General features: G+C 69.3%; 49 protein-coding genes, 1 tRNA gene and 3 pseudogenes. 33 read left to right on the plus strand and 20 right to left on the minus strand.

The window, feature by feature from the left end; genetic code table 11:
- Positions 1–184: 184 nt before the first annotated feature.
- Entirely contained in the window at positions 185–2,566 is a 2,382-nt protein-coding gene (locus ACFY2Z_RS26490; protein ID WP_390746593.1) for a bifunctional SulP family inorganic anion transporter/carbonic anhydrase, read from the minus strand.
- 335 nt (positions 2,567–2,901) lie between these two features.
- Here ACFY2Z_RS26490 and ACFY2Z_RS26495 point away from each other — a divergent pair, with 335 nt between their 5' ends.
- Positions 2,902–4,182 (plus strand): hypothetical protein, encoded by a 1,281-nt coding sequence (locus ACFY2Z_RS26495; protein WP_390746594.1) that lies wholly within the window; start codon positions 2,902–2,904, stop codon positions 4,180–4,182.
- An 85-nt stretch (positions 4,183–4,267) separates the two neighbouring features.
- On the opposite strand, the gene ACFY2Z_RS26500 is transcribed toward ACFY2Z_RS26495, so the two are convergent.
- Complete coding sequence (locus ACFY2Z_RS26500; protein WP_390746595.1) at positions 4,268–5,248, minus strand: ATP-binding protein; 981 nt, start codon at positions 5,246–5,248, stop codon at positions 4,268–4,270.
- Between the two features lie 100 nt (positions 5,249–5,348).
- On the opposite strand from ACFY2Z_RS26500, the gene ACFY2Z_RS26505 reads away from it, so the two are divergent.
- A complete protein-coding gene (locus ACFY2Z_RS26505; protein ID WP_390746596.1) occupies positions 5,349–6,173 on the plus strand; it encodes an oxidoreductase in 825 nt (274 codons plus the stop codon).
- 493 nt (positions 6,174–6,666) lie between these two features.
- On the opposite strand, the gene ACFY2Z_RS26510 is transcribed toward ACFY2Z_RS26505, so the two are convergent.
- Positions 6,667–7,491 (minus strand): HAD family hydrolase, encoded by an 825-nt coding sequence (locus ACFY2Z_RS26510; protein WP_390746597.1) that lies wholly within the window; start codon positions 7,489–7,491, stop codon positions 6,667–6,669.
- 652 nt (positions 7,492–8,143) lie between these two features.
- Here ACFY2Z_RS26510 and ssd point away from each other — a divergent pair.
- Together ssd and ACFY2Z_RS26520 are read left to right on the plus strand one after the other, a co-directional pair.
- The gene (ssd, locus tag ACFY2Z_RS26515) at positions 8,144–9,235 is read left to right on the plus strand and encodes a septum site-determining protein Ssd (protein WP_390746598.1); all 1,092 of its coding nucleotides are present in this window, start codon (positions 8,144–8,146) and stop codon (positions 9,233–9,235) included.
- A 3-nt stretch (positions 9,236–9,238) separates the two neighbouring features.
- A pseudogene (locus ACFY2Z_RS26520) lies at positions 9,239–10,231 on the plus strand (TadA family conjugal transfer-associated ATPase); the annotation flags it as partial.
- 97 nt (positions 10,232–10,328) lie between these two features.
- Here the strand turns inward: ACFY2Z_RS26520 and ACFY2Z_RS26525 are convergent.
- Positions 10,329–10,574 (minus strand): GntR family transcriptional regulator, encoded by a 246-nt coding sequence (locus ACFY2Z_RS26525; RefSeq protein ID WP_390746599.1) that lies wholly within the window; start codon positions 10,572–10,574, stop codon positions 10,329–10,331.
- A 146-nt stretch (positions 10,575–10,720) separates the two neighbouring features.
- Between ACFY2Z_RS26525 and ACFY2Z_RS26530 the strand changes: the two genes are divergently transcribed.
- Both ACFY2Z_RS26530 and ACFY2Z_RS26535 read left to right on the plus strand, forming a co-directional pair.
- Positions 10,721–11,089: a hypothetical protein gene (locus ACFY2Z_RS26530; RefSeq protein ID WP_390746600.1), complete on the plus strand. Its 369-nt coding sequence runs from the start codon at positions 10,721–10,723 to the stop codon at positions 11,087–11,089.
- Positions 11,082–11,321 carry a hypothetical protein gene (locus ACFY2Z_RS26535; RefSeq protein WP_390746601.1) on the plus strand — a complete coding sequence of 80 codons (240 nt, stop codon included), beginning with the start codon at positions 11,082–11,084 and terminating at the stop codon, positions 11,319–11,321. The genes ACFY2Z_RS26530 and ACFY2Z_RS26535 overlap by 8 nt, the downstream gene beginning before the upstream one ends.
- 254 nt (positions 11,322–11,575) lie before the next feature.
- Here the strand turns inward: ACFY2Z_RS26535 and ACFY2Z_RS26540 are convergent, their stop codons facing one another.
- The 4 genes from ACFY2Z_RS26540 to ACFY2Z_RS26555 form a co-directional block, all read right to left on the minus strand.
- Positions 11,576–12,199, minus strand: a complete 624-nt coding sequence (locus tag ACFY2Z_RS26540) for a transfer protein spdA (protein WP_390746602.1) — start codon at positions 12,197–12,199, stop codon at positions 11,576–11,578.
- 113 nt (positions 12,200–12,312) lie between these two features.
- The gene (locus ACFY2Z_RS26545) at positions 12,313–12,486 is read right to left on the minus strand and encodes a hypothetical protein (protein WP_390746603.1); all 174 of its coding nucleotides are present in this window, start codon (positions 12,484–12,486) and stop codon (positions 12,313–12,315) included.
- A gap of 76 nt (positions 12,487–12,562) precedes the next feature.
- The gene (locus ACFY2Z_RS26550; protein ID WP_390746604.1) at positions 12,563–12,919 is read right to left on the minus strand and encodes a hypothetical protein; all 357 of its coding nucleotides are present in this window, start codon (positions 12,917–12,919) and stop codon (positions 12,563–12,565) included.
- Positions 12,920–13,098: 179 nt separating this feature from the next.
- On the minus strand, positions 13,099–13,497 hold the full coding sequence (locus ACFY2Z_RS26555; RefSeq protein WP_390746605.1) for an HNH endonuclease: 399 nt from the start codon (positions 13,495–13,497) through the stop codon (positions 13,099–13,101).
- On the opposite strand from ACFY2Z_RS26555, the gene ACFY2Z_RS26560 reads away from it, so the two are divergent.
- Complete coding sequence (locus ACFY2Z_RS26560; RefSeq protein WP_390746669.1) at positions 13,457–13,594, plus strand: hypothetical protein; 138 nt, start codon at positions 13,457–13,459, stop codon at positions 13,592–13,594. The two genes, ACFY2Z_RS26555 and ACFY2Z_RS26560, sit on opposite strands and share 41 nt — an antisense overlap.
- Before the next feature lie 110 nt (positions 13,595–13,704).
- Here the strand turns inward: ACFY2Z_RS26560 and ACFY2Z_RS26565 are convergent, their stop codons facing one another.
- The 4 genes from ACFY2Z_RS26565 to ACFY2Z_RS26580 all read right to left on the minus strand — a co-directional run bounded on the left by ACFY2Z_RS26565 (position 13,705) and on the right by ACFY2Z_RS26580 (position 19,076).
- Entirely contained in the window at positions 13,705–15,093 is a 1,389-nt protein-coding gene (locus tag ACFY2Z_RS26565; RefSeq protein ID WP_390746606.1) for a phage major capsid protein, read from the minus strand.
- 434 nt (positions 15,094–15,527) lie between these two features.
- Positions 15,528–15,854 carry a hypothetical protein gene (locus ACFY2Z_RS26570; protein ID WP_390746607.1) on the minus strand — a complete coding sequence of 109 codons (327 nt, stop codon included), beginning with the start codon at positions 15,852–15,854 and terminating at the stop codon, positions 15,528–15,530.
- 754 nt (positions 15,855–16,608) lie between these two features.
- Positions 16,609–16,875, minus strand: coding sequence for a hypothetical protein (locus ACFY2Z_RS26575; protein WP_390746608.1), 267 nt, complete (start codon positions 16,873–16,875; stop codon positions 16,609–16,611).
- A gap of 647 nt (positions 16,876–17,522) precedes the next feature.
- On the minus strand, positions 17,523–19,076 hold the full coding sequence (locus ACFY2Z_RS26580) for a recombinase family protein (protein WP_390746609.1): 1,554 nt from the start codon (positions 19,074–19,076) through the stop codon (positions 17,523–17,525).
- A 52-nt stretch (positions 19,077–19,128) separates the two neighbouring features.
- On the opposite strand from ACFY2Z_RS26580, the pseudogene ACFY2Z_RS26585 reads away from it, so the two are divergent.
- The 6 genes and pseudogenes from ACFY2Z_RS26585 to ACFY2Z_RS26610 all read left to right on the plus strand — a co-directional run.
- Positions 19,129–19,509 (plus strand): annotated as a pseudogene (locus tag ACFY2Z_RS26585) (ATPase, T2SS/T4P/T4SS family); the annotation flags it as partial.
- Entirely contained in the window at positions 19,509–20,366 is an 858-nt protein-coding gene (locus tag ACFY2Z_RS26590; protein ID WP_390746610.1) for a type II secretion system F family protein, read from the plus strand. The pseudogene ACFY2Z_RS26585 and the gene ACFY2Z_RS26590, both read left to right, overlap by 1 nt.
- The gene (locus ACFY2Z_RS26595; RefSeq protein ID WP_390746611.1) at positions 20,363–21,199 is read left to right on the plus strand and encodes a type II secretion system F family protein; all 837 of its coding nucleotides are present in this window, start codon (positions 20,363–20,365) and stop codon (positions 21,197–21,199) included. The genes ACFY2Z_RS26590 and ACFY2Z_RS26595 overlap by 4 nt, the downstream gene beginning before the upstream one ends.
- 140 nt (positions 21,200–21,339) lie before the next feature.
- Entirely contained in the window at positions 21,340–21,558 is a 219-nt protein-coding gene (locus tag ACFY2Z_RS26600) for a DUF4244 domain-containing protein (protein WP_390746612.1), read from the plus strand.
- 49 nt (positions 21,559–21,607) lie between these two features.
- Positions 21,608–21,937 carry a TadE family type IV pilus minor pilin gene (locus ACFY2Z_RS26605; protein WP_390746613.1) on the plus strand — a complete coding sequence of 110 codons (330 nt, stop codon included), beginning with the start codon at positions 21,608–21,610 and terminating at the stop codon, positions 21,935–21,937.
- 161 nt (positions 21,938–22,098) lie between these two features.
- On the plus strand, positions 22,099–22,446 hold the full coding sequence (locus ACFY2Z_RS26610) for an Rv3654c family TadE-like protein (protein WP_390746664.1): 348 nt from the start codon (positions 22,099–22,101) through the stop codon (positions 22,444–22,446).
- Here the strand turns inward: ACFY2Z_RS26610 and ACFY2Z_RS26615 are convergent.
- Positions 22,443–24,947 carry a DEAD/DEAH box helicase gene (locus tag ACFY2Z_RS26615; protein WP_390746614.1) on the minus strand — a complete coding sequence of 835 codons (2,505 nt, stop codon included), beginning with the start codon at positions 24,945–24,947 and terminating at the stop codon, positions 22,443–22,445. The genes ACFY2Z_RS26610 and ACFY2Z_RS26615 overlap by 4 nt on opposite strands.
- Before the next feature lie 79 nt (positions 24,948–25,026).
- On the opposite strand from ACFY2Z_RS26615, the gene bldG reads away from it, so the two are divergent.
- The 11 genes from bldG (at position 25,027) to ACFY2Z_RS26670 (ending at position 42,053) form a co-directional block, all read left to right on the plus strand.
- Positions 25,027–25,368, plus strand: a complete 342-nt coding sequence (bldG, locus tag ACFY2Z_RS26620; RefSeq protein ID WP_010986038.1) for an anti-sigma factor antagonist BldG — start codon at positions 25,027–25,029, stop codon at positions 25,366–25,368.
- 101 nt (positions 25,369–25,469) lie between these two features.
- Positions 25,470–25,907, plus strand: a complete 438-nt coding sequence (locus ACFY2Z_RS26625; RefSeq protein WP_390746615.1) for an ATP-binding protein — start codon at positions 25,470–25,472, stop codon at positions 25,905–25,907.
- Positions 25,908–26,225: 318 nt separating this feature from the next.
- Complete coding sequence (locus ACFY2Z_RS26630; RefSeq protein WP_390746616.1) at positions 26,226–28,628, plus strand: sodium-translocating pyrophosphatase; 2,403 nt, start codon at positions 26,226–26,228, stop codon at positions 28,626–28,628.
- A gap of 219 nt (positions 28,629–28,847) precedes the next feature.
- Positions 28,848–29,456 carry a small secreted protein gene (locus ACFY2Z_RS26635; RefSeq protein ID WP_390746617.1) on the plus strand — a complete coding sequence of 203 codons (609 nt, stop codon included), beginning with the start codon at positions 28,848–28,850 and terminating at the stop codon, positions 29,454–29,456.
- A gap of 55 nt (positions 29,457–29,511) precedes the next feature.
- Entirely contained in the window at positions 29,512–31,041 is a 1,530-nt protein-coding gene (locus ACFY2Z_RS26640; RefSeq protein ID WP_390746618.1) for a methyltransferase, read from the plus strand.
- Positions 31,042–31,919: 878 nt separating this feature from the next.
- Positions 31,920–32,117 (plus strand): hypothetical protein, encoded by a 198-nt coding sequence (locus tag ACFY2Z_RS26645; RefSeq protein WP_390746619.1) that lies wholly within the window; start codon positions 31,920–31,922, stop codon positions 32,115–32,117.
- Positions 32,118–32,372: 255 nt separating this feature from the next.
- A complete protein-coding gene (gene topA, locus ACFY2Z_RS26650; RefSeq protein ID WP_390746620.1) occupies positions 32,373–35,213 on the plus strand; it encodes a type I DNA topoisomerase in 2,841 nt (946 codons plus the stop codon).
- Between the two features lie 242 nt (positions 35,214–35,455).
- Positions 35,456–38,662 (plus strand): dTMP kinase, encoded by a 3,207-nt coding sequence (gene tmk, locus ACFY2Z_RS26655; RefSeq protein ID WP_390746621.1) that lies wholly within the window; start codon positions 35,456–35,458, stop codon positions 38,660–38,662.
- A gap of 203 nt (positions 38,663–38,865) precedes the next feature.
- On the plus strand, positions 38,866–40,071 hold the full coding sequence (locus ACFY2Z_RS26660) for a DNA polymerase III subunit delta' (protein ID WP_390746622.1): 1,206 nt from the start codon (positions 38,866–38,868) through the stop codon (positions 40,069–40,071).
- A gap of 142 nt (positions 40,072–40,213) precedes the next feature.
- Entirely contained in the window at positions 40,214–41,869 is a 1,656-nt protein-coding gene (locus tag ACFY2Z_RS26665) for an alpha/beta hydrolase (RefSeq protein ID WP_390746623.1), read from the plus strand.
- Between the two features lie 107 nt (positions 41,870–41,976).
- A tRNA-Thr gene (locus ACFY2Z_RS26670) sits at positions 41,977–42,053 on the plus strand.
- Between the two features lie 155 nt (positions 42,054–42,208).
- Here the strand turns inward: ACFY2Z_RS26670 and ACFY2Z_RS26675 are convergent.
- Both ACFY2Z_RS26675 and ACFY2Z_RS26680 read right to left on the minus strand, forming a co-directional pair.
- Positions 42,209–42,742: a tyrosine-type recombinase/integrase gene (locus ACFY2Z_RS26675; RefSeq protein ID WP_390746624.1), complete on the minus strand. Its 534-nt coding sequence runs from the start codon at positions 42,740–42,742 to the stop codon at positions 42,209–42,211.
- Positions 42,709–43,059: a hypothetical protein gene (locus ACFY2Z_RS26680; RefSeq protein ID WP_390746625.1), complete on the minus strand. Its 351-nt coding sequence runs from the start codon at positions 43,057–43,059 to the stop codon at positions 42,709–42,711. The genes ACFY2Z_RS26675 and ACFY2Z_RS26680 overlap by 34 nt, the downstream gene beginning before the upstream one ends.
- Positions 43,060–43,361: 302 nt before the next feature.
- Between ACFY2Z_RS26680 and ACFY2Z_RS26685 the strand changes: the two genes are divergently transcribed.
- From ACFY2Z_RS26685 to ACFY2Z_RS26710, 6 genes and pseudogenes are all read left to right on the plus strand, one after another.
- Complete coding sequence (locus ACFY2Z_RS26685) at positions 43,362–44,195, plus strand: ADP-ribosylglycohydrolase family protein (RefSeq protein ID WP_390746626.1); 834 nt, start codon at positions 43,362–43,364, stop codon at positions 44,193–44,195.
- A gap of 41 nt (positions 44,196–44,236) precedes the next feature.
- A complete protein-coding gene (locus ACFY2Z_RS26690; protein WP_390746665.1) occupies positions 44,237–44,599 on the plus strand; it encodes a hypothetical protein in 363 nt (120 codons plus the stop codon).
- 143 nt (positions 44,600–44,742) lie between these two features.
- A complete protein-coding gene (locus ACFY2Z_RS26695) occupies positions 44,743–44,922 on the plus strand; it encodes a hypothetical protein (protein WP_390746627.1) in 180 nt (59 codons plus the stop codon).
- A 32-nt stretch (positions 44,923–44,954) separates the two neighbouring features.
- Positions 44,955–45,182: a hypothetical protein gene (locus ACFY2Z_RS26700; protein WP_390746628.1), complete on the plus strand. Its 228-nt coding sequence runs from the start codon at positions 44,955–44,957 to the stop codon at positions 45,180–45,182.
- A 252-nt stretch (positions 45,183–45,434) separates the two neighbouring features.
- Positions 45,435–45,587, plus strand: a pseudogene (locus ACFY2Z_RS26705) (IS5/IS1182 family transposase); the annotation flags it as partial.
- Positions 45,588–45,735: 148 nt separating this feature from the next.
- Positions 45,736–46,269, plus strand: coding sequence for an SHOCT domain-containing protein (locus ACFY2Z_RS26710; RefSeq protein ID WP_390746629.1), 534 nt, complete (start codon positions 45,736–45,738; stop codon positions 46,267–46,269).
- A 385-nt stretch (positions 46,270–46,654) separates the two neighbouring features.
- On the opposite strand, the gene ACFY2Z_RS26715 is transcribed toward ACFY2Z_RS26710, so the two are convergent.
- The 5 genes from ACFY2Z_RS26715 to ACFY2Z_RS26735 form a co-directional block, all read right to left on the minus strand.
- Complete coding sequence (locus tag ACFY2Z_RS26715; protein ID WP_390746630.1) at positions 46,655–49,462, minus strand: hypothetical protein; 2,808 nt, start codon at positions 49,460–49,462, stop codon at positions 46,655–46,657.
- A 447-nt stretch (positions 49,463–49,909) separates the two neighbouring features.
- Positions 49,910–50,932: an LAETG motif-containing sortase-dependent surface protein gene (locus tag ACFY2Z_RS26720; protein WP_390746631.1), complete on the minus strand. Its 1,023-nt coding sequence runs from the start codon at positions 50,930–50,932 to the stop codon at positions 49,910–49,912.
- A gap of 296 nt (positions 50,933–51,228) precedes the next feature.
- Positions 51,229–51,942 carry a hypothetical protein gene (locus ACFY2Z_RS26725; protein WP_390746632.1) on the minus strand — a complete coding sequence of 238 codons (714 nt, stop codon included), beginning with the start codon at positions 51,940–51,942 and terminating at the stop codon, positions 51,229–51,231.
- Between the two features lie 61 nt (positions 51,943–52,003).
- Entirely contained in the window at positions 52,004–52,513 is a 510-nt protein-coding gene (locus ACFY2Z_RS26730) for a SigE family RNA polymerase sigma factor (RefSeq protein WP_390746633.1), read from the minus strand.
- Between the two features lie 85 nt (positions 52,514–52,598).
- Complete coding sequence (locus ACFY2Z_RS26735; protein WP_390746634.1) at positions 52,599–52,721, minus strand: hypothetical protein; 123 nt, start codon at positions 52,719–52,721, stop codon at positions 52,599–52,601.
- A gap of 825 nt (positions 52,722–53,546) precedes the next feature.
- Between ACFY2Z_RS26735 and ACFY2Z_RS26740 the strand changes: the two genes are divergently transcribed.
- From ACFY2Z_RS26740 to ACFY2Z_RS26750, 3 genes are all read left to right on the plus strand, one after another.
- Positions 53,547–53,792 (plus strand): hypothetical protein, encoded by a 246-nt coding sequence (locus tag ACFY2Z_RS26740; RefSeq protein ID WP_390746635.1) that lies wholly within the window; start codon positions 53,547–53,549, stop codon positions 53,790–53,792.
- 1,161 nt (positions 53,793–54,953) lie between these two features.
- Complete coding sequence (locus tag ACFY2Z_RS26745; RefSeq protein WP_390746636.1) at positions 54,954–55,232, plus strand: hypothetical protein; 279 nt, start codon at positions 54,954–54,956, stop codon at positions 55,230–55,232.
- A gap of 874 nt (positions 55,233–56,106) precedes the next feature.
- On the plus strand, positions 56,107–56,610 hold the full coding sequence (locus ACFY2Z_RS26750; protein ID WP_390746637.1) for a hypothetical protein: 504 nt from the start codon (positions 56,107–56,109) through the stop codon (positions 56,608–56,610).
- The last annotated feature ends 216 nt before the right edge of the window (positions 56,611–56,826 follow it).

A 56,826-nucleotide genomic window follows, 5' to 3' on the forward strand; every position in this document is an offset into this window, starting at 1 on the left:
TGTGTTCCAGGCCACAGCTCACCAGACCGGGGGGCTCGATGACAAGGGCCGCCCCGAAATTGGTTTAGACCTGTCGTGCGTGCGTGGCCTCCAGATCTGCCTGAGTCCACGTGGCTCACGCCGTCCTGGTTCACCCGGCGGTGGTGCGGCCCGGCGCATCGGCCCGGACCGCACCACCCCGGTCTCACGCCGGGCTGGGCGCCTCCCTGGCCGCGCCCACCCGTGCGAAGACGTCGCCCTCCAGGGACGCGGCGAGCAGATACGCCTGGGCCTCACCCACGTGGAAGTACATGCCCTGCAGTTCGAGCGTGCCCTCGCCGAGGGCGCGGGCCACCGACTCGTGCGCTCTCAGGTGCTCCAGTTGCTGCACCACATTGGTCAGGCACAGCTTTTCCACCGCGTCGGCCGGCTCCCGCCCGGCGATCCGGGCCCAGGACCGCTCCTCGTCGGACATCCGCTCCAGACTGGGCACGCCGTGGCGCAGCCATCGCTCGAGCGGGGTTTGCGCGGCCCCCGGCTCCGAGGCGAGCAGCGCCTGCATCGCGCCGCAGCCGGAGTGCCCGCACACCGTGATGGAGCGCACCTTCAGGAAGTCCACCGCGTACTCGATGGCGGCCGCCACCGAGTCGTCCCCGCGCTCCGCGCCGGGCAGCGGCACCAGGTTGCCCACGTTGCGGACGACGAACAGGTCGCCGGGACCGCTGGACGTGATCATCGAAGTGACGAGCCGCGAGTCGGCGCAGGTCAGGAAGAGCTGCGACGGCCGCTGTCCCTCACGCGCGAGCCGGGCCAGCTCGCCCCGGACCAACGGTGCGGTGTTCCGCTGGAAGGCACTGATGCCCCGGGCGAGTTGCAGCCCGCTCGGCCCGGACCCCGCGGCCGGCCCGCCCGGCCGGTCGCCGGGCGGTGCGGTTGGGGGCCGCTCGCACTGGTGGTTGCGCCACGGTGTCCAGGGTCGGCACCGGCACGCGGACGCCTCCACGGGCTCCTGGTCTCCCCGGGGCGCGGGGGTGTCCAGGGCCGGGACCGCGACCGGGTTGCCGGCCCGGCCGGTGAGGGCCACCGTGCCGCCCTGCGCCCGGTGTGTCCGCTGCCAGTCCTGCAGGGACTCGTACGCCGCGTGGTCCATGAACGATCCGTCCAGTTCCACGACGGCTTCCGTCCCGGCGGGCACCAGGTGCAGCGTCCGGCTGAGCCGGGGCACCGCGAGGAAGGTCAGCTGTCCTCGGACTCGTACGTGATGGACTCCCTTCTTGTCCTCGTGGGTGATGCGGGTGCGGGTGAGGCGGTGCAGGGCCACCGCGACGGCCACGGCGACACCCAGGATGACGCCCCCCAGGACGCCCAGGAGGGTGACGCCGAGGGCGGTGACGGCGTAGACCAGCACTTCTCGGTGGCGGGCGACCGTGCGGATGTGGTGCAGGGACACCATCTGGATGCCGACGGCCATCACCAGTGCGGCGAGCGAGGCGAGGGGGATCAGCTCCAGCACCGGGACCAGGAGCAGCGCGGCCACCACTACCCAAACGCCGTGCAGCATCGTCGAGTTCCGGCTGACGGCGCCGGCTCGGACGTTCGCCGAACTTCTCACGGCGACGCCCGCGACCGGCAGTCCGCCGAGTGCTCCCGAGACGACGTTCGCCGCACCCTGTCCGAGCAGCTCGCGGTCCAGGTCCGAGCGGCCGCGGTGCGGATTCCGTCCCGCGGCCAGCTTGTCCACGGCGACGGCGCCGAGCAGTGACTGCACACTGCACACCAGCGTGGTGGTCAGCACGGCGGCGGCGAGGCCGGGGCCGGAGCCCTCCGGGAGCCCGGCCAGCGCGTGGCTGTGCCAGGACGGCAGGTCGACTCTGGGCAGCGGGAGCCCGGCCGGCGTGGCGACGGCCGTCGCCCCGGTGACGGCGATGAGAGCGGCCGGGACCTTGCGCAGGAGCTGCCCGGTGCGTCCGGGCAGCCGTGGCCAGACGAGCAGCAGCGTGAGGGTCAGCGCGCTGACCGAGACCGCGGCCGGATGAAGACGGGCCAGCTGGGCGGGCAGCGCACGCAGGTTGTCGAGGACGGCGCTGTGCGGGGTGCCCCCGAGCACGATGTGCAGCTGGGCGACGGCGATGGTGACGCCGATACCCGCGAGCATGCCGTGCACGATCGCGGGACTGACCGCGAGCGCCGTGCGCGCCACGCGCAGGCAGCCGAGGCCCAGTTGGGCGAGACCGGCGAGGACGGTGATGGCGCAGGTCGTACGCCATCCGTAGCGGTGGATGAGGTCGGCGGTGACCACGGTGAGCCCGGCGGCGGGGCCGCTGACCTGGAGCGGGGAGCCGCCGAACCGGCCGGCGACGAGGCCGCCGACTGCGGCGGCGACGAGGCCGGACTGGAGCGGGGCACCCGTGGCGAGGGCGATGCCGAGGGACAGGGGGAGGGCGATCAGGAAGACCGCGACGGAGGCCGACAGATCGGCACCCGCGACGCGGAAGCGGCGGGGCCGGGACGGCGGGGGGCTGTGGGGCTGGTGCAGGCGCTTCGTCCGAGTCGAGTCGGCGGCGCGGGTGGGGACGCAGGCGGTCATGGTCCCGTCTCCTCCGGGGGGCGGTCGCGGAATGGGTGGTCCCCGGCCGATGGGCCGGGGGTCGGGGCGCGGCCGTGGGTCGCGGCGTACAGCGGCGGGATGCTTCAACACTCGGTAAATGAACCGTAATGCCAAGTAAAGGAAACGTATCCGGTAACCGAGCAAATAGGGCAATAAGTCACCCGGCGGAGTGAAGTGGCAATTTCATCGGCTTGTCATACAAATCCCCCTGACGTCCCATGCGACCTTGGCTGGACGGCGCGTGAAGGCGGCCTTCCGCCGCACCGCACGACTGATCGGCGTGGCCCCGACTGAAGGAAGAAGGTGGGCGGAGGATGGCCGCCACCCAGAGGATCGGCGCGGGCGTCGCAGTGGCCGCGGCCTGTGCCACCGCGTTCGCCGGTTGCTCGACCGGCACGACCGCTTCCGGACAGGGCACGAGCAAGGCTCCCGGCGCGCCGGCGCCGGGGAGCGCGGTCCGTCTGATCGGCGACGGGTCCACCGCGTACACCGGTATGCAGCCGCATCTGCCCCGGCCCCAGCGGCTGAAGCCCGGTCAGCGGCCCCCGCAGTTCGTGGTCTTCTCCTGGGACGGGGCGGGCGAGGACAGCCACAAGCTGTTCTCGCACTTCCGCAAGGTCGCCAAGGCCAGCAACGCGACGATGACGTACTTCCTGAGCGGTGTGTACCTCCTGCCGGAGGAGAAACGCGACCTGTACCGGCCGCCTCAGCACTCCCCGGGCCGCTCGGACATCGGCTTCAACGACGAGAAGGGAATCCGGGACACCGTCGAGCAGTTGCGCCTCGCATGGCTGGAGGGCAACGAGATCGGCACCCACTTCAACGGCCACTTCTGCGGCAACGACGGCGGGGTCGGCCGGTGGTCGGTCGAGGAGTGGAAGGACGAGATCGCTCAGGCGAAGTCGTTCGTGAAGTCCTGGAAGACCAATGCGGCCCTGCGGAGCGAGCCCTCGCTGCCCTTCGACTACGACAGGGAGCTCATCGGCGGCCGCACGCCCTGCCTGGAGGGACGGACGAACTTCGTGAAGGCGGCTCGCGACCTGGGCTTCCGCTACGACACCTCGGGCATCGACAAGCAGGTCTGGCCCGGCAAGAGGGATGGCCTGTGGGACCTCTCGATGCAGCTCGTGCCCTTCCCCGGGCACCCCTATGAGCAGTTGACGATGGACTACAACTTCATGACCGACCAGTCGGGCACCCGGACCCAGGGCGACCCCGACAAGTTCGGTGAGTGGGGCGACCAGTTGCGCGACGGTCTGCTTCAGGGCTTCCAGCGCGCGTACGACGGAAACCGGGCACCCATGGTCGTCGGCAACCACTTCGAGACCTGGAACGGCGGCACATACATGCGCGCCGTCGAGGAGGTCGTCGAGCGCGTCTGCACCCGGCCCGAGGTGCGCTGTGTCTCCTTCCATCAACTCGCCGACTGGCTGGACGCGCAGGACCCGCAGGTCCTGCGGAAGCTGAGCACGCTGAAGGTGGGCCAAGCCCCCAAGGGGGGCTGGGAGTCCTTTATGGCGGCCCACCCCGCCCCGGAACCCAAGGGGGTCCCGGGAGCGCCGCCGATCAAGCCGTCGGCGGGGAGCGGCCGCTGACCCGGCGGAACCGGTCGCCCCTCCCGGAGCGAGGGGTGGCCGACGCGTCCGGACCGCCGAAGCCGGTGAGGCCGGGCGCCGTTGCTCACACGGCGGCGACCAGGCCCTCCCTGAGGACGAACGCGGGGTCGACCTGCGCCGCCAGGTCGGCTCCCGTGCGCTCGTTGCCCCAACTGGTCGCGTTGCGCAGGTGGAAGTGCACCATCTGGCGGGTGTACCGCTCCCAGTCCCGCAGCTCGTACGTGGCGTCGGCGGCGGCCTGGAGAACGCGCAGGGACCGCCGGTTCGCGTCCTCCAGGAACTCGAACCGGGGCGGACGGCCCTTCTCCATGGAGCGCACCCAGTCCGAGTGCCCGACCGTCACGAGCAGGTCGTCACCGACCTCGGCGCGGAGGAAGTCGATGTCGTCCTGACCCTGCACCTTGTTGCCGACGACCTTCAGGACGACCCCGAAGTCGCGGGCGTACTCCTTGTACTGGCGATAGACGGAGACCCCCTTCCGGGTCGGCTCGGCGACGAGGAACGTGATGTCGAAGCGGGTGAACATGCCGGAGGCGAAGGAGTCAGAGCCCGCCGTCATGTCGACCACCACGTACTCGTCGCGGCCGTCCAGCAGGTGGTTCAGGCACAGCTCCACCGCTCCTGTCTTGGAGTGGTAGCAGGCGACCCCCAGGTCGGCGTCCGTGAAGGGGCCGGTGACCATCAAACGGACGGCGTCGCCGTCGAGTTCCACCGGGCGTGCGCAGGCGTCGTACACCGGGTTGTTCTCCCGTACCCGCAGCAGTCGCGACCCCTCGCCGGGCGGAGTGGTCTTGATCATCGTCTCGGCGGAGGCGATCCGCCGGTTGCTGCCCCGGAGGTAGTCCTTGATCAGCCGAAGCCGCTCCCCCATGGCCGGCAGGGCCGCGGCCTCGTCCTCGTCCAGTCCCAGGGCGGGGGCTAGGTGCTGGTTGATGTCCGCGTCGATCGCGACGACGGGTGCTCCGACGGCGGCGAGGTGGCGAATGAACAGGGACGACAGGGTCGTCTTGCCGCTGCCGCCCTTCCCGACGAAAGCAATTTTCATGTTCACCAACAGTAGTCCCGTGGTTGCTGTGCGTCGTAGTCGGCGTGAAGAAGACCACTCCATCGAAGGAGGGAGCGCACGGGTGCGTAGTGTCGTACTCATGAGTACGACAGGTGCGAGCGCCGATCCGCTCGCCGTTCTGGCGGCGCTGCCCGGCGTGGCCGAGTCCGTGGAGTCCGTGCGCAGGGCCGTGGACCGGGTCTACGGCCACCGGGTCATGCGACGTCGCAGCAATGAGATCACCTCCGAGGCGGCGCTGCGCGGCGCACGCGGCTCGGCGGCGCTCTCCGGGGCCGACTGGGCCCTGGAGGAAGTGCGCCGGCGTACCGATTTCAGCGGTGACGACGAGGCCCGGACGGTCGGTGCGGCCCTCAGGCTGACCGCCGAGGCGGGACAGCTGCTGTCGATCTGGCGGCAGTCGCCCCTGCGTGTGCTGGCCCGGCTGCACCTGGTGGCGGCCGCGGACTCCGACCCCCGTGTGGGGCGCCCCCGCCAGCAGGGGGAGTCGGTCGACGAGCCGCTGGTGGAGCTGCCACTGCCGGATGCCGACGAGGTCTCCGGTCGTCTGGAGGGGCTCTCCCAGCTGATCATCGCAGGCGGTGCGGCTCCCGCGCTGGTCACGGCGGCCGTGGTGCACGGCGAACTGCTCGCCCTGCGCCCCTTCGGCTCCCACAACGGCCTGGTCGCGCGTGCGGCCCAGCGCATCGTCCTCGTGGGCAGCGGTCTCGACCCCAAGGCGGTCTGCTCGGCGGAGGTCGGCCATGCCGAACTGGGCCGCGCGGCCTATGTCGCCGCGCTGGACGGCTATGCGTCGGGCACACCCGAGGGTATGGCGGCATGGATCGCCCACTGCGGAAAGGCCGTCGAGCTCGGGGTGCGTGAGTCGACCGCGGTCTGCGAGGCGCTGCAGCGCGGGGCCGCGTAGCCCCGGGCGGGCGAACCCGGACAAGGGAACAGGCCCTTCGCGGAGGGCCTGTTGCGTGGTTGCGGCGGTACGAATACTCGTACCGCCGCTGGCATGCTCACCGGGTTACCAAGCGTCCTCGATATGTGCCCATCAGGCCGGGAACTGCTGCCCGTGCCTGGTGCGGCTGGCCCGTAATCGACGGGTCGACGTCGCGTGGGTGCTCGATGTTCATGCTGGGGTCCGTGGGGCCAATTTCGTGTTTAACGGCGATCCCTTCGGATTGTTTCCTTTGGTCTCGCGGGCCGCTAAACCCTTTGTACTACTCAGGCCGGGACGAGCGGAACCCCTTCGCCGCAGTTCTTTACTTTTCGGTTCAAAGAGGTGCAAATCAGGCGGGGGCTCGGGTTACGCGCGCGTGCGGGGGCTCATGTGGCGTCGATAGGGGCTCCGGTGGCCGGCGCGACGGCCGGTGCGGCGGCCGTGCCGGGGCATGCAAGGCCCGTGCCGGGGCTCATATGACCGGCGCGCGGCGTCTGCTCGCGTACCACACGAGCCCCGCAGTGGCCGCCGCCGCACCTATCGCCGCGACCGCGAGGAGGGCCGGACGGGGCGGTACGGCCAGCCGCTGCTTCAGCCGGACCGGGCGGTGGAAGTCCAGGATCGGCCATCCACGCGCGAGTGCCTCGCGCCGCAGGGTCCGGTCCGGGTTCACGGCGTGCGGATGGCCGACCGACTCCAGCATCGGCAGATCGGTCGCGGAGTCGCTGTAGGCGAAGCAGCGCGAGAGGTCGTACCCCTCGGACTCGGCGAGCTCCTTGACCGCCTCTGCTTTCGTCGGGCCGTAGGCGTAGTACTCCACCTCGCCCGTGAAGCAGCCGTCGTCGCCCACGACCATGCGGGTGGCCACGACACGGTCCGCGCCGAGCAGCTCGCCGATCGGTTCGACCACCTCGGCGCCGGACGTGGACACGATCACGACGTCGCGCCCGGCGGTGTGGTGCTCCTCGATGAGGGAGGCCGCCTCGTCGTAGATGATCGGGTCGATCAGTTCGTGGAGCGTCTCGGCGACGATCTCCTTGACCTGCTGGACGTTCCAGCCGCGGCACAGTGCGGACAGGTACTCGCGCATCCGTTCCATCTGGTCGTGGTCGGCACCGCCGATGAGGAACACGAACTGCGTGTACGCGGTCCGCAACGCGGCCCTGCGGTTGATCAGACCGCCTTGGTAGAAGGACTTGCTGAAGGTGAGCGTGCTCGACTTCGCAATGACCGTCTTGTCCAGGTCAAAGAAGGCCGCTGTGCGGGGCAAGGAGTGGTTTTCCACGGGCCAGAGCATAGGGCCCACCATTCGGCGTAAGGTGGGGCGTGTGGGTTTGCCTGAGAGGGCTCTCGGGTACACCATGGAAGTCACGGATCGTTCGCGACCGTGCTAACCCGGTCCGACTCCTCCCCCCCCGAGTCGGCCGTGGGGACGACCCCCGCTCTCCCCCCCGGCGGGGGTCGTCGCATGTCCGGGTGGGTTTTTCCCTTGTGTGGTCCGGCCTCGGGTCGCTGAGCCCGTCTTGTGGCCGCAACCTTGCCGTGGCCCCGTTCGGTCACCGTGTGTAGCCGTTGCGCTGCTCTGTGGAAGCCGTCTCGCCCTCAACCGCTCCCACCCGGCGGGAGTGAAGGCGATATTCACAATCACTGGGTTGTCCACAGTTATTGACCAAGATCCACATTATTTCCGGGATCGCTGCACCGTGATTCCAGCGCGTCCCGCCGACGGCGAGTTCATGGCCGGTTCCGGTTTGCCGTGTGCGTATGGCCGGTTCGTATCGACCGCTCATATGCAAGCCGGTTGCCCGTTCTTCACACGAGTGGGAAGCGCGGGGCCCGGTTGGTGCCCGCAGACCGGACGGAAGAACGCGGAAGCGGCGCGCAGGCAGCGCCGAAGCGGAAGAAGCGCGCAAGGAGCGCGGAACAAGCAGCGAAGGGGGCTGAAGATCGTGAGCGGAGCCATCACACACGACAGGCCGGACGCCGCCGATCAGCGGCGGAGCGGGCCACTGATCGTCACCGAGGACGCCGAACTCCTCGACGATCTGCTCCGCCTGTGCGCGGCGGCGGGCGCCAGACCGGAGGTTCACCCAGGGATCCCGACGCGTCGGGGCGGCTGGGAGGCGGCGCCGCTCGTCATCGTCGGCGACGATGCGGTGCGCCGCGTGCGCGGGGCCGCACGCAGGCGTGGCGTGGTGCTGGTTGGGCGGGATCAGGACGATTCCGGGGTCTGGCGGCGCGCCGTGGAGATCGGCGCCGACCACGTCCTGATGCTGCCCGACGGTGAGCAATGGCTGGTCGACCGCATCGCCGACGTGGCCGAAGGGGCCGGCCGTCCGGCGCTCACCGTCGGCGTGATCGGCGGCCGCGGCGGGGCCGGTGCGTCCACGCTCGCCTGCGCTCTGGCCGTCACCTCCGCACGCGAGGGAAGGCGCACCCTGCTCGTGGACGCGGATCCGCTGGGTGGCGGACTCGACGTACTCCTCGGCGGGGAGACCACGGCGGGGCTGCGCTGGCCGGCGTTCGCCGCCTCCCGGGGACGGGTCGGCGGCGGCGCCCTGGAGGAGTCACTGCCCGAACTGCACGCGCTGCGGCTGCTGAGCTGGGACCGCGGCGACACCGTGTCCGTTCCGCCTCAGGCGGTCCGGGCGGTCCTCGCCGCCGCCCGGCGACGCGGCGGCGCGGTCGTCGTCGACCTTCCGCGCCGCGTGGACGAGGGGGCCGCCGAGGCTCTCGCCCAGGTGGACGTCGGGTTACTGGTGGTCCCTGCCGAGTTACGAGCCGTCGCGGCCGCACGACGGGTGGCGTCGGTCGTCGGCATGGTGCTGGGCGACCTGAGGGTCGCGGTCCGGGGACCCTGTGCACCGGGGCTCGACCACCGCGAGGTGGCGCGGCTGCTCGGACTGCCGTTGCTCGGCGAAGTCCCTCACGAACCACCGTCCCAGGACGGTTCCGTGCCGCCCGGGGGAGCGATGCGGGGGCCGCTCGCCCGGTTCTGTGCGGCGTTCTGGGAGTGTGCGCTGGCCGAGGCGGGTGACTGACCAATGAGTACGAGCTGGGGCGCGACGGCACGGGGCTGGGACGCGAGGGAGCAGGGCCTCGACGCGGGAGCGGAGACGGACCGTGGCGCGGTGCTCGGGTCCCGGGCGGGTCCGGGGGCGGTGCCCGCGCACGGCAGCGATGAACGCACACGGCTGCTGGACGGTGTGCGGCAGTGGCTGGTGGAGAGCGGGGCCGAACCGACTCCCGCGCGCGTGGCCCAGGCCCTGCGCGAACAGGGACGGGTGCTGGGGGACGCGGAGGTGCTGGGCGCGGCCCGGCAGCTGCGTTCCGAACTGGTCGGCAGCGGCCTCCTGGAGCCGTTGCTCGCCGACCCTTCCGTGACCGATGTCCTGGTGTCGGAGCCCGACCGGGTGTGGGTGGACCGGGGTGGCGGACTGGAACTGACGGCGGTGTCCTTCCCGGACGCGGCGGCCGTACGGCGCCTCGCGCAGCGGCTGGCCGCCGTGGCGGGGCGACGTCTCGACGACGCCAGACCGTGGGTCGACGCCCGGCTGCCTGACGGCACCCGGCTGCACGCGGTGCTGCCTCCGGTGGCGGGCGGCTGCACCTGTCTGTCGCTGCGCGTGGTACGGCCACGGGCGTTCACCCTGGCCGAACTGGTGGCGGCCGGGACGGTGCCTCCGGGCGGGGACCGGGTGCTGCGGGCGCTGATCGCCGCCCGGCTCTCCTATGTGATCAGCGGGGGCACCGGATCCGGCAAGACCACACTCCTCAGCGCGCTGCTGGGCGTGGTGGGACCGGCGGAGCGCATCGTGCTGGCCGAGGACTCGGCGGAGCTGCGCCCGGACCACCCGCATGTGGTGCGCCTGGAGGGCCGGCCCGCGAACCAGGAGGGCGTGGGGCTCGTCGAGCTCCAGGACCTGGTGCGGCAGGCACTGCGGATGAGACCCGACCGGCTGGTCGTCGGAGAGGTGCGCGGCCCCGAGGTGGTCTCCCTGCTGGCCGCTCTGAACACGGGGCACGAGGGCGAGTGCCTGCCCTAAGCGTACATGAGAGGGACGGCTCAGCGAAGACGGCCCGACACGTGCAACGCCCCTGGTCAGAGGCCTAGTTGAGGCGCCAGCCGTGCCATCATGAGTCCACTTGCGGCAGCGGGTCAGCGACGAACGTGCCCAACCCGACCTCCCCGCGCGTCCAACCCTGCTCCCGTACGTGCCGCATGGCCTTTGCCGCCGTGGCATTCACTACGCCGAACTCTTGGGCAATCTCCAGCGTGGATGGCACACGGCTGCCCGGCGGATAGGTGCCGTCCTGAATCCGCCGGATGATCTCTGCGGCAATCTGTCGCCACAGCGGGCGGGTGCGGTCAAGCTCCATGCTCCCAACCATGGATGTCTGCGGGTTTCCGCGCATCCGTGGATAACCGCAGATAACTACGGGTACCGTGGAGCCGGACACAAAAGCGCCCCGGCGGGAAGGTGGAAGCTTCCGCACCGGGGCTTACCGACTGGATTGGAGTCGGCATGGTCGAGCCTATCGGCGCCGAGAGGCATGAACGCTTGCGGCGCCTGCCGTGGACTAGCCCGGACGGCAAGACGGAGTACGTAACGCAGGGGGACGGCCTGATCAACCAGATTGCCGACAGCACCGAGGCGCACATCATCAGCATGGCGCGCGAGGATGCCGCCGACGCGCTGGTCATGGTGGAGCGCCCGGAAACCCGTCGCGCCGAACTAGCCACCATCTTGCGGAAGTTGGCCAGCGCCGTGAATGACGTTGCGCACGTGGCGGAGCTGCGCGGCGAACGGCTCGACAACCCGGCGCCAGACTTGGCAGCAAGAGCGTTGACGGCAGCGTTGCGTAAATCGCTCCCAGGGTGGGGACATGAGTGAGCGCACCGCGCTGGAATCGGCCGTCATCTGGCACACGCTGGCCAGCGGCTTGCTGGAAAAGCCCCTCAGCGCGGACGAGGCAAATTACGTGCTGGCGCGAGTAGTTGAGTCACTGGGCGAGGTTTTGCCGCTAGCGATTGCTGCCGTCGGCCACAGCCGGACCGCTGATCTACCGCTGTACAGCGAGGCGGGCCGGGACATTGGCGCAGGGCTCCGCCACATGCGCCCCTAGAAACGCACTGGAGCCCCGTTACCGGCTTCCCATGACGGGAGGCTAGTAACGGGGCTCTGTCACCTCTCAGCGCCAGCCACGCGGCCAGCGCAGCGTTAGCGCCCGTACAACCAGCAGCAAACGCGCTGCGAGGGAAAGCCGCAGGTCAGTGCACTTAAGGGCCTCAGCCGGCGAAAACCCCGAATTTTCAGGTGCCAACGGTGCTCCGGACACAGAAAACCCCGCACCAGCAGAAAGCCAGTGCGGGGTTCATGTCATCCGGCCATTGCCAGATACCGGCGACCAGTCCTCTCGGACACTCCGAAATGCCGGGCGATAGCTGCGCCGGTCACTCGCTGGCCAGCGGCGGACAGAGCGGCCACAGCGGAACGGATGACTTCCGGGGTTGGCCGGTCATTGTCGGCAACGCTCTCGGCAGTGTCCGGCGCGCTGTCTTCAAAGTCCTGCCAGAGGTCATGCGGGAATACCGGCTCCGGAAGGCTCTCAGAGGCCACGTGCGGGCCGTTGACTGCCTCGCTGGGGTTCCCGTCCGCCGGAATGGCCGAACGGCTCTCAGAAGCGCGTACGCGCGGCCGGACATGCATTGCCCAGACGACGAGCGGAGCGGCAATAGCGGCGGCCACGGTTACGGCCATCAGCCAGCGACCGGACAGCGGCAAATGGGCGGCCACGTTGAACGCCACAACGGCCAGGACGGAAACGGCCACGGCCCGGCGCTGGCGAACAGACCAGATCATGAACAGGTCGAGTGCGACGGGAAAGGCTGGCGCTGTCCACCGGCTGAATCCACACTCCAGCGCTAGGGCGTATTCCGCGCTGTAGGAGAGATACATAGCGGCGAGCAGGGCCGACCATTTAAGGATGATATCGGTTTTCATTTTCTTTTCTTTTTCGTGAGATGAAAAGGGCCGGTCGGCTCATCAGCGCAGCGCCGGAGAAACGCTGAGAGCCAACCGGCCAACCGGGGCGAGCCCTCCCCGGAGTCTGTTGGTTATTCGGCCAGCTCCGCCGCGTATCGCTGTGCAGCATCGGCCGTGAGGTATTCGTGCGAGGATTCACCGCTGGCAACAGCGCGGATCATGTCGACTTCCGCCGCTGTGAGCATGTCGTGGGACAGCAGGAACGGAATTCCAAGCTGAGGCAGCAGCGGCAGGGTGTCGGCCATTCCGCCATACGGCAGCACCTCGCGCCACTGCTTCGCTGTCCGCCGGAAAAGAGCGCGGCTCACAGCTCGCTTAGCTTTAGCCACGCTTACCGCCTCCGGAAACCAGCGCGTACGGGCCGCGAGTACCTAGCCGCTGATAGCGGGGAACCCCATCGTCTTCCGGGTCCGGCAACGCCAGCGCAGCGCAGAGCCGGGCGAAAGCAATGCGCATCTGCCTCGCCTCCACTACGGCGGGATTTGGCTTGTTATCCCGCATCACGCCGTTCGCTCGAATGTCCGCCTCCAGCGCGTCAAGCGTGTCGGCGCAGCGGGCAACTTCGAGTAGCTGTCTTTTCTCGAATTCGTTTAGCTCGTAATCCGCATTTACGGATTCCCAAATGATCCGGCCGCTGTCACCGAGAGTAGCGGCGGCATCCGTCGACCCTGTGCGCATATTCACTCGTTTCCTGGCCGGGGAGGCCGTTTCGCTCGTTTCACGAGTTAGTTTGTGTCTCTGGCTATGGGGGCCGGGTCCGGGTGGTTAGCGCGCCTAAAGATTGACCCCGCCCCCCTGCCTCGCATACATATGCAGAATTCGCCGTAAGCCCCACGGCTATTCACTACGCTGGGTAATCACAGCACTGAGAAACCGTCCGGCCGTGACCCTCTGCGGCTGTTGCAACTCCGGCACAGCACCCTGAGATTGTTCCGCCTATTCGACCCACCGGCGGCCAGCGGAATGATGTGGTCGGCGGTGAGATCCTGCGCGCTGTGCGCCGGTCCTCCCCACCCTGGGCACCAGTCTCCGTACTTGGCTCGGTGCTCTGCCAGCACTGCCGCTCTGGCTTTGCGGTAGGCACTGTCATAGCCTCGCTGGCTGGCGCTGCCTCGCACCGCATCACGCTGCCGCTGCCATTCCTGATGGTGCACATCACAGCGGCTCGCATTAGTGGTCAGGCGGCCACAGCGCAGGCACGGGCGCCTAATCGCCATGGGCACCAGCCTCGCTATCGGCAGCGTGCGAATTCGCATGCAGCCTGAAAAGCGCCTTGAACGCGCCCAGCACTGCCCGGCGCTCGTCGGGGTCACGTGGCACAACAACGGCGCGCTCAATGGTCCGCAGCGCTGAGATAGCGGCAAGGTGGTTATCCATCGGATTCCCTTCGGAAAGAAGGGCGGCCCACCACACTGCGGTATCTCGCTGCGTGATGGGCCACCAATTCATGTGCGCGCTAGCGCTTAGAGCGTGGTGCTCATTCCGGTGCCGGAGAGGATGCTGATAGCGCCCGGGTAACGGCCAGCCTGGAAGCTGATGTACTCATAGGTGCGGGCGAACAGCGAAAGCTGCTGCGCATAGGTCTGCGGGAAAACCTCAAACTTCGGAGTCGACTCCCACAGGAATACATCCTCGCTGCGCATCACAATGGCGCGATCCTCATTGGTTCCCGCACCGAGGTTGGTCGGTATGTTGCTGTCAACGTAGACATCCAGGCCACAGAAGCGGCCAATAGGACCCTCAGTCGCAAGCTTCGGAGCGAGCACGCCCATGGAATTCGTCGGGCCGTTGTCAGCGGGCACCAGCAGCGGACGGCCGGTCGAATCCTGCTGAGCCATAAGCCAGACAGCGCGACGCGGAGCCAGGATCAGAACATCCGGCGCCTCGAAACGGGATGCGAAAACCTGCCCAATGGCCTTGAGAATGGCCTGCTGAAATGCCTTGCCATCAGTGCCGGTAAAGGACACGGAACCGGTACCGGCCAGCGTCAGAATGCCCGTAGCGTTACCGCCGGAGCCGCTACCGCTGAGCACCTGAGTGTCAATCTTGACAGCAAGGTCCGCAGCAAGATCGCCCAGGATCACAGTGTCGATATTCAGCGGAGACTGCTCGGCGAGCTGGAGCGAAACAGTCTGGCCACCCGCCACGGTCAGCACGTTGGAGCTGATTGACGTAGTGGTCATGTCCGTCTGCTGAATTCCGGTGTTCTGCGTTGCCTGAAGAGCCGTCGCCGTACCGGTGCTCACCTTGGGGATATTGAGAACGTCGGTCCCCGGCGGCAGCGCAGAATTCTGGACGACATCGGCCGTTACGCGCCTCGGGCGAGCCAGCCGCACGAAATCCTTCTCCATCCACATGGGCGGCACAAACTCACCGGCATTGCCGTTCGTGGTGGACAGCGCGCGGCCTTCCTGGCGCCGGACATCGGCCACCTGCCGCGCATTACGGTCGAGGCGCTCCCGCGCTTCCGGGCTGTTGTTCTTGCTCACCGCGTAGGCATCGAGGAAGAAACTCGCTTCCTTGCTGTCCTTGCGGTAAACGGCGGGCTCAGAGGTGATGCGGGCGGAAGCAGTAGGCATGGATGCTCCAGAGTTGTTGTTACGGGCGGCGGCACCAGGTGCGTAGCGAAGCGCCATAGGGGCGTCGGCATCGTTCATGCGCTGCTGCTCTTCAAGCTCTTCAGCGCGCGCACCGTGAGCCTTGGCGTCAGCCTCCAGCTCGTCGAATCGCTGGCGCTCAGCATCGGTAAGGGAACGATTTTCACGCTGGCTGCGGGAAATCAGCGCATCCATGGCGGCAATTGCATCCGCCTTTCTGGCGCGCTGGTCAGCGATCATCTCGCGCTTTTTCAATGGGGTCTCTTTTCCGGAAATGAGCCGGTACGCCTCACGGCCAGCGGCAGTGTGTGAATTCGCACGGTGCGGCTACGCAATGCGGCGCCGTAGTTCACGCTCATAAGCGGCACGGCACGGCTTACAGCGGTAGTGGTACTGCCGCTCTCGTTGCTTCCGGCGCGCTGGGGTGAACTGGCTTACGTGGAGCCAGCGTTCACAGGCAGAACAGCGCAGGAGTGGCCAACTAGGCAGCGGGTCGAAATTCGAGGACTCAATCTCCGCTCGCGCTGCCCTGTGCTCAGCAGGCGTAACGCCGTTCAGCTTGTCCACCAGCGTGCGGGCGTCATCGCGCGAAAGGCCACGGCGCATAAGCGCGTCTGCAATGTCGCTCTTAGCCTCTTCACTGCGCCTGTGCATGGCGTGCGTGCAAGTCTCAAGAGTGGTTATCGGATTCACCCCCCTGCGACCGGTCGCTTTGCGCGGTATTCGAGAACAGCCCCGCCTAGGCGCCGCTCCATAGCCAGCCGTCGCAGCCCCGTTCCGCTGTCGACAGTGGCAAGCGCCAGATCCAACAGCGGGTGCGGAGTGCCATCCGGCATAACCGGGCCCCCGTCGCTGTCGATTTGATCGAGCATGGCGAGGGCGTATCGCGTCAGTCGCTTGCGCAGCGTCTCGCTGTATTCCTGCGCTTCAGCAGTAGGCGCACCGGGATTCGAATTTCCGGCCAGATCCGCCGGCTGAGGGTGATTACGGCGCTCAATTTCTTCTTCTTTTGGCATGAATGCTCTTTATTCTGTGTTGCTCGACATTGGAGCTGAATAAAAGAAATGCCCGGTGCTGGACTCCCCACTTGGCGGCAACCTGGGGAATCCTGCACCGGGCAAGATCAATGGTGCGAGGGTTGCCGTTCTCGCTGTTGGGTGGGCAGTGCTCTAGCCCTGGGAAATGGAAGCCTTTAGGCGTCTCTCCCAGGGCGAGCGGTGCGCACCCTCATATGTAGAGGGGCCCAAGTGCTCCGCGCAGTGTGCGTTTTTGGGCCCTAGTTCGTGCATCGCTGAAATGCTTTGCCCAAGGATTACTATTCCATTACTGAATAGGGAAAGTGGCACCGGCCAGCGGCTAGGGGAGTGGGCGCCGAAAGCCGTAGGCGGCTCTGTAAGCGGCTCTGAGAGGCTGGCCGGAGGGATTCACCAGGGAGGCCGCGAGAGGGGCACTCAATGACCTTTAGGCCGGGCAGGATGCCGTGCGCTGGCTGGCTGGTCCGCTGGCGTGCTCCACAGCGCGAGAGGGCGCCCGGTGGTGGACCGGTGGTGCAGTGGCGTTTGTGGTCCTCAATCCGTTAAGACGCTAGGTTTCTATATGTCTTATTGGATTACACACAACAAACACCACTCTATAGCTAGAACACCACCCCACGCTGTCTGAGCTGGGCAAACATAAAGGTGTCTGACGAGGTGTCAGACAGTGGTTTCGTGGACTTGCAATTTCCCCGGCTTTTATTCCACGGGAGGCTCGCGCCCCTTGCGCTGTCCCTCAGTGGCGCCGGAGATAGGCAGCGCGGAAGCGGCAAGCATCGCTGCAATACTTCGCCGGTCGGCCTGTCGCGCTGGTTACTACCGTCTGCGAGCAGTCCGAATTTCCGCAGTCGCGGCCCTTAACCTGGCCGCTGACCAGCACCTTTATCTGCAAGATCGTGTCCCACAGCTCTGTGACGCTGTCGTCCTTAGAGAGCAGCGCCCAAGACATTGTCTCGGCCTGGTCCAGGAGGCGGTTAATTTCAATGGCGGTTGCCCGGTCCATGACAGGGTCCTTTCTTGCGGTTTTTCTGCGCTGTCGCGTTCACGAAAGGTGGTCCACGTAGAGCCGTGTGATTCCACGTTGTGCCGTGTGATCCCACACCGGTCCGTGTAATTCCACGCTTGAGGCGTGTACTCCACGCCATTCCGTGCACATCTGTAGAGGGTCACAAACGCTCCCTCGGATTAACGTGGAGAGCCGCGAGTTGCGGGCCATGCAAAAAGGGCCCTTCCTGGGGTGTCCCAGAAAGAGCCCTAAGAGGTTGGCTATGCCGCAGCGAGCCGCACACCTCGCCGCTGTCGGTTTGTCTCGCGCCGGTCAATCTCGCGCGCCATGTTGCGAGCAATCCGCATCGGATCATGAACGGTCGGCTTGCCATCAATCGCAGCGTCAAGAATCCGGACCAGCGTCCGCAGTGCGTTCAAGTCGTTAGCACCCATCGTCTCTCCCTCGCTGGTTGGTGCCGTACGACTCTGAGGGGACACAGACGCTCCCTGGTGCGCTGAAGCGCTGTGCGGCCGTCTGAGGGCGCAGGAAGCCCCGGACGGCGGCCAAGGTCCATCCGGGGCTGTAAGGGGGCTCAGTGGGGCGCAGAGGGCATGGGAAAGCCCCGCCGGGCCCGGAGGACCCAACGGGGCTGAGAGGGGCGCCTAGTCGAGTAGGCCGCTCACTTCCATTGCTACGCCAGCAAGCGCACCTGCCGCCGGGTCATCGCGCCACCACGCCGGACCCTCGAATTCAACGGATATCCGTGATGGGTCGAATCGCTTAGGGGCGCCGGGAGTTGCCGGACGCACCACCACGCGCGTTCCCAAGTCGGCCAGCAAGCCCCGCCGCCCTTCCTCGTCGCGCCGCTCCCATTCGTCGGCCACGGTGCCGCCAGCGTCCACCCAACGGCCTTTAGCGTGTGCGGATTCCTCCTGTAGTTCTGCCTGTCGCTTTTCCAGCGCCGTGAGTTGGCCGATGACCGCCCGTGCCGCAGTGCCGTTCGGGGTGAGACCCGCGAGGTTTCCCGCCAGCCGTTCAATCTGCTCCGTTACTTCGGAGAGTTGGAGTACCGCGCTGCCGTCCGGCTCAGCCCAGCGCATAAGTGCCAGGCTGCCAAACCGCTTCAAATAGTCGGCGGTCACCAACTCTTCGAGATTCCGGGCAATGATGACGTTCGGCCGGTGAATTCCCCGCTTGCCCACACCCGCTCGACAGACATACGTGGAGTAATCCTTGCCCTTCACCTCTCGCCGCTGCCGGTACAGGGGCCCGTCGCACTCCGAGCAACGAGCAATGTGCAGCAGCACCGCCTTACCCGTGCGATCACTGCCACGCCCCCTGGCCTTACCGTCGAGAATGGCGCGCACAGCGGACCAGGTTTCAGCGCTGAGAATTTCCGGTCCCGCTGAGACCGGCTTGCCCTCAGCATCCAATACCGGCTGGTTCGTGATGGCGCCACGCTTTGTACCGGGCACGGATTGAACGAGCCATCCCCGGACAGCGGGCGTATACAGCACATCCCGCAGTGTGGTGGAGTGCCATTGCTTGCTGCCGCGCAGCTTACGTCCCGCGCGTTGCCGGGCATGCTCCGCCGGGGGCAGGATTCCGCGCGCAGTAAGGTCGCGGGCAAGTCCAGTCAGCGACGCGCCGTGATTGATGAGCTTGTCTGCGCAATCGCGGATGATCGCTGCCGCTGACTCGTCGATTACCCAGCGCTTGTCGTTCACGGGTCCGCTTACGGCGTAGCCATATGGCGCCAGTCCGCCCAAGTGGTTTCCGCGAGTGCGAAAGTGTTCCTTGCTCGCCGTGATGCGGGCCTTAATCATGTCTCGCTCGTACTCAGCGAACGAGGCAAGAACGTTGACGATAAGCCGGGACGTTTGCGGAGCTAGAACACCATCGGCCGTGACGATCGTGGTTTGCGTGCTCTCCGCAGTCTTCAGCAGCCGCTGAAACTCCAGGACGCTGCGAGCGTATCGGTCCAGCTTTGCGGCGAGGACATAATCAGCGCGCGGAAGCCAGGAAAGAACCTCGCGCATTCCGGGCCGGTCTTCGAGTCGGCTTGCTCCGCTGACGTTTGTGTCCGTGGCGACGTGCACCACTTCCCACCCCTGCGATTCGGCGTATGCCTTACAGGCGGCAATTCGGTGGTCCGGGGCTTCCTCGGCGAACAGGCGGGAGAGTCGGTCGTAGATGACGACGGTTGGTTTCCTCATGGTTATCCCTGGGGCGCAGACGCTCCCTCACCCTGTGGAGGGTTAGGAGAGGCACCCGGGCGGCTGCGGGACGCTCCACGCGAACGCGGCGGCGCAGGTGCCCGCTCGGCTGGAGGCGCTCGGCACCGCCGCGGGCCTGGACCGGGCCGCGCTGCACAGCCAGCTGGCGGCCGCCCTGTCGGTGGTCCTCCACCTCGTGCGCGACCGGACGGGACGCCGTCGGATCGCGGAGGTGCATGTGCTGGAGCGGGACGCGTCGGGGCTGGTGGTGACGGTGCCGGCGTTGCGGTGGGGACCGGAGGCGTTCATGCCCGAGCGCGGGTGGGGGCGGCTGCGGGAGCTGCTGCGGAACGGGAGCGACGGAAGTGGCGCAGGCGATCCGGGCGAGGAAAGCGATCAAGGCGATGAGGGTGACGGGAGTGCGTGGTTGTGATGGGGATCGGTCAGATGTCGGTCGGTGCGGGACTGGTGTGTGCCGGCGCGGCGGCCTGGATGATGAGGCGCCCGAACACGGGGGCGCATCGCGCCCGGCTGCTGTTCGCGGGCGGTGGCGCGGCGGCGGGGGTGGGCCCGCCGCTCTGGAAGCGGTTCCTCGGCCGGGTGCGGAGACTGACGGCCGAATGGTGGGCGCTTGCCGTGGGGGCGCTCGTCGGGGTGCTCGGCGCGTCCGTGCTGCCTCTGCTGCTGGGGGCCGTGGGCGTGCCCGTCCTGCGCAGGGTGCGGCTGGCGCGGGAGGCGCGACGGGTGCGGGACGGCCGCGGGGAGGCCGTGATCGCGCTCTGCGCGTCGCTCGCCGGGGAGGTGCGCGCGGGGTGCCAGCCGGGTGAGGCGCTGTTGCGGGCCGCGCGCGACTCGGGCGGGCTCGGCGAGGCCCACGCGGCCGTGCTGGCGGCGGCCCGGTTCGGTGGGGATGTGCCGGGTGCGCTCGCGGTCGCGGCACGGCAGCCGGGGGCCGACGGCTTGTCGGGGCTCGCGGCCTGCTGGCGGGTGGCCGTGGACCGGGGTGCCGGCCTGGCGGCCGGACTCGACCGGCTGGAGGCGGCCCTGCGCGCCGAACGCAATCAACGTGCTGATCTCCACGCTCAGTTGGCGGGCGCCCGGTCGACGGTGGTCCTGCTCGCGGGGCTGCCGGTCCTCGGCCTGCTGCTGGGCACCGCACTGGGTGCCCACCCGCTGCACGTGCTGTTGCACACCGGAGCCGGACTGGCCTGTCTCGTGACCGGCGGCGTGCTGGAGGGCGCGGGGATGTGGTGGGCGCTGCGGATCGTGCGTGGGGCGGAGGCGGCATGAGCACCGGAGTTGTCCACAGGCTGTGGGCGCTGTGTGGAGTCCCGGCGCTGGGGTGGTCGGTGTGGCTCCTCGCCGCCACGCGACACGAGCGGAGGGCGCGGCGACGGCTGGCTGCGCTGCTGGCCCGGGACGACGCATCCGTGGAGCCGGAGAAGCGAAGAGGACGGGCGCGCGGCGCACCCCCTGAACGGCGGGGCATCGGGCTGCGGCTGCTGCGGGGCGCCCCGCGACGGTGGCTGCCGGCCCTGGGCGCGTTGTGCGCCGGCTGGCTGCTCGTCGGAGGGCTGGGCGGGGCGGCGCTCGGACTGGTCACCGGAGTGGGCGTCGTGCGCTGGCGAGCCAGGCAGGAGCGCGACCGTCTCGCCCAGGACTACGACACCGGCGTGGCGGCCCGCCAACTGCCGCTGGCAGCCGATCTGCTGGCGGCGTGCATCGCGGCCGGTGCGGGCCCCGTGGCGGCCGCTCAGGCCGTGGGCCAGGCGCTGCGGGGGCCGGTCGGGGAGCGGCTGGAGCGGGGTGCGGCCGAGATGCGGCTGGGTGGTGAACCGGCCGACGCCTGGCGGCGGCTCGCCTCCCTCCCCGGTGCCGCGGCACTGGCCCGACTCCTGGAACGGGCGGGGGACTCCGGCCTGCCGGCGGCCGCGTCGGTCGGGCGCCTGGCCACGGAGGCCCGCGCCGAGTGGGGCCGTACCGCGACGGCTCGTGCGCGCCGGGCGGGCGTCCTGGTCACCGCCCCGGTGGGGCTGTGCTTCCTGCCCGCCTTCATCGCGGTCGGGGTGCTGCCCGTGGTGATCGGGCTCGCAGGCGGGCTCCTGGGAGGAGGTGGCCGCTGACGAGGGGGGCTATGCCGGCGGAGAGCGGCGGGTGGGTGGGTGGAGAGCTGAGAGCGGTGCGTGGCGATCGTACGGAGTCGCACGGCTCGATCGAACGGATCAACGGAACGACAACGGCTGAGCAACCGACGGGGGTTGGCATGAGCAAGGTGGTACGGGTACGGGCTCGGATGCGTGCGCTGGTGCGCCGGGTACGGCCGGCGGTGCGCGGGGATGCGGGCATGGTCACGTCCGAGTACGCGGTGGGGATCATCGCCGCGGTGGCCTTCGCGGCGGTTCTCTACAAGGTGCTGACGAGCGGGCAGGTCAGCTCGGAGCTGCAGGACATCGTGAAGCGGGCGCTCAGTGTCCGGATGTGACGGGTCGCCGGTGTGCCGGGGAGGAGGCCGCCGTCAGGACCGAGGATTCGTGACGGCGGAGACGGCGGTCGTCCTCCCCGCCCTGGTTCTCTTCGCGACGGCCCTTCTGTGGGCCCTGCTGGCCGCGTCCGCGGAGATCGAGTGCGTGGACGCGGCTCGGGCCGGGGCCCGGGCCGCGGCCCGGCAGGAGCCCGCCGACGTGGTGCGGAGAGTGGCTCGACAGGCCGCGCCGGACGGAGCCGGAGTCACGGTGAGCCGGGAGGGCGACACGGTGCACGTGTTGGTCGTCGCCCACCCGCCGGGCCCGAGGGCCCTGACGCTCGAACTGCGCCACGAAGCCGTGGCGTCGGCGGAGGAGACCGTGGGGGTGAATCGGTGAGCCGCCTCGGTGACCGCCGGTTCGGCGGCGCTCGCTCCCTGTCCGGGCTGCTCGCCGTACTGAACGCCCATGCGGAGAGCGTCCGAAGGGCGCGCTCGGCGGATGTCCCCTCGGACCGCGGTTCCGGCACTTCGGACCGCGGTTCGGCGACCGTCTGGGCCGTGTGTCTGACCGGCGCCCTCTGTGCCGTCTTCGGCGTACTGCTGGCGCAGGGGGAGGCCGTGCTGGTCCGCCATCGTGCGGCCGCCGCGGCCGACCTGGCCGCGCTGGCGGCCGCCGACCACTGGACGGAGGGAGATGAGGCGGCATGTACCAGGGCAGGTCGCGTGGCGGGAACCCAGGGGGGTCGACTCGTGCGGTGTGTCGTCGCGGGGGAGGTCTCCGATGTCACGGTGGCATCGGTCTCGGGTCCCTTCACCGCCGAGGTGAGGGCGAGGGCGGGACCGGCGGAAGCGGCGGTGCCGGATGGGCTCCCGGGACCACCGGCAGCCCCGTCGCGACCGTCCTAGGCCCGGGCCTCGCCCTCCGCCTTCGCCGGAGCTTCCGCCTCGCCCTCCGTCTCCTGCGGCGCCCCCCGCAGCAGCACCGTGAGGAGGCGCACGGCGCCCCTCTTGTGCAGCGGGTCGTTGCCGTTGCCGCACTTGGGGGACTGGATGCAGGACGGGCAGCCGGCCTCGCACTCGCAGGACGCGATGGCCTGGCGGGTGGCGGTCAGCCAGGAGCGGGCCGTGCGGAAGGCCCGCTCCGCGAAGCCCGCGCCGCCCGGGTGTCCGTCGTACACGAACACCGTGGGCAGCAGGGTGTCCGGATGGAGAGGGACGGACACACCCCCGATGTCCCAGCGGTCGCAGGTGGCGAAGAGCGGGAGCATGCCGATCGAGGCGTGTTCGGCGGCGTGCAGGGCCCCGCCGAGGATCTCCGGGCTGATCCGGGCCTCGTCCAGCTGGTCCTCGGTGACCGTCCACCACACGGCGCGGGTGCGCAGCGTACGAGGAGGGAGGTCGAGTTTCGTCTCGCCCAGCACCTCGCCGGTGATGAGACGTCGGCGCAGGAAGGAGACGACCTGGTTGGTGACCTCGACGGAGCCGTAGCAGAGCCGGCCCTCGCCCCAGGGGACCTCGAGGTCCGTCTCCAGGACGGAGATGGCCGTCGTGTCGCGGGCGACCGTCGAATACGGCGGGTTGGCCTCCTCGACCAGGGCGACGGAGTCCTCCAGCTCGAGTGACCGCACCAGATAGGTCCGGCCCTGGTGCAGATGGACGGCGCCCTCGTGCACCGTGGTGTGCGCAGCGCCCGCGTCGACCGTGCCGAGCAGCCGCCCGGTGCCGGCCTCGACGACCTGGATCGGACGCCCGCCCTCCCCGCGGATGTCCGCGAGGTCGGCGGCCCGCTCCCGGCGTGTCCAGTGCCAGGCCTTCGTGCGGCGGCGCAGCAGTTTCGCCGCCTCCAGCTGCGGCAGCAGCTCGGCGCACGCGGGGCCGAACAGCTCCAGGTCCTCCTCCGTCAGCGGGGACTCGGCGGCCGCCGCGCACAGGTGCGGGGCCAGGACGTACGGGTTGTCCGGGTCGAGGACCGTGGACTCCACCGGCTGGTCGAAGAGGGCCTCGGGATGGTGGACGAGGAACGTGTCCAGCGGGTCGTCCCGGGCGACGAGGACCGCGAGGGCGCCCTGGCCGGATCGGCCGGCACGGCCCGCCTGCTGCCACAGGGACGCCCGCGTCCCCGGGTAGCCGGCGATGAGGACGGCGTCCAGGCCGGAGATGTCGACACCGAGTTCGAGAGCGGTGGTGGCGGCGAGGCCGAGGAGCTCTCCGGAGTGGAGGGCGCGCTCGAGGGCGCGGCGTTCCTCCGGAAGGTAGCCACCGCGGTATGCGGCCACGCGCCGGGCCAGGGAGCGGTCCACCTCGGCCAGACGCTCCTGCGTGATCACCGAGATCAGTTCGGCGCCGCGGCGGGAGCGGACGAAGGCGACCGAGCGCACGCCCTGCACGGTCAGGTCGGTCAGCAGATCGGCCGTCTCGGCGGTCGCGGTACGCCGAACGGGTGCACCTTTCTCGCCGTGGAGCTCGGTCAGCGGGGGCTCCCAGAGGGCGAAGACCAGCTCGCCGCGCGGGGAGGCGTCGTCCGCGACCTCGACGACCGGGAGGCCGGTGAGGCGGCGGGCGGCCACCGAGGGCTCGGCGGCGGTCGCGGAGGCCAGCAGGAACACGGGGGAGGAGCCGTAGCGGGCGCACAGGCGGCGCAGGCGGCGCAGGACCTGGGCGACATGGGAGCCGAAGACGCCGCGATAGGTGTGGCACTCGTCGATGACGACGTACTTCAGGGCACGCAGGAAGGAGGACCAACGCGGATGCGAGGGCAATATGCCGCGGTGCAGCATGTCGGGATTGGTGAGGACGTAGTTGGCGTACTGACGCACCCATTCGCGTTCCTCGGGGGGCGTGTCGCCGTCGTACACCGCGGGGCGGACCGCCGTGCCCAGAGGTTGTGAAAGTTCCTTCACGGACCGGCACTGATCTGCCGCGAGAGCTTTGGTGGGGGCCAGATAGAGGGCGGTCGCGCCCCGCCCGTTCGGGGCCTCGGCGCCGTCCAGCAGACAGGACAGCACCGGGACGAGGTAGGCGAGCGACTTGCCCGACGCGGTGCCCGTGGCGACGACCACCGAATCGCCGTCCAGGGCGTGCTCGGCGGCGAGCATCTGGTGGGCCCAGGGGTGCTCGATGCCCGCGTCCCGCACGGCTGCGACCACCTCCGTGCGGATCCGGTCCGGCCAGACGGCATGGCGGCCCTCTCGCGGGGGCAAGTGCTCCGTATGAGTGATGCGCGAAGCCCGGCTCGGCCCCGAGGCGAGCCGGTCCAGCACCGTGGCCGGCGCGAGGCGGGACACGGGGTCTGTCGGGGGTCGATCGGATCGGTGATTCTTGGCCATCGGCACCGAGTGTGTCACTGGCGTGACGGACAATGGGCCCAAGGCGTCGTGCACGCCTGCCGGTAAGTGATTGAATGCCATCGCGGCTGGCGAACCGTCCTGGGGCTCTGCCGAGGTGTCCCGTGGGGCGACCGCTCGATAGCAAGGTGCTGGAGGATCCGTGGACCTGTCCCTGTCGACCCGTACCGTCGGCGATCGTACGGTCGTCGAGGTCGGTGGCGAAATCGACGTATATACCGCGCCCAAGCTGCGCGAGCAGCTGGTCGAGCTGGTGAACGACGGGAATTTCCACCTCGTCGTCGACATGGAGGGCGTCGACTTCCTCGACTCCACCGGGCTCGGCGTGCTGGTGGGCGGCTTGAAGCGTGTGCGGGCCCATGAGGGCTCCCTGCGCCTGGTGTGCAACCAGGAGCGCATTCTCAAGATCTTCCGCATCACCGGTCTCACCAAGGTGTTCCCGATCCACACCTCGGTCGAGGAAGCGGTAGCGGCCACCGACTGACCCGCTTCCGGGCCGCAGCCCGGACGGCTGAAGCAAGAGCGGGGGACCGGGCCCTGTTGGCCCGGCCCCCTGATCGCACGCCCGAGTTCCGAGGGGGATGCATGGCCACCGTTGAACTCCGCTTCAGCGCGCTGCCCGAGCACGTCAGGACCGCCCGTCTGGTGGCGGCAGCGGTGGCGCGCAGGGCCGGAGTGGAGGAGGCCGTACTCGACGAGGTCAGGCTCGCCGTCGGCGAGGCCTGCACCCGGGCCGTCGGACTGCACCAGAGCAACGGCGTCTCGGCGCCGGTGCGGGTGCTGCTGACCGAGGAGGAGAAGCAGTTCTCCATCGAGGTCGGTGACGAGGCGCCCCACCTGGTGCCCGGCGACAAGGCGTCCGGCGGGTCCGGTGCCGTCGACGACGCCGAGGCCGAGGAGGACGAGATGGGCCTCGCGGTCATCAGCGGCCTCGTGGACGACGTCGAGGTCTCCACCGGGGAGAACGGCGGACTGATCAGGATGAGCTGGCCGACCACGCCGCCCGCCACGCTCCCGGCCTGACAGGTCTCGCACGTCTCCCTCTTCCCGTAGCAGTCGTTACGTTTCAAGGGCCCTGCCGTGTGCAGGGCCCTTGTTTTTGTACAGTCGCGCCCGCCATTCGTGAATTCCTTCACGATCAATCGCGCGATAATTTGATCAAGCGCTGATCCAGTCAATGCTTTTGGGGCATTACCTCTTTCGGGTTCTGTGTCTCACGTGCGATCTTTTACTGAAGAGCACGTGAAGGCCAATTCCGCTTGCCGTGCACTGTTTTGATCAGGTCCCGGTACCTACAATCCGTCCACATCTTGAGCTCAGCCCAAGCGTCAAGGAGGACGAATGGCGGGGCTTTCTACCCCTCAACAGTTTGACCATCCCACAACCCTCGCAGCGGCCGTACTGACCGACAGCAACCGCCTGATCGTGATCGCGATCGGCGTGGTCGCCCTCGCGGCCCTCGTGGTCGCCGGGATTCTGGTGCGCCAGGTACTCGCGGCGGGCGAGGGCACCGACAGCATGAAAAAGATCGCCGCGGCGGTCCAGGAAGGCGCCAACGCCTATCTGGCCCGGCAGCTGCGCACGCTCGGCGTATTCGCCGTGGTCGTGTTCTTCCTGCTCATGCTGCTGCCCGCGGACGACTGGAATCAGCGTGCCGGACGGTCGGTGTTCTTCCTGATCGGTGCGGCGTTCTCGGCGGCCACCGGCTATATCGGCATGTGGCTCGCCGTACGCAGCAATGTGCGGGTCGCGGCCGCGGCACGCGAGGCGACCCCGGCGAAGGGCGAGCCCGAGAAGGACCTCACCACCGTTTCGCACCGAGCCATGAAGATCGCTTTCCGCACGGGTGGCGTCGTCGGCATGTTCACGGTGGGGCTCGGTCTGCTGGGCGCCTCCTGCGTGGTGCTGGTGTACGCGGCGAACGCCCCGAAGGTCCTGGAGGGCTTCGGTCTCGGCGCGGCCCTGATCGCCATGTTCATGCGTGTCGGCGGCGGAATCTTCACCAAGGCCGCCGACGTCGGCGCCGACCTGGTCGGCAAGGTCGAGCAGGGCATTCCGGAGGACGACCCGCGTAATGCCGCGACCATCGCCGACAACGTGGGCGACAACGTCGGCGACTGTGCGGGCATGGCGGCCGACCTCTTCGAGTCGTACGCCGTGACGCTGGTGGCCGCGCTGATCCTCGGCAAGGCCGCGTTCGGCAACTCGGGGCTGGCGTTCCCGCTGATCGTGCCCGCGATCGGGGTCGTGACCGCGATGATCGGAATCTTCGCGGTGGCGCCGCGGCGCGCCGACCGCAGCGGCATGTCCGCGATCAACCGGGGCTTCTTCATCTCGGCGGTGATCTCGCTGGCGCTGGTCGCCGCGGCCGTCTACTCCTATCTGCCGTCGTCGTACGCCGCCCTCAAGGGCATCTCCGACGCGGCGATCCGGGCCAAGGACGGCGACCCGCGGATCCTCGCGCTCGTCGCGGTGGCCATCGGCATCGTGCTCGCCGCGCTGATCCAGCAGCTGACCGGCTACTTCACCGAGACCACCCGCCGCCCGGTGCGGGACATCGGAAAGACCTCGCTGACCGGACCCGCGACCGTCGTCCTCGCCGGAATCTCCCTCGGCCTGGAATCGGCCGTCTACACGGCGCTGCTGATCGGGCTCGGCGTGTACGGAGCGTTCCTGCTGGGCGGCACGTCGATCATGCTCGCGTTGTTCGCGGTGGCGCTGGCCGGCACGGGTCTGCTCACCACGGTCGGCGTGATCGTCGCCATGGACACCTTCGGGCCGGTCTCCGACAACGCCCAGGGCATCGCCGAGATGTCCGGCGATGTCGAGGGCGCGGGCGCGCAGGTGCTCACCGACCTGGACGCCGTGGGCAACACGACCAAGGCGATCACCAAGGGCATCGCCATCGCCACCGCCGTTCTCGCGGCCTCGGCGCTCTTCGGCTCGTACCGCGACGCGATCACCACGGCCGCACAGGACGTGGGCGCAAAGGTCGGCGACGGCGGACCGATGAGCCTGGTCATGGACATCTCGCAGCCCAACAACCTGGTCGGCCTCATCGTGGGCGCGGCGGTCGTCTTCCTCTTCTCGGGGCTGGCGATCAACGCCGTGTCGCGGTCCGCCGGGGCGGTGGTCTACGAGGTGCGACGGCAGTTCCGTGAGAAGCCCGGGATCATGGACTACACGGAGAAGCCGGAGTACGGCAGGGTCGTGGACATCTGCACCAAGGACGCCCTCAGGGAACTGGCCACCCCCGGTCTGCTCGCAGTCATGGCGCCCATCGCCCTCGGCTTCACGCTGGGCGTCGGTGCGCTCGGCGCGTACCTCGCGGGCGCGATCGGCACCGGCACGCTGATGGCGGTCTTCCTGGCCAACTCGGGCGGCGCCTGGGACAACGCCAAGAAGCTCGTCGAGGACGGGCACCACGGCGGCAAGGGCAGCGACGCGCATGCCGCGACGGTGATCGGCGACACGGTCGGCGACCCCTTCAAGGACACCGCGGGCCCGGCGATCAACCCGCTGCTGAAGGTGATGAACCTGGTGTCGCTGCTCATCGCGCCGGCGGTCATCAAGTTCTCGTACGGCAGCGACAAGAGTCTCGGCGTCCGGATCCTGGTCGCGGTCCTCGCCCTTGCCGTGATCGCGACTGCCGTGTACATCTCCAAGCGGCGTGGAATCGCAGTGGGGGACGAAGACAACGCCGAGCGGGTCAGCAAGTCACCCGACGCGGCGGTGGTTTCGTAGCGGGCCACACGGCACCCGCTTTTCCGCCTGGTCAGGTACGGACAAAAGGGCGGGCGTACGGCGCTCATCGCGAGCCTGTACGCCCGCCCTGTCCGTGTTCATGCCTCTCTGCGTGACCCTTCTCTCTCTTGGTGTAAATGCCTGCAAGGGCGGTCATCAGCGACAATCGCCGCGCGGCCGTCGCCCGGTTGGCGTGTATCTTCCGGGGCCGAGAGAGCCATGGAAGGGACCAATCCGGTGAACAAGAAGCTCGCAGCCGCACTGTCCGGCGGTGCGGTACTGGTACTGGCACTGTCGGGATGCACCAGCGCCGGCAAGAGCAGCGTCAGCGAGGACAAGCTCGGGACCTGGGCCAAGCAGGTCTGTGACGCGGTGCAGCCCCAGGCGAAGAAGATCGCCGACGCCAGCACCGCGATCCAGAAGCAGACCTCGGACAACAGCACGCCCGAACAGGTCCAGAAGACGGACTCCCAGGCCTTCCAGGACATGTCCGACGCCTACAAGGCGATCGGCGCGGGCGTCGAGAGAGCGGGCGCGCCCGAGGTCGACAACGGCGCGGCCAAGCAGAAGAACGCGGTCCAGGAGCTCAACAGCATCTCCACGGCGTACGCCGGCCTCCAGAAGCAGATGGACGGGTTGAACACGAAGGACCAGGCGAAGTTCGCCGACGGGCTCAAGGGGATCGCGACCCAACTCGACAAGCTGAGCAAGAGCGGGAACGACGCGCTCAAGCAGCTGGAGGCGGGCGAGGTCGGCGTGGCGATGACGAAGCAGGCGAGCTGCAAGAGCGCCTCCACGTCCGCCTCGGCCCCGGCGACGACTGGCTGAACGGCGCGTTCCGGGTGGCCGGTGCTGCGGTCAGGGCCGGCCTTCCCGCGCCACAATGGGGGGCGTGAGTAACTCCAGTCTGTCCACGCTGCCCTCCACCGATCGAGCCGACGTCACCGCACGGCTGCGGGACGCCCTGCTGGCGGCCTCCTTCACCGCCGACGGGCTGCTCGAACTGCTCGGTGCGCCCGCGTACGCGGCGCTCGCCCGGAGCGAGACCGTGCCCGCGCTCCGGGCCACACGCGGGGACACACCGCTGGAGACCCTCGTCCGGCTGTTTCTGCTGCAACAGCCGGTACCGCACGCGCGCGTGGCGGGCGTTCTGCCCGTCGACGCGTGCGTGGACGCCGGCTGGCTGGTACGCACCGGGGGCGACGAGCTCGCCGCGACCGTGGACGTCCGGCCGTACGGCGGATCCGACGGCGAGGACTGGTTCATCGTCTCCGACCTGGGGTGCGCGGTCGGCGGGGCGGGCGGCATCGGCAGCCGGGACGAGCAGGTCGTCCTGGGGGTCGGCGGCGCCTCCACCACCCTCGCCGGGATCACCGTGCGTGCCCCCGTCGGCTCCGCCCTCGACCTCGGCACGGGTTCCGGCATCCAGGCGCTGCACGCCGCCCAGCACGCCACGCGCGTGACCGCGACCGACGTCAACCCGAGGGCCCTGCACATCGCCGCGCTGACCCTGGCGCTGTCCGGCGCCCCGGCCGCGGATCTGCGCCAGGGCTCGCTGTTCGAGCCGATCCGGGACGAGGAGACGTACGACCTGATCGTCTCCAACCCGCCCTTCGTGATCTCACCGGGCGCCCGGCTCACCTACCGCGACGGCGGGATGGGCGGGGACGATCTGTGCCGCACGCTCGTTCAGAAGTCGGGGGAGCGGCTGAACGGGGGCGGGTTCGCGCAGTTCCTCGCCAACTGGCAGCACGTGGAGGGGGAGGACTGGCAGGACCGGCTGCGCTCATGGGTGCCGCGCGGCTGTGACGCCTGGATCGTGCAGCGCGAGGTCCAGGACGTCACGCAGTACGCCGAGTTGTGGCTGCGGGACGCGGGCGACCACCGCGGCGACACGGCGGAGTACCAGGGGCGCTACGACGCCTGGCTCGACGAGTTCGAGGCGCGCAAGGTCCGCGCGGTGGGCTTCGGCTGGATCGCGCTGCACCGGACGGACGCCGCCGAGCCGTCGATCACGGTCGAGGAGTGGCCGCACCCGGTGGAGCAGCCGCTCGGCGCCACGGTGCGCGCGCACTTCGACCGCATCGACTATCTGCGGGAGCACGACGACGCGGCCCTGCTCGCCGGGCACTTCAGGCTCGCCGCCGAGGTCGTGCAGGAGCAGGTCGGGCTGCCCGGCGCGGAGGACCCCGAGCACGTCGTGCTGCGCCAGAACCGCGGGATGCGGCGTGCCACGAAGGTGGACACGGTCGGCGCGGGCTTCGCGGGCGTCTGCGACGGCACGCTGAGCGCGGGGCGGATCCTCGACGCCATCGCCCAACTCGTCGGCGAGGACCCCGTTTTGCTGCGCGACCGGACCCCCGCACAGATCCGGCTTCTGGTCGAGCAGGGGTTCCTGGAGCCGGCGCGCTAGTTGTTCTGTCCTGAGAGGTTGTGGACGGGTGAGCCAGGTCTCGGCTGAGGGATCTTGAACAGGCGAGGGCCTTCCGGTTCGGTGTGGATTGCGACGTCTACACCAGCAGAAAGGCCCTCGTGGTCCACCGTGATACACCCCTGACCGCGACCGGCCGGCGGCGTCTGGTGCTGGGGGTGCCCCCACGCCTATCAGGCAGTGGGGGAGCATCGCAGGGCGGAGGGTCGTCCGCGTACTGGGCGTACGCGGACGACCCCGACAACGCGGCGAGGTGCCGTGCCAGGCGTCGCGAGCCAGACGGGACTTCGAAACACGCCCTGGCAGGGCGACGGGCGCGATCGCGGGGGCGTGCGCGGCGCACTGGGCCTTACCCGTTCGGGTGCTCACACCCGCGCACCCGTCAGACTGCTCGCCGCGACGGGGCTCCGCACCCAGGGCGGAGAGGCGCGGGCCGGGGTTCCGGGGGGCGTGAAACCGGCCAACATCCGCCGGGCGCAGCCCGATTCGCGCGACCCGCACGCGCGCGTGCTGGCGCGGAGACTGGGCGGGTGCGGCGCAGGAGCGGCCTCGGAGCCGCACGCGCCCGGCTCGCACGGCGTACGGCCTCGGGGTCCTGCGAGCCAGGTCCACGACATGGTCCGCGAGTCTCGCCCACGAGCCAGGCCTACGAGCCCGGTCCACGGTCCGCAATCCACGAGCCCTGGGCTCCGCGATCCCGAGACCAGCGACCGGGCTCACGCGCCGGGAACCGGGCCAGGGGGCGTACGGGTGACGTATCGGGACTCGTCCGCCGCGCGTTCACCCCGGGTTCGTGCACACGCCTCCCGGACGTGTCAGCCTCGCGTCGCTGGGCAGTGCGGGAACGGAGGGAACGGGACATGGAGAGCGGACCGGCGATCTTCGCGGGCACGGTGTTCGCCCTGTTCGGGGCCGGGCTGCTGACCTGGACCGCGACCCGGCTGTACCGCCGCGAGCTCGTTGCCGAGGGTGTGAGCCGCGTCGCATCCGCCACCCTCGCGAGCCTCGTCGCCCTGGCCGCGCTCGCCGCCGGGGCATGGTGCCTCACGCGCCTCTGACATCACGGTTCCCGGTCGTCCGCCGACCGGGTCTCCGGTAACTGGGAGATCACCCTCCGGACAGGGCCGAGAGGACTGTCCGCCACTCCGGGCGGCAGGAATGCCGGTAGTCGGGTTACCGTTCGAGTGGCCGTTGCGGGCTTTTCCCGTTTGACACGGGGGCGGGATGTACCGTCACACTCCGCAGCGTCACCATGACCCGACCCCGGGACGAAGGCCTGGGGAGGCCGAAGTCGACCGGAGAGAAGAGCGAAGTTGTCCCCGACCAGCGAGACCGCACAGGGCGGTCGCCGACTCGTCATCGTCGAGTCGCCTGCCAAGGCGAAGACGATCAAGGGCTACCTCGGCCCCGGCTACACCGTCGAGGCGAGTGTCGGGCACATCCGCGACCTTCCGAACGGCGCCGCGGAGGTGCCGGAGAAGTACACGGGTGAGGTACGCCGCCTCGGCGTCGACGTCGAACACGACTTCCAGCCGATCTACGTCGTCAACGCCGACAAGAAGGCCCAGGTCAAGAAGCTCAAGGACCTGCTGCGGGACTCCGACGAGCTCTTCCTCGCCACTGATGAGGACCGCGAGGGCGAGGCCATCGCCTGGCACCTCCAGGAGGTGCTGAAGCCGAAGGTCCCGGTCAAGCGGATGGTCTTCCACGAGATCACCAAGGACGCGATCCAGCAGGCCGTCCGCAATCCGCGCGAGCTGAACCAGAAGCTCGTGGACGCCCAGGAGACCCGTCGTATCCTCGACCGCCTCTACGGCTACGAGGTCTCGCCGGTCCTGTGGAAGAAGGTCATGCCGCGGCTGTCGGCGGGCCGTGTGCAGTCCGTGGCGACCCGCCTGGTCGTGGAGCGGGAGCGGGACCGCATGGCGTTCCGCTCCGCCGAGTACTGGGACCTGACCGGCACCTTCGGCACCGGCCGCGCGGGCGACCCGTCCGACCCGTCGACCCTGGTGGCACGGCTTGCGACCGTCGACGGCAAGCGCGTCGCCCAGGGCCGTGACTTCGACTCGCTGGGCCGGCTGAAGAGCGCGAACACCCTGCACCTCGACGAGCAGAACGCCCGGGCGCTGGCCGCCGCCCTGGAGAACACCCGGTTCTCGGTCCGCTCGGTCGAGTCCAAGCCGTACCGCCGCTCGCCGTACGCTCCGTTCCGTACGACGACGCTGCAGCAGGAGGCCAGCCGCAAGCTCGGCTTCGGTGCGAAGGCCACCATGCAGATCGCGCAGAAGCTGTACGAGAACGGCTTCATCACGTACATGCGTACGGACTCCACGACCCTCTCGGACACGGCGGTCACCGCCGCCCGCGCCCAGGTCACGCAGCTGTACGGGGCGAACTACCTGCCCGAGCAGCCGCGCACCTACGCGGCCAAGGTCAAGAACGCGCAGGAGGCGCACGAGGCGATCCGTCCTTCGGGTGATCGTTTCCGCACCCCCGCGGAGACGGGTCTGACCGGAGACCAGTTCAAGCTCTACGAACTGATCTGGAAGCGGACCGTCGCCTCCCAGATGAAGGACGCCACCGGTAACTCGGTCACCATCCGCATCGGTGGCACCGCCGCCGACGGACGGGACGCCGAGTTCAGCGCGTCCGGCAAGACGATCACCTTCCACGGCTTCCTGAAGGCCTACGTGGAAGGTGCCGACGACCCGAACGCGGAGCTGGACGACCGCGAGCGCCGGCTGCCCCAGGTCGCCGAGGGCGACGCGCTCAGCGCCGAGGAGATCACGGCCGACGGCCACTCCACCAAGCCCCCGGCGCGCTACACCGAGGCGTCGCTGGTCAAGGAGCTGGAAGAGCGCGAGATCGGCCGCCCGTCGACGTACGCGTCGATCATCGGCACGATCCTCGACCGCGGCTATGTGTTCAAGAAGGGCACGGCCCTCGTGCCGTCCTTCCTGTCCTTCGCCGTGGTCAACCTGCTGGAGAAGCACTTCGGGCGGCTCGTCGACTACGACTTCACCGCCAAGATGGAGGACGACCTCGACCGTATCGCGCGCGGCGAGGCCAAGGCCGTGCCGTGGCTGAAGCGGTTCTACTTCGGCGAGGGCACGGTCGAGGGCGTCGCCGCGGACGCCGGCAACGGCGACGGCGACCACCTCGGTGGTCTCAAGGAACTGGTGACCGACCTGGGCGCGATCGACGCGCGCGAGGTGTCGTCGTTCCCCGTCGGCAACGACATCGTGCTGCGCGTCGGCCGCTACGGCCCGTACATCGAGCGGGGCGAGAAGGACTCCGAGGAGCACCAGCGCGCCGACATCCCGGCCGACCTGGCGCCGGACGAGCTGACGGTCGAGCTGGCCGAGGAACTGCTCGCGAAGCCGAGCGGCGAGCGCCCGCTGGGCACGGACCCGGAGACGGGCCGTCCGATCGTCGCCAAGGACGGCCGCTACGGCCCGTACGTCACGGAGATCCTCCCCGAGGGCACCCCGAAGACGGGCAAGAACGCGATCAAGCCGCGCACGGCCTCGCTGTTCAAGTCGATGTCCCTGGACACGGTGACCCTCGACGACGCGCTGCAGCTGATGTCCCTGCCGCGGATCGTCGGCACCGACGCCGACGGCCAGGAGATCACCTCGCAGAACGGGCGCTACGGCCCGTACCTGAAGAAGGGCACGGACTCGCGGTCGCTGCAGTCCGAGGACCAGATCTTCACGATCACGCTGGAGGAGGCGCTGGCGATCTACGCCCAGCCCAAGCAGCGGGGTCGCGCGGCCGCCAAGCCGCCGCTGAAGGAGCTGGGCGAGGACCCGGTCAGCGGGAAGCCCGTCGTCGTGAAGGACGGCCGCTTCGGGCCATACGTCACCGACGGGGAGACCAACGCCACCCTGCGTTCGAGCGACAGCGTCGAGACCATCACGCCGGAGCGCGGCTTCGAGCTGCTCGCGGAGAAGCGCGCCAAGGGGCCCGCCAAGAAGACGGCGAAGAAGGCTCCGGCGAAGAAGACGGCGTCGACGGCGGCGAAGAAGACGGCCGCCAAGAAGACCGCCGCGAAGAAGACGGCGGCGGCCAAGACGACTGCGAAGAAGACGACTGCGAAGAAGGCCGCGGCCGCGAGGACGACCGCGGCCTCGAAGGACAGCGCCGAGGACTGAGCCCGGTCCCCGTGCCTCGCGTGGGCGCCCCTGCGGCAGATCGCCGCACGGGCGCCCTCCGGCGTTTCCCCGCAAGGACGCCCTCCGGACCTATCTCCTCATGGGCGTCGTCCGGACGGATTCCGCCGCCCACGCTCACATCGGCTTCGCGAAACGCACGCTCCTGCATCAGTTCGATGACAGGCGGGCGCACGTTCGGGCGCCTGCCACGGGCTGTCCGTGGCTGCCGATAGGCTGAAAGCATGACGCGAGCCGAGCAGCCAACGGCCCAGAACCCGGCCCCCGACGACGCCCTGGTCGCAGATTCCCGCGAGCGCGCCGTCCGCGCCCTGCTGCGCCGGCCGCAGCTGAAGCGGCTGTGGAGCGCCCAGCTCGTGGGCGGGGTGGGTGACGCCCTTGCCCTCTTTGTACTTGTCATGCTCGCTCTCCAGGCGGCCATCACCCAGGGTTCCTTCGGCGGTGGATACCGGGGCGTGGCGTTCGCGATCGCGACTGTCTTCGGCGCGCGCATTCTCGCCATCGTGCTCTTCGGGGCCGTTCTCCTCGGCCCGCTCACCGCGCTGACCTCCAAGGAGGGACCGCTCGACCGCCGCTGGACCATGGTCGGCGCGGACGCGTTCAGAGCCGCCCTGCTGATCGTCGCCCCCCTGTGGATCGACTGGACGCCGGCCAACGCGCTGCCGGTCCTGCTGGTCACCGCCTTCGTCACCGGGGTCGCCGAGCGCTTCTGGACGGTGTGCCGCGAGAGCGCGGCGCCCACCCTGCTGCCCACGCCGCCGTTGGAGGGCGCAACGGTGCGTCCGCTGCCGGACCACATGGACGCGCTGCGGCGCCTGTCGCTGCGTACGGGATTCGTGGCGGTGCCGCTGGCGGCCGCCGCGCTCGTCCTCGTGTCGCTCCTGAGCAACCTGCTGGGCACGGGCATCGCCTGGTTCTCCCTGCACCAGGCGGCCCTGGCCTCGTATGTCGCGGCCGGTCTGTTCGCCGCCTCGCTGTCCGTCGTCAGCTCCCTCGAACTGCCCGACGCCCGCACCCCCCGTGCGCGGTCGCCGCTGGAGGGCCTGCGCCGCCCGCGGACGGGCTCGGGCGTCGACAAGGGCCGTACGGGCGCCATCCCGCTGCTGGTGCCGGCCTGCGCGGCCGTCGCCGGGGCCGTCTCGGCCGCCGTCGCCGTCTCCGTGCTGCTGGCCAAGGACCTGGCCGGCGGCCCGGTGACATACGGCCTGCTGGTCCTCGCGCTGACCGGCGGCACGGTCGTCGGCATCCGTACGGCGCCCCGCATGCTGCCGTCGCTGTCGCGGCGCCGGCTGCTCGCCCTGGCGATCGCGTTCACCGGGGTCGCACTGCTCGCCGGCGGGCTCGTCCCGGACGTCACCACCGTGCTGCTGATCGTGGCGCTCGCGGGCGTCGGCGCGGGTGTCTCGGCGAACACCGGGCACACACTGCTCGACCAGGAGACCGAGGACCATCGGCGGGGCAGGACCACCGAGCACCTCCAGGCGGTCGTACGGGTCTCCGTGGCCATCGGCGCCCTGGTGGCACCCGTGGTGGCCGGGGCGATCGGGCCGCACCGGCTGCAGAACGGCAAGTTCGTGTTCGCGCACGGGGGCGCCGCCTTCACCCTGATGCTGGTGGGCGCGCTGCTGCTGCCGGTGGCGGCGCTGGTCCTGGCCAAGGTCGACGACCGCTCCGGGGTGCCGCTGCGGCGCGACCTGCGCGATGCGCTGCGCGGCGACGACCCGGTGGAGGCGGCCGCCGAGAGCGGCTTCTTCATCGCTCTGGAGGGCGGCGACGGAGCCGGGAAGTCCACCCAGGCCGAGGCGCTCGCCGAGTGGATCCGGGCCAAGGGGCACGAGGTCGTGCTGACCCGTGAGCCGGGGGCGACACCGGTCGGCAAGCGGCTGCGGTCGATCCTGCTGGACGTCTCCAGCGCCGGTCTGTCGCACCGCGCGGAGGCGCTGCTGTACGCGGCGGACCGCGCGGAGCACGTCGACACGGTCGTCCGGCCGGCCCTGGAGCGGGGCGCGGTCGTGATCTCCGACCGGTACATCGACTCGTCCGTGGCCTACCAGGGAGCGGGCCGGGATCTGTCCCCGACGGAGATAGCCCGGATCAACCGGTGGGCGACCAACGGTCTGGTCCCCCATCTCACCGTCCTGCTGGACGTGGCCCCCGAGACGGCGAGGGAGCGGTTCACCGAGGCGCCGGACCGGCTGGAGTCGGAACCGGCCGAGTTCCACGCGCGCGTACGGTCCGGATTCCTCACGCTGGCCGCCGCCGACCCCGGGCGCTATCTGGTCGTCGACGCCGGTCAGGAGCCCGAGGCGGTCACCACGGTCATCCGCCACCAGCTCGACCGGCTGCTGCCGCTGTCCGAGGCCGAGGTGAAGGCCCAGGAGGAGGCACGCCGCAAGGCCGAGGAGGAGGCCCGGCGCAAGGCCGAGGAAGAGGCCGCGCGCAAGGCCGAGGAGGAGCGGCTGGAGCGCGAGCGCCAGGAGCAGCTCGCCAGGCTCCGGGCCGAGGAGGAGGAGCGCAAGCAGCGCGAGCTGGAGGAGGCGCAGCGCCGCGAGGCGGAACGGCAGGCGGAGGAGGCCCGGCAGCGGGCCGAGGAAGCCCGTCGGCGCGCCGAGGAGGAGCGGGCCCGCCTTCTCGCGGAGGAGCAGGCCAGGCAGGCCGAGGAGGCCCGGCGCAAGGCCGAGGAGGAGAAGCGGCGCAGGCAGGCCGAGGAGGAGGCCCGGCTGCGGGCCGAGGCCGAGGAGCGCCGTCTGGAGAAGCAGCGCAAGGCCGAGGAGGCGCTGCTGCGGGCCGAGGAGGCACGACGGGCCGCGGCCGAGGCGGCGGCTTCGGCTGCTGCGGCCGCTTCGGGTACCGCTTCGGGTTCGGGCACGACCGGCGGCGGAGCGTCCGGTTCCGAGGGCGGGTCCTCGCGGGGCTCCGGGGTCTCCCGGGCGGACAACGAGTCCACCGTGCCCACGCCGCTCGTGACGCCGTCGAACGCGTCCGGCGGGCCCGCGGACGAGACCGCGGTCCTGCCGCCGGTCCGGCCGGTGGAGAGGGAGGCGGAGACCACGGCGAAGCTGCCGAGGCCGCCGGAGCCGCAGGGTGCCGCCGACGAGACGGCGTTGCTGCCCCCGGTGGTGCCGGGCGCGGCCGACGAGACGGCCGTGCTGCCGCCCGTGCGGGACGCCGACGCCGGTGATCCGGCGGACCGGGTGCCGCCGGGCTTCTTCCGCGACGAGCAGGCGGCACCGCGGCCCGACGGGACCGAGGACCGCACGCGGGAGCTGCCGCAGATGGACAGCGAGGGCCGTCCGCGGCGCCGGCCCCGTCCGGACTGGGCGGAGGAGACCCCGCTCGACGACCTCCCGAGCCTGGCGGACGAACTGCTCGGCTCCCGCGAGGACGAGGGCTGGGACGACGACGATCGCGGGCGGGGCCGGCGCGGCTGAGAGGGGCCGTGCCGCCGGGCCCTGCCGCCCGCATGACGCCGACCGTCGGCTGCCCCGATCGTCCGTGGCGGCCGGTCGTCCGTGGTGGCCGGTAGTCCGTGGTGGCCGGCAGCAGTGGCTGTCAGCAGTGGCGCACACAGTTGTCAGTGGCGGCCCGCACAATGGATCGCGGCAGGGCGAGTACGACGGAAAGGCGGTGTCCCGTGACCGTGTGGGACGACCTCGTGGGACAGGAGAAGGTGAGCGAGCAGCTCGGCGCGGCTGCCCGCGACGCCGACGCCCTCGTCACCGCGGCCGCCACCGCCGCCCCGCCGCCCGAGGCGTCCAAGATGACGCACGCCTGGCTGTTCACGGGCCCGCCCGGCGCGGGGCGTACGCGGGCGGCGCGGGCGTTCGCCGCGGCGTTGCAGTGCGTGAGCCCCGACCGCGCACTCGGAGGCGCCCCCGGCTGCGGCTTCTGCGACGGGTGCCACACCGCCCTGGTCGGCACCCACGCGGACGTGACGACGGTCGCCGCCGTCGGCACGCAGATCCTCGCGGACGACATGCGCGACACGGTCCGCAAGTCGTTCACGTCGCCGGCGAACGGCCGCTGGCAGGTGATCCTCGTCGAGGACGCCGAGCGGCTGAACGAGAAGTCGGCCAACGCGGTCCTGAAGGCGGTGGAGGAACCCGCTCCGCGTACGGTCTGGCTGCTGTGCGCGCCGTCCCTGGAGGACGTCCTCCCGACGATCCGCTCCCGCTGCCGCCACCTCAATCTGCGCACCCCGTCCGTGGAGGCGGTCGCGGACATGCTCGTCCGGCGCGACGGCCTCGACCCGGAGGCCGCGTTCGCCGCCGCCCGCGCCACCCAGGGCCATGTCGACCGCGCCCGCCGACTGGCCACCGACGAGGGCGCCCGGGCCCGCCGGGCCGCCGTACTGAAGCTCCCGCTGCGGATCGACGACATCGGCGGCTGTCTCAAGGCGGCCCAGGAGCTGGTCGACGCGGCCACGGAGGACTCCAAGCAGCTCGCCGAGGAGATGGACGGCAAGGAGACCGAGGAGCTGAAGGCGGCGCTGGGCGCGGTGCAGGGAGGCCGGATGCCCCGCGGCACAGCGGGCGTGATGAAGGATCTGGAGGACAAGCAGAAGCGCCGTAGAACGCGTACTCAGCGCGACAGCCTGGACCAGGCCCTCACCGACCTCACCGGCTTCTACCGCGACGTCCTCGCCCTCCAGCTCGGCTCCCGTATCGCCCTGGCGAACGCGGACGCGGAGGACGCCCTGGAGCGCCTGGCCAGGGGCAGCACGCCCGAGTCGACACTCCGTCGTATCGAGGCGATCGCCGCCTGCCGGGAGGCCCTGGACCGCAATGTGGCGCCCCTGCTGGCCGTGGAGGCGATGACGATGGCGCTCCGGGCCGGGTGAAAAGGGCCGAAGTGGTAAGGGGAGCCGACGCAGGCCCGCCCATGAGGGGGATACGGCCCGCGGCGGATTGACGGTGTCACTCGTACGAAGGGCCGAGGCGACGGAGAGCGATCAGGCCATCCCGCAGAGTTACGCTCACGGAATGCAGACCAGGCGCATCACCGGACCGTCCCCCTCGCCCCGTTCCCGCCGCTCTCGCCGTCCCCGCTCCCGTCCGTTCCCCCTCCTCCGACTCCTCCGTCCACCCCGGGCGTTGCGGACGGCCGGTGCGCTGCTCGCCGCCGCCGCGCTGCTCGGGTCGGCCTGCTCCGCCAGAGGCGCTACGACGGCGACGGCAACGGACGCGGGACTGGCCGCGCTGCCCCGGGCCACGCCGGCGGCGCTCTCCTCGTACTACGCGCAGCGGCTGACCTGGAGTCCCTGCAAAGTCCCCGGCTTCGAGTGCGCCACGATGAAGGCGCCCCGCGACTACGACAAGCCGGCCGCGGGCGACGTGGCACTGGCCGTGGCCCGCAAACGGGCCAAGGGCCCCGGTAAACCCCTCGGCTCGCTGCTGGTGAACCCGGGCGGGCCGGGCGGCTCGGCCGTCGGCTATCTGGAGCAGTACGCGGGCACCGGCTACCCGGCGGAGATCCGCGCCCGCTACGACATCGTGGGCATGGACCCCCGCGGTGTGGGCCACAGCCAGCCGGTCGTCTGCCTCGACGGGCGCGAGATGGACGCGTACGCGCAGACCGACCTCACGCCCGACAACCAGGCGGAGGTGAACCAGCTCGTCGCTTCGGACAAGAAGTTCGCGGAGGGCTGCGGGCGGCACTCGGCGAGCCTGCTGCGCCATGTCTCGACGGTCGAGGCGGCCCGTGACATGGACATCCTGCGCGCGGTGCTGGGCGACCAGAAGCTGAGCTATGTGGGCGCGTCCTACGGCACGTTCCTCGGAGCGACGTACGCGGGGCTGTTCCCGGACCGCGTGGGCCGACTGGTGCTGGACGGCGCGATGGATCCGTCCCTGTCCGCCCGCAAGCTCAACGAGGACCAGACGGCGGGTTTCGAGACGGCCTTCCAGTCCTTCGCCAAGGACTGCGTCCGGCAGTCCAACTGTCCGCTGGGCGGCCGGGGCACGTCGCCGGCCAAGGTGGGCGACCATCTGAAGGCGTTCTTCGCGCAGCTCGACGCCTCCCCCCTCGCGGCGGGCAACGCCGGCGGCCGCAGGGTCGGCGAGGCCCTGGCCACGACCGGGGTGATCGCCGCGATGTACGACCAGGCGGCCTGGCCCCAGCTGCGCGAGGCGCTGACCTCGGCGATCAAGCGCCACGAAGGGGCCGCGCTGCTCGCGCTGTCCGACAGCTATTACGAGCGCGACGCGCACGGCAAGTACGCGAACCTGATGTCCGCGAACGCGGCCGTGAACTGTCTGGACCTGCCGTCGGCGTTCTCCGGCCCGGCGGAGGTGGAACAGGCGCTTCCGGCGTTCGAGAAGGCGTCGCCGGTCTTCGGGAAGGGACTGGCCTGGTCGTCGCTGAACTGCGCGTACTGGCCGGTGCAGGCGACGGGCCGGCCCCACCGCATCACCGCCCAGGGCGCGGCGCCGATCGTGGTGGTCGGCACGACCCGGGATCCGGCGACCCCGTACCCCTGGGCGAAGGCCCTGGCCTCGCAGCTCTCCTCCGGCAGGCTTCTGACGTACGAGGGCGACGGACACACGGCGTACGGTCGCGGCAGCAAGTGCATCGACGCGGCGATCGACGCCTACCTGCTGCGGGGTACACCCCCGGCGAAGGGAAAACACTGCTCGTAGCTGCTCCCGACGCCCCGGAGGCACTGCCTCCGGGGGGTGGTCGGAGCACCCAGGGAAACTGTGTAGACTTACCGACGTTGCTGATCGCACCATAGTGCGGACGGCGCGCCGCCTTAGCTCAGATGGCCAGAGCAACGCACTCGTAATGCGTAGGTCTCGGGTTCGAATCCCGAAGGCGGCTCCACCAGAAAGGGCCAAGTCAGTAACTCTGACCTGGCCCTTTGTCATTTCTTTCTTTGATCGCCTCGTGGTCTTGTCCACTGCCCTCTGGAGCGTGTACGAGGGCAAGATGGGGCCAATATGGGGCCCCGCTCGGGGAAGAGCGGGGTCCCAGCCCTCTCAAGCCACCCGCCTGCGCTGCCTCTTCGCCTTCTTCGCGGCCTGCTTCGTCGCGTGCTCGGGCGGAGCCGCCGGATAGGCGTCGGTCGTTGCCGCCACCGGGGCGTGCCCGAGCGTCGCCTGCGCCTCCGCCTTCCGGTAGGCGGTGATGAGGTCCAGGGACGCCGAGGCGGTCGCGGCGTGCATCTCGGGCAGGACCGTCTGGTAGGTGTCGGTCGTCATCCGCATGGACGCGTGCCCGAGCATCGCCTGCACGGCCTTGGGCGCGACGCCGGCGGCGAGGGCCAGGCTCGCCGCCTCGTGGCGGCCGTCGTGGAGCCGGATGGGCGGCAGCCCGGACAGCTCTACCGGTCGGTCCCAGCGGTCGGTGAAGAACTGCGGGTGGTACGCCGAACCGTCCTCCTTGGTGAAGACCCGGTTGCCGGGCTGGGCGGGCACGCCGGCGTCCGCCCACTCCTGGCGCTCGGCAGCCTGCTTCTTGCGCCACGCCTTGAGCTGCATCACCGAGTCGCGGTTGAGCTTGATGTCGCGCACGCTGTCGCTTTCGGGTCGTCCTCGTGGACCTCGTACGAGATCGACACCACCTGCTCGCTGATGTGGATGACCTCGGCGTCCAGGTCCACCTCGTCCCAGGAGAGCGCGGCCAGCTCCCCGCGGCGCAGGCCGTGGAAGAGGACCAGGTGCCAGGCGGGGAAGTGCCGGTCGCCGACGATGTGGTCCAGGAACTCGGCGGTCTGCTGCAGCGTCCACACCATGACCGGGAAGGGCTTCTCACCGGTGCGCTTCCAGCGGGCTACGCGCGGCGGGGTCCACGCGAGTGCGCGCGGCTTGGCCACCTTGGGCAGGGTCAAGAACGCCGCGTAGTTCTTGGCGATCAGCTCCTCCTTGACCGCGTCGCTGAGCGCCGAGGACAGGGTGGCCCGGGCAGAGCCGCACCCCGGCCGTCGCAGCCCTCTACAGCCACCTGGCCACTGGAACCGACGCCGAAACCGCCCTGAACGACCTGCGCCGGGTGCTGATCGGCGGCTGGCATCTCGACAAGCACCCAGAGATGCAGGACGGGCTGCACGCGTTGGCCACCCCGGCGGCCAGCGGTGGCACCTCTCCGGTGAGCCGGCCGCGAGAGGTAGAGGAAGTACGGCAGGTTGAGTTCTTGAAGGAGAAGTGGGCGGCCTCGCGGGTGCGCGGGCTGCTGCTCGGTCTGGCGGTGGGCGACACGCTGGGCGTGGCCCGAGGCAAGCTACCGGCCGAGGGCTCGTTGCAGGCCGGGGTCAGCACCCAGCTGGCCTGCTTCACCGCCGAGGGCACGATCCGCGCTTGCGTGCGCGGTGACCACAGGGGCCTGTGCCATCCCCCGTCGGTGGTGTGGCACGCCTACTGCCGGTGGGCCGCCCTGCAGGGCATAGAGGTGGAGCGGATGCGGCGCCGCTGGGTCACGGCTGGTGACGAGGAGTGGCCCGACGGCTGGCTCGCCCAGGTGCCCGTGCTGGCACACCGGCGGGGTTCGGCGCCAGCGACCGTGGCCGCCCTGTCCAAGATCGAGCAGGGCACCATGGAGAAGCCGACGACGATCAGCCGCGGTTGCCATACGCTCACCCGTACCCTCCCCGTCGCCGTGGCCGTTGCGGGGCACAACCCGGAGTACTGGGTGCGGCAGGCTCGCGAGATCGCCGCCCTCACCCACGGCGACCCGGCCGCCCAGTCCGCCGCGGCCCACGCGACCGTGCTGGCCGCCCACTGCCTGACCAGCACCCCCGAGGTGCAGGAGTCCCTGTTCGTCGCGCAGTCGCAGGTGCGCCAAGCCCTGATGGACGCCATCCACGCGCTTCCTGATATCGACCCCGACCTGTCCAGCAGGGAACGCGTACAGCTCATCAAGGCACTTGAGCAGGCCGACAATCATCCTGCCGACCCGAAGCGCCTCGCCCACCTCGCCCCGGACGCCACCGCGCCCTCGGCGCTGTTCGGTGGCCGGCCCGGTCAGTAGGCAGACGCGCGCAGGTCTTTCGCCACTCTCCAGGTACTGACATCGACGTCCGACTCAACGCGGCACTCAAGGCGCTCCAGAAGCGAGGAGCTACGGATGCGTACTGGGCCTTGAACAATGACCAGCACATCCCCTACCTGGGGGCGGCGTTCTTCACCAAGGTCCTGTACTTCGCCGGGCACGAGAGCTCCGCCGGGCCCTATCGGCCGGTCATCCTGGATAGCGTCGTCTCGCGAGCTCTCAAAGACCTGAAAACGGTCGATGCCGACTGGTCGGAGAACGGCTGGACCACGGACCAGTACAGGCAGTACCTGGAGGGAGTACACGACCTTGCGCAGAGACGAGGCGTCCTGCCGGACCAGGTCGAGGCCGCGCTCTTCTCCCACGGCAAGCAACTGCCCTGATTGCCAGGCGCCGTACGTGGCATCGGCATGCTCTTTGTGTATCAGCAGCGACGAGCGCACGTTCCCAACGGGACTGAAGCGATGGTATCGAGCCAGCGGCCCTGGCGCTCGGCTCCGGCAACGACGAGGTGCTCGAGCTGCGCATGGAACGGGCAGCGGTTCGCTTCCTGGGCGGCGACTACCGCCGGGCCCCGCCCGAGTTCGACGCCCTCACCGGCGCCCGCTCCCGCACCGTCGGACCAGCCAGCGACGAGGCACGCTCCTACCACGCCCAGGCCGCGCACTGCCGGGCTGAACTGGGCAAGGTGATGGTCGCTTTGTAGGGACCGAGGCAGTCCTTCGCCAGGTGTGAGCCGTGGACAGCGACGCCTGCGACGAGGCGATCGAACTGCGCCGCGCCATCGGATTCCTAGAGCTGTCCGAGGGACGACTCGTCGAGGCCCGGCAAATGCTCGAACCGCTCCACTACGACATGTGCGTGGTCTACGGCCCCGACGACGAGGACACCGCGGAAATCGCCGAGGCCCTGGCACGGATCCGCCTCACCCTGGACGGTGCACACGGGGAAACACCGGAGACCTGACCGAGTACCTGCCCGACCGCGCCCCATCGCGAGATCGTCGGACCCAGCCCGCTGTCGGCCTCGGCCTGTGGCCGCCTTCAAGGGGGTCGTCCGGCAGGCCCGCCTCCCCAGCTGCCGCCGCCTGCTGAGCAGGTCGCCGAGCGGGCGGTCAGTAGTGTCGGCGGCATAGCGGGTGATGCTGTCTTGTCTCCGGTGAAATAGGCACAGGGGCGATCACGGAGTTGCGACGCTCTGTGATCACTGGGGAGACCTGTGCCTGTACTTCCATCATGGCTGACCCGACCGCTATGGGGCCAATTCACCGCCCTGTTGCCTGAGCAGTCGACCTACGCACCGACGCATCCGCTGGACTGCCACCGCCCACACATCAGCGACCGGGTCGTCTTCGACAAGATGTTGCAGCTCGGCCCGGGATGGCGCTACTCCGGCTGAGAGCGAAACTGCCTCGGGTGGCCGTGGATCGCGCCGCCGCATTTGCACAACCTTTGCCTCCCAGTGGGTGTCTAGTTGCGGGCGGCGCGCATGAACGCCGCATTGGAGTCAGGAGCACCTCATGTCCAGCAATGCGCTGATGACCTTCAAGAGCCACATCGAGGGCAAGAACGCCGACGTGGCCATCTATCACGATCGGGTCGAGTGGGTCCGAGCTCGTGGTATAAGCGCTGGCAAGCTTACGGCGGGCTTCCTGACTGGCGGCGCGTCGCTCCTGGCCACGGGGGTCCGTAGCTCCAATGCCGGTACCGAGATGATCCCGGTCAAGAACATCTCCAGTGTGGTGACCAAGCGTGACGGCCTGATGTACACCAAGGTGGTCGTGGTCGCCTCGGGTAACACGATCGAGTTCCGAGTGCCGCACGCCTCGGCCCCCGGCATCAAGGCTCTGCTCACCGACTTGGTGCTCGGAAAGATCCCTGACCCTGGGCAGGCCCCTCCCGTCGCTGCTCACCCTGTTCAGGGCGCGGCCCCCGCGCCGCAGGCGAGTACGCCTGTCCAGCAGTTGCAGCAGCTCGCGGAACTGCGGGATGCGGGCATCCTCTCGGAGGAAGAGTTCGCGGGCAAGAAGGCGGAGATCCTCGCCCGGATGTGACGCGGCGGCGCGGTGCTTGCGAAATGGGGCGTGATCACAGTGGCCGTGCTGGCCGGTTGGATGGAGTCCCGATGAGCGAGTCACGCCCTGATCGATCTTGAAAACCGTCGTGGCGCGAGTCACCGTGGGTTCAAATCCCCCGACTGCGCAGGTGCGGCGGCCCCTGATCAGGTCATTTAGTCAGGGGCCGTTGTGCTGTGCTGTGACTGCTCGTCTCTGTGGTTCCCCGCGGTTTCCCGTTCGTGGATCACCGAGCACGGCGAGGGGCTGGGGTCTTGCGTCTGTCCGGCACGAATCTCGGCGCGTGCGCGTGCGCTTGCGAACGCGGACGGGGCCGGGGTTTCCCGCGGCCCCATCCTTGAATGCGGCGTGGGTCAGGTCGTTGTCACCGTGCTGTCTTTGTGGTGCCGCTGGCCCAGAGGGCGCCCCCCTTGCCGGTGCCGCCGGTCCTCTTGTAGACGACCAGGTTTCCGTCGTTCTGCATCACCGCGTAGGCGCCGGAGTTGCGGTACGTGCCGGTGGACCACAGGGCGCCGCCCTTGCCGGGTCCGCCGGTGCTCTTGTAGACGACGAAGTTGCCGTCCGTCTGCATCACCGCGTACGCGCCCGGGTGGCCGTAGGTCCGGCTCGACCAGATGGCCGCCCCATCACGTCGGCGGTACATCACCAGGTTGCCGTCCGTCTGCATGACCAGACGGGTGTAGGTGCCCTGCGTCCACCAGCCGGCCTTGAGGGTGGTGCCGGAGTAGGTGGTCTGCGGCCGGGCGTAGGTGCCGCTCGCCCACAGGGGCGAGGTGCTCGCCTTCGCGTAGACGACGACGTTGCCGTCGTCCTGCACGGTGGCGTACGCACCCTGGTTGCCGTTCGTCCGGCTGGACCACAGGACGCCGCCCGTGCCGGGTCCGCCGGTGCTCTTGTAGACGACCAGGTTGCCGTCCGTCTGCATCACCGCGTACGCACCGGGGTTGCCGCCTGTCCGGCTCGACCAGATCGCCTGGCCGGTGCCCTTGCCGGTCTTCAGGTACGCCACGAGGTTGCCGTCCGTCTGCATGGTCAGCGTCATCGTGGAGCTGCTCAGGCTGTGTCCGGGGGACAGGTGCTGTCCGGGGTATATGAAGGCGCCTGCGGCGGGGGCGGGGGACGAGGCGGGGATGTGCGGGTCGACGAGGTGGATGTTCTTCCCGCTGTCCACGTAGGCGATGCCGCCCTGGTACTTGTCGACGGCCCAGGTGACCCTGCGGTCGTCGGCGACCGGTCCGCCGGGCAGGTCGGCCAGGTCGGTGGTGGTGGCGGCGTCGGTGTGCACGTCGGTGAGCGTCAGCTTGCCCGCCGTTGTGTCGTGCTCCACGAGGAACCCGTCGCCGAGCTGGGCGAGACCGGCGGGCACGGGGACGTCCTTGCCGGTGGCCAGGTCCCATACGCCTGCCGGGCCCGAGCTTCCGCACGACCAGTACACCCAGTGCTGGGCGGCTGCCTGCAGCTCGCTGGGCGTGCACGGCGCGCCGGTCGCGACGGTCTGGACGGTGCGCCGGGTGGTGAGGTCGATCTGGGTCAACGTCCCCGCGGAGGAGCCGGGTACCCACGCCGTGGGTCCCGACAGCGCGGCAGCGGAGATCGGGCGGCTGAAGAGCACGTGGCTGTTGCCGCCCGCGTCTGCATCACCGATGTACTGCTTGTTTGTGGAGCCGCCGTTGTAGACCACATAGCGGCCCTCTGCGTCGACGAGGGTGCCGCCGGTGGCGCCGGGTGTGACCAGGTCCGCGGCGCTGTTGGGGTTCTGCAGGGTGACGGCGTCGCCCTGCGTGTTGGCGTTCGGCCACAGCTGTGAGATGTCCCCGTCGCCGGTGGCGATGGGCGGGTTGCAGGTGGCCGGGGTGTCACAGTGGGTGGGCGCGAAGGGCTGGCCGAAGCCCTGCTCGGCACCGTAGGAGGGCGGGGAACCGAGCTGGACGCTCCGTTCGTAGACGAAGTCCCCACCGTTCGACAGGCGCCGGACCGGGTACAGCTTCCCGCCGCCGAAGGCCAGGCCGTCGTAGGGGGCGGGCACGGCGGGGTCGGAGTCCACGGCGGTCCCCGTCGGAGTGCCGTCCGGCCCGGCGGTGAACAGGCGGGCCGCCCAGTCGGAGGTGGACGAGCCGCCGACGGCGACGACCCCGTCCGGCTCCTGCCTGACGGTGTTCATGTCGGCGTGGTCCAGGACCGGGGTGACGGCGGGGGAGCCGGACAGCTGCATTGCGTACAGCGGATAACCGAGGACATCGTCCGCGGTGGACGCACCGGGATGCGACACCGAGTAGGTCATCACCAGGGAGTCGCCCGCGATGCCCATGAAGCGCAGGGAGCTGCTGTATCCGCCGCCCAGCGGCGCCGGCGGGACCTGAACGGTGGTCTCCGTCCCTTCGGGAGCGGAGCGGGGCACGATGCGGACCTCTCCCGCCGATCCGGATCCGACGGCTCTGGAGAACGTGTACCAGGCGATGTACCTGTCGGACAGTACGACACGGGCGCCGGAGATCAGCGGCCCCATGACGGGTGTGACCGCACCGGTCGCCAGGTCGACCAGCGCCATCCGGCGCTCGGTGGTGCCGTCGGTGTTCTTGGTGTAGTACGACAGCACCACCGAGTCGGCGTCCCCGGCCAGTACCGGGCTCAGCGGTGTGGCGCCCGCGGGCCAGCCGGTGACCGGTGTGTCGGTCTGCTGCCCGTCCGCCGTGCCGAGCACATGAAAGCCCGTCACCGTTCCGTCCGCGGCCTTGGTGACCGTCAGCACGCGCGAGCCGAAGGTGCCCAGGTAGCTCTGGCCGGCCCCGGGGGTGATGGTGGTGGCCGTTCCGGAGTCCATGTCCTGCAGGTGGTACCCGTCGGCCGACGGGGTCGCCACGACGTCGGAACCCGCGCCGGAGTACCCGGGTATCTGGGAGTTGCTCCGGACCTCGGGCATCGGGATGTCCGGTCCCCCGGTGTACTTCGTCCAGACGTAGGTGGACTGGCTGTCGGACCGGTGCAGGAATCCGCCCGTGCCGGCGAAGACGACCGAGTCTTTGGGCGGGTTGTTCAGGAGAGCGGCCGGTACGACCGTCTCGGTGGGGGTGTCGGCCGAGGCCGTCGCCGCGGTCAGCGGCAGGACCCCCGAAGCGAGGGCGAACGTCGCGGCGACCGCGATACATCCGCTCCTCAGGGTGTGTTGGACCACCCATTCCTCCTTCACGGTGGGAAGGCATGGGTGACAACTGGCCGAAAGCCGACCTCCCAAGGTGCTGAGAGGCCTGGTGGTTGAAGCCTTGCTGTCGCCAAGTGCCCGAGCCCTCGGTCACCATGGCCCCCATGCGAAGGTGAGATTAATGCACCTGGAAACCGTGGGGAACAAACGTTCCACCAAGTGTGCGCCCCGCCAGGGGTGTTGGCATCGAGGCGGTGGCCCCCTTCGGTCTTCCTGGTTGCTTGTGCCCTTGGTGCAGGTCCCTGTCCGGAAGCCTCTGGGCACCCCGGGTTCCTTTGTCCTCGATACGGCGACCGGCCTTCTTGAGTGTGCCGACGTCAGGCTGGCGGCCGCGATAGAGGCCAGGCGTAGCAGGTCGCCGACCGAGAGGCGGGGGTGGCATGCGCCACCCCCGCCACGTTTGTGTCGCCGTATCCGTGGTTACGCGGTGAGGTTCGATCCGGCGCCCTTGCGGCGGCGGACGGCGAACAGCGCACCGGCACCGACGACTATGGCGACGCCGCCGACCAGGCCGATGGTCGGCACCATGGAGCTGGAGCCGGTCTCGGCGAGGTTGCCGGTGGGCATGATCTCGGTGCTGCCGCCCTGCGGCTTCTTGCCGCTGACCGGCTTCGTGCCCTTGCCCGGCTTGGCCTCCCCGGGAGTGTCGTTGCTGCTGCCGGGCTTGAGGACGGTGAAGTCGTAGAAGCCGAACGCGCTGTGCACACAGTTCTTCTGCTCATCGACATAGCCGCCGATGCCCATGCTGAAGCCGTCGCCGGCGGGCGCCTTCGCCGTGATGTCGACGCGCAGCTTGATGTCGACCGTCTTCTTGGGGCCGAGGGGAGTCTCGCCGAAGTAGGCACCGTTGCCGATCTCGTCCGCCATCGACTCCCACGCCTTGATCTGAGGGTTGAAGTACTCGAGGTTGGCGTAGGTGCTCAGCCAGTCCTTCTCGTTGTCGCTCGCGGAGTCGTTGTCGATGGTCGCGAGCCACTGCACGGTGCCGAGTGACTGGTCGCTGTGGTTGGCGGCCGTCATCGTGAAGTAGTGCCAGCCACTGCCGGCGACGATCTTGCCGGGCAGACCGGAGACGGAGATGCTGAGCTGGGACTCGGGGTCGACCCCTTTGTCGTCGACCGGGCAGTCGCTGGGCTCCGCGCTGTCGCTGGGCTGGGCCGACGCCGAGGCGGAGGCCGACGCGGTCGCGCTCTCACTCGCCGAGGTGGACGCAGCCGGGGTGCTTTCCGCAGCGCCGGGAGCGCTTTCGCCGGCGGCCGGGCTGCTCTCCTCGGCCGCGGGGGTGCTTTCGTCGGCAGCAGGAGAGCTCTCCCCGGCCGCCGGACTGCTCGACGACACAGTCGGAGTTCCGTCCGTCGCGAACGCGGCCGGGGCGGAGAGCAGGGCCAGCGGGGCTATGACCGCAGTCGCGGCCGCGGTGACCATGGCACGGCGAAGCTTCATGGGAGACCTCAAGAGGGCTGGCGTGCTGCGGCGCCGCAGCACGTGTCGGGGGCCTCCGCGTGTGGGGCGCGGTCGTGGCCAGGGGTTACGCAGATCAGATCTGTGACTCGCGAGAAGGGTTGTGCTTTACGTCACCGAATTCTCGGGTGAAATAGGTCACAAAGATGAACCGGTTCGGCGTTGAGACCGTCCGACCCCGCCTCGATCAGGCTCATTTGTGTCAACACAAGACGGGAAAGCGGTGCTCGCGTCGACCGTTTCTGCTTTCCCGCGCTCAGGATCACCGCCTCCGGGCGTTACTGCCACTGCGAGCTGGTTGCGATGGCCCGCAGTTGGGCCAGTGTCAGGATCGGCGTGGTACGGGTCGAGGGGGCGTTCTGGCTCGGTGCCTGCCACTGCATGAGGGTGACGTAGAGCCCGTCAGGATGCAGGACGTTCACCGCCTGGTGCCCGGGGCTCGTTCCGGGTGGTGCCTGCCGGGACTCGATCAGGGTTCCGTCGGCCAGGGGTGTCGTGTCGGCGAAGACGTGGCTGCGGATCGCGGTGGTGGAGGTCTGCCGGGAGACGTGCACCTCGAGCAGCGACTTGCCGTGGCCGTCGTCCACCCACAGCTGCCCGGACCGCCGGCCGCCGGGCGGCCTCGAATGGGTCAGGCCGGCCGGCAGCAGCGCGGTCAGGGTGGCAAGGGCGCGGTCGGCGGGCAGTGTGCCGGTGAAGGTCGGCTTCCCGGTGGCGGATGCCGTGGCCGAGCCGGTTGTGGCCGAGGCCGCCGGACCGGCGAGCACGTGGTCGACTGCTCGCCCGTCGGACAGCAGTCCGGGAACGACCGTCGCGCCGAGCCCGACTAGCGCGAGTACGGCTGCTCCGCACACGCCGACGGCCGTGGCGCGGCGGCGGCGCCTGCGCCGGCCGTTGCGGACACCGCCCTGCACAAGTGACGGGGTGTTGGGCGGCTCGAAGGTCAGGAGGGTGGTGCGGAGGACTTCGGTGAAGTCTTCTTCGATGGGCATAGCGGGTCACCGCGTTTCGGGGGTCGGTGCAGAGGGCGAGGTAGGTGCCGCGGCACCGAGGTCAGGGGCTGACGAGCTCGGACAGGTCGTGGCCCAGAAGGTCCCGGATCCGGGCGAGCGCGCGCATGCTCTGGTTGCGTACCGCGCCCGGCCGGACCTGAAGGATCGCGGCGGTCTGCTCGACGCTGCGGTCCTCCCAGTAGCGCAGGAGCAGCACGGCCCGGTCCCGGGCGGAGAGCCGGCCGAGAGCGTCGAGCAACGCGACCCGCAGCGTGGCGTCGTGCTCGGTGACGGCACCGGAGTCCGGCAGGGCGTCGGTGGGCTGCTCAGAGCTGCTACGCCGGCGGCGGTAGGACAGGTAGGTCCGTACGAGGACGGTGTGGGTGTAGGCCGCTGGGTCGTCCACCTGTGCGATCTTGCGCCAGTTGGCATACATCCGGCCCAGCGTGTCCTGCACCAGATCCTCCGCGAGGTGCACATCACCGCTGGTGAGCACGCACGCAGAGCGGAACAGAGGTGCGGATCGCGCAGCGGCGAACGCCATGAATTCCTCTTCGTACCGGCGCTTCATCCGAGATCCTGTTCGTCGTCCACACTCTGAAGACGCTGTGGCCACAGGGTTGCGTCCCACCTGGAGAAGCGGAAATCTGGCCGCCTCAGGCGATTGGCACATGCCGCTCCCGCGCGTCCCTGCGCGCCGAGTACGCCCAGCCCTGGAAGTGGGTGCCCTGCCCGCACGCCTGCGGATACGTCGGCGAGCCGGAGATCCGGCCGAGCATCCTGCACGGACTGGCCCCGCAGCTCAGCCCCCTCCGCCACACCGGACGGCGCCCGTTGATCCATGAGGAAGACGACACGGTGTGTGCGTTCTTGATGCCGCCGAGCCGCTTGGCGATCTGCTGGAAGGGGGGTGCACGGGTACACCGGATCACGGCCGCGGTTGCCGCACGAGGCTCTATGCCGAGAGCCCAGCGGCGACCATAGCGGTCGTTTTGGAGGCGCGGCAAAGTCCTCTTTGCCAATGCCTGGCCTTCTTGTTACTCATCGGTAAGTGTCAACCTCAGCTTCGCTCAGTTCGGAGGAAGTCACTTGACCGGGTGATCTGCCGTGCGTGAGTGTTCTGCGCATGTCATCTTCCACGGGGGGGGGAGAGACAGTGAAGGGACGGACATGCACTCTGGTGTAAAGCGTGTTGCAGCTACGACCACTGCGACACTGCTTGCTGTCCTGGGCTTGGGAAGCGGCATTGCGTCTGCTGACGACACACCCACTAACACCCCAGTCGTCATCCAGACGGACCCGCCGCAGGAGACCGACCCGGCTGACACCGGACTCGTAGACGTGCCGGCCGATCAGGTGAACGCAGAACCCGATATCCCGGGCAGCGGCGACAGCGGCTCCGGCAACCACCCCGGCGGTCAAATCTGCGACCGGGCGACTGTCTACATCCCGAACTCTAAGGGCAAGGACTACCACAAGGGCATCGGCGCCCCCAGGCGAACCACAATGCAACCAACCACACCGCCAAATCGACCTTCAGCGCGGAAGCCTCGGGAACCGTTGGGGTGTCGATCAGCGGACACTTGTCCACCAGCGTCGATGCGATGATCGCCAAGATCGAAGCCAAGTACGACGTGAGCTTGTCCGCCACACTCACGGCCAAGTTGGGCAACTCCGTGTCCGACGACACGCCGCCGCACAAGACGACGCACGCTGCCTATGGCGTCTACCGCCTGCGCAACACGGGGACGAGCTATGTCATATACAGCAACTGCCAAACCTCGGCGAAGAGCACTGTCACTAGCTACACCCCCGACTACGTCGGCTGGTACATCTGGGAGACGAACTGATGGTGCTCATCCCTGCGTTGATGCGCAGGGCTACCTGCGTACTTGGGGCCACGTTGCTGCTTGCGAGCTGTGGTTCTCACAAGGACGCTAGCTCGTCGAGTGGTCATTCAAACTCTGCCGCCAGTGCTTCGCCAACGATCAAGGCGCCTCGGCCCTCTAGTGATCCTCACGCGCCGTCGGTGGCAAGCGCACCGAAACTGGCCTCACATGGCATTACTTCCCTGACCAGCGGCGCCAACGTCAAGGGGCAGGCCGTTTACCCGATCCCTAGCGGGCTCAAGAAGGGGCAGACCCTGGCGATAGCGATTAATTGCCAGGGGCCTGGCCGACTTCACGTGCGTGTGCAGCCAACCGAAGTCAGCTTCCCTCTCCTGTGTGAGAAAGGAAAGGTCCTGCCCACCATGAACGAGATCCACATGAGCAAGGACCGCACCACCGGTTCACTGCAGTTCACCGGAGACGCTGAGGTCACGTGGTCGTTCGCGGTCGGATGGGACCCTCACCCACCTGAGCGACAGTAGGCCCCTGACGGCCTAGCTGCGGCCCCGTGAGGATTCAGCGGGGCTTTGGCCCGCGTGCGGCACGGAGTCGAACAGGACGAAGGGCCGGCCCGGGAGGAAGGAAAATCCGCCTGAGCTGGCCCTTTCGGCTGTTCCCCGGCAGGATTCGCCTGTGCGACATCCGCTTTAGGAGTCCGATCCGCGGGGCCCCGCCGCAGGCCGCGGTAGGGGGTGCGAGGGCAGCGCGAGCTGCGGGGGGACCGCGGGCGCGACGGCACCTGGGCCGTTGTCTGGTACACGCCGGACGGTGCCCATGTGGACGCCCAAGGCCCGCAGACCTACGTCCACGCCTAAAAGCGAGCGTGCTCGCGAGCGTCTCCCGACAGCATCGACCATCTCCGACAGCGCCTCGGGCGACACTCGCATCTGTTACTCAGGGAGTGGTAGCCGGTGTACTGATCGGCCTTTTGGCTGACCAGCAAGCCTGAAGAAGCCCACGGCTCTAACCAGCTCAGATGCCGTGGGCTTCTGTCGTTGTCGGTCGGCGTCGGGCGGCCTCGCACGGCCCAGAGACAGCCTGGCCTCGTTCCGGGCATCCGCTGTGAGTTGGGTCCGCTGACGTGCCGGGATCGGTGTCGTATGGGTCGGATAGGTTGCTCGGATGACTGACATGGATCCGCTTGTGCCGGCACTTACCGGACTGATCGTCGACGTCGTTTGGTTCCTGGAGAGTTGCGGGGACGAGGAAGTGGATGCCGGCTCCGCGGTGAAGATGATGGAGAGCGTGGGCTGGGTGCTGCTGCAACTGCCCTCAGACCAACGCGAACGGCTCTTGCAGGTGCTCGCAGACATGGCCGAAGCGGAGCAGAATCCTGGGCGTCGCGAGTTCTTGGAATCGTTCCCCTTTGCCATCGGCATGGTCGAGGACCAAGAGGGCTGACCGCGAGGCTGGCTGGTAGGCGCCAGTTCAGCCACAACTGATCACCAGCGGCCGTGACCTGCGGCCACCCAATCGATCAACGCTCTGACCTGCTGCCGAGCTGTCGGCAGTTGTCGATGTTGGTCACCATCGAGCGCCCTTCTGCGGCCCCAGGACGGCCCGGGAGGGCCTTTGTGCCTTGTAAGTTGGGCACCCTTCGAACCTGTGGTACTCGCTTTCGGAGTTCGATCTCGCGTGAGCGCTGAGGGCCCGCCCGGTGACAGGTGCGGCCGTAGTTGAGATTTCACTTGCGCATAGTTGACCCTTCATCTATGTGTACGTTCTGATGCCCATCATGTCGACGCAGCCGTCCTCGCCGTGGGGAGAATCCGCTGATCCGTACGGGCAGCCGTACCCGAGTCCGTATGGGCAGCCCCAGGATCAGCCGTATCAAATCCCGTATGGGCAGCAGGACCCGGGGCCGTACGGGCAGCCGTACCAGAGTCCTGAGCAGCACCCGTACGGGCAGTCCGAGGGCCAGCCGTACGAAATGGGGCAGTCATACCCGAGTTCGTACGGGCAATCGGGTCAAATGCCGCACGCGCAGCCGCAGCCGGAGCGACCGCTGCGGCCTGACCCATACGCCGAACTCGGTCGGCGCGATGAGTTGTACACGCATCCGGAGCCACCGCGGCGACCCAATCCCTACGCCGAACTCGGGCGCCTCGACGAGGACTACGCGTCACCTTCCGAGACGCCGAACGCGGCCAGGGACTACACGGCCACCCCTTATGCGGCCCCTGAGAAGCCACGCAGACGAAGACGATGGCTCGGGTGTCTTGGTGTCGTCGGTGTCCTAGTCGTCGGTGGTGGGGGCGTACTCGCCTACATCGGCATGACCGCAGTCGCCAAGGCCGGCCAGTACAAACTGGTTCCGCCAGACAGTTTCCAGGGGCTTTCGTCGGACCCGTCCAACGCGCTGGCCAAAAGTCTCACTGCGAGCAACGGCCAAATCGCCAAGGCGGGCGGCACTCCCGCGCTGGCGGCTTACTCCACCAAACTCGGCGACCGCATACCACAGATCGTACTGATGGGCGGGTACGGCACATTCTTCAGCCCCGGGACCGAGGTAGCGGCCGCGTGGGCCGGGATCGACCGGAGCGGCGGTTCCGTCACGGACAAGAGGAACGAGTCCAGCGGGCAGCTCGGCGGCACGACTCAGTGCGCCGTCGCCACGGCGGGACCCGCGGAGATGCCCGTCTGCATCTGGGCCGACAACAGCACCATCGCCATTCTCCTCTTCACCGGACAGATGAACCAGACCGTAACCAACCCCGATTTCCCGGCACTCGACCAGCGACTGCTTGCCCTGCGCGCCGTCGCCGAAGTGAAGAAGTAACCGGCGGGACGCTGCCGTCGGTCCAAGCTGGGGGCATCCGAGGCGTTGTTCTGTCACCGTGCCGGTCTACTGCTCGGCGATCTCGCTGAGCAGCGACCGGCAAGTCTTGGCGATGTTCTGACGCAGGGGTCTGCTGCAGGTCAAGGTGACAGGTTCGATCGCGCGGCCTGGAGGGCGGTGTGGTCATGACCGCTTCGAATTCAAGCTGGCGGAGCG

Source organism: Streptomyces sp. NPDC001222 (genome assembly GCF_042896945.1).
Lineage (GTDB): Bacteria > Actinomycetota > Actinomycetes > Streptomycetales > Streptomycetaceae > Streptomyces > Streptomyces gibsoniae.

Coding starts and splice junctions, on each gene's coding strand:
- ACFY2Z_RS26635 (WP_390746617.1), top strand. CDS start 28,848: ATGGAAGGGACCAATCCGGTGAACAAGAAGCTCGCAGCCGCACTGTCC.
- ACFY2Z_RS26560 (WP_390746669.1), top strand. CDS start 13,457: ATGGGCACCAGCCTCGCTATCGGCAGCGTGCGAATTCGCATGCAGCCT.
- ACFY2Z_RS26545 (WP_390746603.1), bottom strand. CDS start 12,486: ATGGCCGACACCCTGCCGCTGCTGCCTCAGCTTGGAATTCCGTTCCTG.
- ACFY2Z_RS26745 (WP_390746636.1), top strand. CDS start 54,954: ATGACTGACATGGATCCGCTTGTGCCGGCACTTACCGGACTGATCGTC.
- ACFY2Z_RS26695 (WP_390746627.1), top strand. CDS start 44,743: ATGGAACGGGCAGCGGTTCGCTTCCTGGGCGGCGACTACCGCCGGGCC.
- ACFY2Z_RS26535 (WP_390746601.1), top strand. CDS start 11,082: ATGAGTGAGCGCACCGCGCTGGAATCGGCCGTCATCTGGCACACGCTG.
- ACFY2Z_RS26625 (WP_390746615.1), top strand. CDS start 25,470: ATGGCCACCGTTGAACTCCGCTTCAGCGCGCTGCCCGAGCACGTCAGG.
- ACFY2Z_RS26600 (WP_390746612.1), top strand. CDS start 21,340: ATGAGCAAGGTGGTACGGGTACGGGCTCGGATGCGTGCGCTGGTGCGC.
- ACFY2Z_RS26665 (WP_390746623.1), top strand. CDS start 40,214: ATGCAGACCAGGCGCATCACCGGACCGTCCCCCTCGCCCCGTTCCCGC.
- ACFY2Z_RS26555 (WP_390746605.1), bottom strand. CDS start 13,497: ATGCGAATTCGCACGCTGCCGATAGCGAGGCTGGTGCCCATGGCGATT.
- ACFY2Z_RS26550 (WP_390746604.1), bottom strand. CDS start 12,919: ATGCGCACAGGGTCGACGGATGCCGCCGCTACTCTCGGTGACAGCGGC.
- ACFY2Z_RS26750 (WP_390746637.1), top strand. CDS start 56,107: ATGACCGCAGTCGCCAAGGCCGGCCAGTACAAACTGGTTCCGCCAGAC.
- ACFY2Z_RS26490 (WP_390746593.1), bottom strand. CDS start 2,566: ATGACCGCCTGCGTCCCCACCCGCGCCGCCGACTCGACTCGGACGAAG.
- ACFY2Z_RS26720 (WP_390746631.1), bottom strand. CDS start 50,932: ATGAAGCTTCGCCGTGCCATGGTCACCGCGGCCGCGACTGCGGTCATA.
- ACFY2Z_RS26575 (WP_390746608.1), bottom strand. CDS start 16,875: ATGGACCGGGCAACCGCCATTGAAATTAACCGCCTCCTGGACCAGGCC.
- ACFY2Z_RS26740 (WP_390746635.1), top strand. CDS start 53,547: ATGATCGCCAAGATCGAAGCCAAGTACGACGTGAGCTTGTCCGCCACA.
- ACFY2Z_RS26710 (WP_390746629.1), top strand. CDS start 45,736: ATGTCCAGCAATGCGCTGATGACCTTCAAGAGCCACATCGAGGGCAAG.
- ACFY2Z_RS26540 (WP_390746602.1), bottom strand. CDS start 12,199: ATGAAAACCGATATCATCCTTAAATGGTCGGCCCTGCTCGCCGCTATG.
- ACFY2Z_RS26570 (WP_390746607.1), bottom strand. CDS start 15,854: ATGCCAAAAGAAGAAGAAATTGAGCGCCGTAATCACCCTCAGCCGGCG.
- ACFY2Z_RS26530 (WP_390746600.1), top strand. CDS start 10,721: ATGGTCGAGCCTATCGGCGCCGAGAGGCATGAACGCTTGCGGCGCCTG.
- ACFY2Z_RS26500 (WP_390746595.1), bottom strand. CDS start 5,248: ATGAAAATTGCTTTCGTCGGGAAGGGCGGCAGCGGCAAGACGACCCTG.
- ACFY2Z_RS26510 (WP_390746597.1), bottom strand. CDS start 7,491: ATGCTCTGGCCCGTGGAAAACCACTCCTTGCCCCGCACAGCGGCCTTC.
- ACFY2Z_RS26735 (WP_390746634.1), bottom strand. CDS start 52,721: ATGCTCGGCCGGATCTCCGGCTCGCCGACGTATCCGCAGGCGTGCGGG.
- ACFY2Z_RS26525 (WP_390746599.1), bottom strand. CDS start 10,574: ATGGAGCTTGACCGCACCCGCCCGCTGTGGCGACAGATTGCCGCAGAG.
- ACFY2Z_RS26590 (WP_390746610.1), top strand. CDS start 19,509: ATGGGGATCGGTCAGATGTCGGTCGGTGCGGGACTGGTGTGTGCCGGC.
- ACFY2Z_RS26615 (WP_390746614.1), bottom strand. CDS start 24,947: ATGGCATTCAATCACTTACCGGCAGGCGTGCACGACGCCTTGGGCCCA.
- ACFY2Z_RS26505 (WP_390746596.1), top strand. CDS start 5,349: ATGAGTACGACAGGTGCGAGCGCCGATCCGCTCGCCGTTCTGGCGGCG.
- ACFY2Z_RS26495 (WP_390746594.1), top strand. CDS start 2,902: ATGGCCGCCACCCAGAGGATCGGCGCGGGCGTCGCAGTGGCCGCGGCC.
- ACFY2Z_RS26580 (WP_390746609.1), bottom strand. CDS start 19,076: ATGAGGAAACCAACCGTCGTCATCTACGACCGACTCTCCCGCCTGTTC.
- ACFY2Z_RS26640 (WP_390746618.1), top strand. CDS start 29,512: ATGGGGGGCGTGAGTAACTCCAGTCTGTCCACGCTGCCCTCCACCGAT.
- ACFY2Z_RS26730 (WP_390746633.1), bottom strand. CDS start 52,513: ATGAAGCGCCGGTACGAAGAGGAATTCATGGCGTTCGCCGCTGCGCGA.
- ACFY2Z_RS26645 (WP_390746619.1), top strand. CDS start 31,920: ATGGAGAGCGGACCGGCGATCTTCGCGGGCACGGTGTTCGCCCTGTTC.
- ACFY2Z_RS26630 (WP_390746616.1), top strand. CDS start 26,226: ATGGCGGGGCTTTCTACCCCTCAACAGTTTGACCATCCCACAACCCTC.
- tmk (WP_390746621.1), top strand. CDS start 35,456: ATGACGCGAGCCGAGCAGCCAACGGCCCAGAACCCGGCCCCCGACGAC.
- ACFY2Z_RS26725 (WP_390746632.1), bottom strand. CDS start 51,942: ATGCCCATCGAAGAAGACTTCACCGAAGTCCTCCGCACCACCCTCCTG.
- ACFY2Z_RS26595 (WP_390746611.1), top strand. CDS start 20,363: ATGAGCACCGGAGTTGTCCACAGGCTGTGGGCGCTGTGTGGAGTCCCG.